47 protein-coding genes and 2 pseudogenes (2 of these 49 cut by a window edge) are annotated in these 57,671 nt (G+C 71.8%); 8 read left to right on the top strand and 41 right to left on the bottom strand.

Translation table 11 applies throughout. The features are described from left to right. From ACZ516_RS30375 to ACZ516_RS30350, 6 genes are all read right to left on the bottom strand, one after another. Positions 1 to 1,162, bottom strand: the 5' portion of a protein-coding gene (locus tag ACZ516_RS30375; protein WP_469012736.1) for a fatty acyl-AMP ligase. It extends 614 nt beyond the left edge of the window; 1,162 of the gene's 1,776 nt are visible here — the first part of the coding sequence; its start codon is at positions 1,160 to 1,162; its stop codon lies beyond the left edge, outside the window. After that, complete coding sequence (locus tag ACZ516_RS30370) at positions 1,159 to 2,685, bottom strand: B12-binding domain-containing radical SAM protein (RefSeq protein ID WP_469012735.1); 1,527 nt, start codon at positions 2,683 to 2,685, stop codon at positions 1,159 to 1,161. Before ACZ516_RS30370 ends, ACZ516_RS30375 begins: the two co-directional genes overlap by 4 nt. Further along, positions 2,682 to 3,989 carry a B12-binding domain-containing radical SAM protein gene (locus tag ACZ516_RS30365; RefSeq protein ID WP_361083306.1) on the bottom strand — a complete coding sequence of 436 codons (1,308 nt, stop codon included), beginning with the start codon at positions 3,987 to 3,989 and terminating at the stop codon, positions 2,682 to 2,684. Before ACZ516_RS30365 ends, ACZ516_RS30370 begins: the two co-directional genes overlap by 4 nt. A gap of 333 nt (positions 3,990 to 4,322) precedes the next feature. Continuing rightward, a complete protein-coding gene (locus ACZ516_RS30360; protein ID WP_358579234.1) occupies positions 4,323 to 5,486 on the bottom strand; it encodes an ABC transporter substrate-binding protein in 1,164 nt (387 codons plus the stop codon). Positions 5,487 to 5,612: 126 nt separating this feature from the next. After that, on the bottom strand, positions 5,613 to 8,207 hold the full coding sequence (locus tag ACZ516_RS30355) for an MXAN_6230/SCO0854 family RING domain-containing protein (RefSeq protein WP_469012732.1): 2,595 nt from the start codon (positions 8,205 to 8,207) through the stop codon (positions 5,613 to 5,615). 199 nt (positions 8,208 to 8,406) lie between these two features. After that, positions 8,407 to 9,843: a gamma-aminobutyraldehyde dehydrogenase gene (locus ACZ516_RS30350; protein WP_358579152.1), complete on the bottom strand. Its 1,437-nt coding sequence runs from the start codon at positions 9,841 to 9,843 to the stop codon at positions 8,407 to 8,409. A 162-nt stretch (positions 9,844 to 10,005) separates the two neighbouring features. On the opposite strand from ACZ516_RS30350, the gene ACZ516_RS30345 reads away from it, so the two are divergent. The 5 genes and pseudogenes from ACZ516_RS30345 to ACZ516_RS30325 all read left to right on the top strand — a co-directional run bounded on the left by ACZ516_RS30345 (position 10,006) and on the right by ACZ516_RS30325 (position 15,347). Continuing rightward, entirely contained in the window at positions 10,006 to 10,551 is a 546-nt protein-coding gene (locus ACZ516_RS30345; RefSeq protein WP_358579149.1) for an Lrp/AsnC family transcriptional regulator, read from the top strand. Then, positions 10,536 to 11,915, top strand: a complete 1,380-nt coding sequence (locus tag ACZ516_RS30340) for an aspartate aminotransferase family protein (RefSeq protein ID WP_361083301.1) — start codon at positions 10,536 to 10,538, stop codon at positions 11,913 to 11,915. The genes ACZ516_RS30345 and ACZ516_RS30340 overlap by 16 nt, the downstream gene beginning before the upstream one ends. Positions 11,916 to 12,109: 194 nt before the next feature. Next, positions 12,110 to 12,826 (top strand): annotated as a pseudogene (locus ACZ516_RS30335) (ABC transporter ATP-binding protein); the annotation flags it as partial. A gap of 815 nt (positions 12,827 to 13,641) precedes the next feature. Further along, on the top strand, positions 13,642 to 14,817 hold the full coding sequence (locus ACZ516_RS30330; RefSeq protein WP_361083299.1) for a hypothetical protein: 1,176 nt from the start codon (positions 13,642 to 13,644) through the stop codon (positions 14,815 to 14,817). A 125-nt stretch (positions 14,818 to 14,942) separates the two neighbouring features. Beyond that, the gene (locus ACZ516_RS30325; protein ID WP_469012728.1) at positions 14,943 to 15,347 is read left to right on the top strand and encodes a VOC family protein; all 405 of its coding nucleotides are present in this window, start codon (positions 14,943 to 14,945) and stop codon (positions 15,345 to 15,347) included. A 21-nt stretch (positions 15,348 to 15,368) separates the two neighbouring features. Here ACZ516_RS30325 and ACZ516_RS30320 read toward each other — a convergent pair whose 3' ends face one another. The 4 genes from ACZ516_RS30320 to ACZ516_RS30305 are packed head-to-tail and all read right to left on the bottom strand — an operon-like array spanning position 15,369 to position 23,457. Beyond that, the gene (locus tag ACZ516_RS30320; RefSeq protein WP_469012727.1) at positions 15,369 to 16,301 is read right to left on the bottom strand and encodes an anti-sigma factor RsbA family regulatory protein; all 933 of its coding nucleotides are present in this window, start codon (positions 16,299 to 16,301) and stop codon (positions 15,369 to 15,371) included. Continuing rightward, on the bottom strand, positions 16,298 to 16,636 hold the full coding sequence (locus tag ACZ516_RS30315; protein WP_361083293.1) for an STAS domain-containing protein: 339 nt from the start codon (positions 16,634 to 16,636) through the stop codon (positions 16,298 to 16,300). The genes ACZ516_RS30320 and ACZ516_RS30315 overlap by 4 nt, the downstream gene beginning before the upstream one ends. Positions 16,637 to 16,693: 57 nt before the next feature. Further along, a complete protein-coding gene (locus tag ACZ516_RS30310) occupies positions 16,694 to 19,138 on the bottom strand; it encodes a SpoIIE family protein phosphatase (protein ID WP_361083291.1) in 2,445 nt (814 codons plus the stop codon). After that, positions 19,135 to 23,457 carry a HAMP domain-containing protein gene (locus tag ACZ516_RS30305; protein WP_361083289.1) on the bottom strand — a complete coding sequence of 1,441 codons (4,323 nt, stop codon included), beginning with the start codon at positions 23,455 to 23,457 and terminating at the stop codon, positions 19,135 to 19,137. The genes ACZ516_RS30310 and ACZ516_RS30305 overlap by 4 nt, the downstream gene beginning before the upstream one ends. A gap of 249 nt (positions 23,458 to 23,706) precedes the next feature. Here ACZ516_RS30305 and ACZ516_RS30300 point away from each other — a divergent pair, with 249 nt between their 5' ends. Next, positions 23,707 to 24,876 carry an LOG family protein gene (locus ACZ516_RS30300; RefSeq protein WP_361083287.1) on the top strand — a complete coding sequence of 390 codons (1,170 nt, stop codon included), beginning with the start codon at positions 23,707 to 23,709 and terminating at the stop codon, positions 24,874 to 24,876. A 73-nt stretch (positions 24,877 to 24,949) separates the two neighbouring features. Here the strand turns inward: ACZ516_RS30300 and ACZ516_RS30295 are convergent, their stop codons facing one another. The 10 genes and pseudogenes from ACZ516_RS30295 to rpsB all read right to left on the bottom strand — a co-directional run bounded on the left by ACZ516_RS30295 (position 24,950) and on the right by rpsB (position 35,668). Then, entirely contained in the window at positions 24,950 to 25,741 is a 792-nt protein-coding gene (locus tag ACZ516_RS30295) for a maleylpyruvate isomerase family mycothiol-dependent enzyme (protein WP_469012722.1), read from the bottom strand. A gap of 78 nt (positions 25,742 to 25,819) precedes the next feature. Further along, a pseudogene (locus ACZ516_RS30290) lies at positions 25,820 to 26,860 on the bottom strand (ABC transporter ATP-binding protein); the annotation flags it as partial. Continuing rightward, on the bottom strand, positions 26,860 to 28,560 hold the full coding sequence (locus ACZ516_RS30285; RefSeq protein WP_469012719.1) for an ABC transporter permease: 1,701 nt from the start codon (positions 28,558 to 28,560) through the stop codon (positions 26,860 to 26,862). The gene ACZ516_RS30285 and the pseudogene ACZ516_RS30290, both read right to left, overlap by 1 nt. Further along, positions 28,536 to 29,615 carry a thiamine ABC transporter substrate-binding protein gene (locus tag ACZ516_RS30280; protein WP_469012717.1) on the bottom strand — a complete coding sequence of 360 codons (1,080 nt, stop codon included), beginning with the start codon at positions 29,613 to 29,615 and terminating at the stop codon, positions 28,536 to 28,538. Before ACZ516_RS30280 ends, ACZ516_RS30285 begins: the two co-directional genes overlap by 25 nt. 250 nt (positions 29,616 to 29,865) lie before the next feature. Next, positions 29,866 to 30,972 (bottom strand): dual-specificity RNA methyltransferase RlmN, encoded by a 1,107-nt coding sequence (gene rlmN, locus ACZ516_RS30275; RefSeq protein ID WP_358579119.1) that lies wholly within the window; start codon positions 30,970 to 30,972, stop codon positions 29,866 to 29,868. An 88-nt stretch (positions 30,973 to 31,060) separates the two neighbouring features. Further along, positions 31,061 to 32,107 carry a phosphatidate cytidylyltransferase gene (locus ACZ516_RS30270; protein ID WP_358579116.1) on the bottom strand — a complete coding sequence of 349 codons (1,047 nt, stop codon included), beginning with the start codon at positions 32,105 to 32,107 and terminating at the stop codon, positions 31,061 to 31,063. Between the two features lie 32 nt (positions 32,108 to 32,139). Next, positions 32,140 to 32,697 carry a ribosome recycling factor gene (frr, locus tag ACZ516_RS30265; RefSeq protein ID WP_358579114.1) on the bottom strand — a complete coding sequence of 186 codons (558 nt, stop codon included), beginning with the start codon at positions 32,695 to 32,697 and terminating at the stop codon, positions 32,140 to 32,142. 157 nt (positions 32,698 to 32,854) lie between these two features. Then, complete coding sequence (gene pyrH, locus ACZ516_RS30260; protein WP_358579112.1) at positions 32,855 to 33,616, bottom strand: UMP kinase; 762 nt, start codon at positions 33,614 to 33,616, stop codon at positions 32,855 to 32,857. 199 nt (positions 33,617 to 33,815) lie between these two features. Continuing rightward, positions 33,816 to 34,652, bottom strand: coding sequence for a translation elongation factor Ts (gene tsf, locus ACZ516_RS30255; RefSeq protein WP_358579109.1), 837 nt, complete (start codon positions 34,650 to 34,652; stop codon positions 33,816 to 33,818). A gap of 101 nt (positions 34,653 to 34,753) precedes the next feature. Further along, complete coding sequence (rpsB, locus tag ACZ516_RS30250; protein WP_358579106.1) at positions 34,754 to 35,668, bottom strand: 30S ribosomal protein S2; 915 nt, start codon at positions 35,666 to 35,668, stop codon at positions 34,754 to 34,756. A 359-nt stretch (positions 35,669 to 36,027) separates the two neighbouring features. Here rpsB and ACZ516_RS30245 point away from each other — a divergent pair, with 359 nt between their 5' ends. Then, on the top strand, positions 36,028 to 36,675 hold the full coding sequence (locus ACZ516_RS30245) for a murein hydrolase activator EnvC family protein (protein WP_469012712.1): 648 nt from the start codon (positions 36,028 to 36,030) through the stop codon (positions 36,673 to 36,675). Here ACZ516_RS30245 and ACZ516_RS30240 read toward each other — a convergent pair. The 17 genes from ACZ516_RS30240 to ACZ516_RS30160 form a co-directional block, all read right to left on the bottom strand. Continuing rightward, on the bottom strand, positions 36,629 to 37,186 hold the full coding sequence (locus tag ACZ516_RS30240; protein ID WP_361083277.1) for a TetR/AcrR family transcriptional regulator: 558 nt from the start codon (positions 37,184 to 37,186) through the stop codon (positions 36,629 to 36,631). The genes ACZ516_RS30245 and ACZ516_RS30240 overlap by 47 nt on opposite strands. A gap of 118 nt (positions 37,187 to 37,304) precedes the next feature. After that, on the bottom strand, positions 37,305 to 38,147 hold the full coding sequence (whiG, locus tag ACZ516_RS30235) for an RNA polymerase sigma factor WhiG (protein ID WP_358579099.1): 843 nt from the start codon (positions 38,145 to 38,147) through the stop codon (positions 37,305 to 37,307). A 391-nt stretch (positions 38,148 to 38,538) separates the two neighbouring features. Then, positions 38,539 to 39,699, bottom strand: coding sequence for a DNA-processing protein DprA (gene dprA / locus ACZ516_RS30230; protein WP_469012708.1), 1,161 nt, complete (start codon positions 39,697 to 39,699; stop codon positions 38,539 to 38,541). Further along, entirely contained in the window at positions 39,696 to 41,315 is a 1,620-nt protein-coding gene (locus tag ACZ516_RS30225; RefSeq protein WP_469012707.1) for a YifB family Mg chelatase-like AAA ATPase, read from the bottom strand. Before ACZ516_RS30225 ends, dprA begins: the two co-directional genes overlap by 4 nt. Then, entirely contained in the window at positions 41,316 to 41,693 is a 378-nt protein-coding gene (locus ACZ516_RS30220) for a YraN family protein (RefSeq protein WP_358579089.1), read from the bottom strand. Positions 41,694 to 41,802: 109 nt separating this feature from the next. Beyond that, positions 41,803 to 42,111, bottom strand: coding sequence for a DUF2469 domain-containing protein (locus ACZ516_RS30215; RefSeq protein WP_005311352.1), 309 nt, complete (start codon positions 42,109 to 42,111; stop codon positions 41,803 to 41,805). 55 nt (positions 42,112 to 42,166) lie between these two features. Next, positions 42,167 to 42,688, bottom strand: coding sequence for an NUDIX hydrolase (locus ACZ516_RS30210; protein ID WP_361083432.1), 522 nt, complete (start codon positions 42,686 to 42,688; stop codon positions 42,167 to 42,169). 7 nt (positions 42,689 to 42,695) lie between these two features. Further along, positions 42,696 to 43,451 carry a signal peptidase I gene (gene lepB, locus ACZ516_RS30205; protein ID WP_358912439.1) on the bottom strand — a complete coding sequence of 252 codons (756 nt, stop codon included), beginning with the start codon at positions 43,449 to 43,451 and terminating at the stop codon, positions 42,696 to 42,698. 80 nt (positions 43,452 to 43,531) lie between these two features. Then, positions 43,532 to 44,578: a signal peptidase I gene (gene lepB / locus ACZ516_RS30200; protein WP_469012704.1), complete on the bottom strand. Its 1,047-nt coding sequence runs from the start codon at positions 44,576 to 44,578 to the stop codon at positions 43,532 to 43,534. Continuing rightward, positions 44,463 to 45,548 carry a signal peptidase I gene (gene lepB, locus ACZ516_RS30195; RefSeq protein WP_469012703.1) on the bottom strand — a complete coding sequence of 362 codons (1,086 nt, stop codon included), beginning with the start codon at positions 45,546 to 45,548 and terminating at the stop codon, positions 44,463 to 44,465. Before lepB (ACZ516_RS30195) ends, lepB (ACZ516_RS30200) begins: the two co-directional genes overlap by 116 nt. After that, positions 45,541 to 46,260 (bottom strand): signal peptidase I, encoded by a 720-nt coding sequence (gene lepB, locus ACZ516_RS30190; RefSeq protein ID WP_469012701.1) that lies wholly within the window; start codon positions 46,258 to 46,260, stop codon positions 45,541 to 45,543. The genes lepB (ACZ516_RS30195) and lepB (ACZ516_RS30190) overlap by 8 nt, the downstream gene beginning before the upstream one ends. A 45-nt stretch (positions 46,261 to 46,305) precedes the next feature. Beyond that, entirely contained in the window at positions 46,306 to 46,656 is a 351-nt protein-coding gene (gene rplS / locus ACZ516_RS30185; protein WP_358590344.1) for a 50S ribosomal protein L19, read from the bottom strand. Between the two features lie 131 nt (positions 46,657 to 46,787). Next, positions 46,788 to 47,609: a tRNA (guanosine(37)-N1)-methyltransferase TrmD gene (gene trmD, locus ACZ516_RS30180; RefSeq protein ID WP_358912442.1), complete on the bottom strand. Its 822-nt coding sequence runs from the start codon at positions 47,607 to 47,609 to the stop codon at positions 46,788 to 46,790. Next, positions 47,609 to 48,223 (bottom strand): ribosome maturation factor RimM, encoded by a 615-nt coding sequence (rimM, locus tag ACZ516_RS30175; RefSeq protein WP_469012699.1) that lies wholly within the window; start codon positions 48,221 to 48,223, stop codon positions 47,609 to 47,611. Before rimM ends, trmD begins: the two co-directional genes overlap by 1 nt. 94 nt (positions 48,224 to 48,317) lie before the next feature. After that, complete coding sequence (locus ACZ516_RS30170) at positions 48,318 to 48,557, bottom strand: RNA-binding protein (RefSeq protein WP_033321114.1); 240 nt, start codon at positions 48,555 to 48,557, stop codon at positions 48,318 to 48,320. A 2-nt stretch (positions 48,558 to 48,559) separates the two neighbouring features. After that, on the bottom strand, positions 48,560 to 49,009 hold the full coding sequence (rpsP, locus tag ACZ516_RS30165; protein ID WP_358590351.1) for a 30S ribosomal protein S16: 450 nt from the start codon (positions 49,007 to 49,009) through the stop codon (positions 48,560 to 48,562). Between the two features lie 190 nt (positions 49,010 to 49,199). After that, entirely contained in the window at positions 49,200 to 49,796 is a 597-nt protein-coding gene (locus tag ACZ516_RS30160; protein WP_358590353.1) for a hypothetical protein, read from the bottom strand. A gap of 506 nt (positions 49,797 to 50,302) precedes the next feature. Between ACZ516_RS30160 and ACZ516_RS30155 the strand changes: the two genes are divergently transcribed. After that, on the top strand, positions 50,303 to 51,163 hold the full coding sequence (locus tag ACZ516_RS30155; RefSeq protein ID WP_361083257.1) for an SAM-dependent methyltransferase: 861 nt from the start codon (positions 50,303 to 50,305) through the stop codon (positions 51,161 to 51,163). Between the two features lie 65 nt (positions 51,164 to 51,228). Here the strand turns inward: ACZ516_RS30155 and ftsH are convergent, their stop codons facing one another. The 4 genes from ftsH to ACZ516_RS30135 form a co-directional block, all read right to left on the bottom strand. Beyond that, a complete protein-coding gene (gene ftsH, locus ACZ516_RS30150) occupies positions 51,229 to 53,166 on the bottom strand; it encodes an ATP-dependent zinc metalloprotease FtsH (RefSeq protein ID WP_361083255.1) in 1,938 nt (645 codons plus the stop codon). A gap of 156 nt (positions 53,167 to 53,322) precedes the next feature. Then, complete coding sequence (gene ffh / locus ACZ516_RS30145; RefSeq protein WP_358590429.1) at positions 53,323 to 54,876, bottom strand: signal recognition particle protein; 1,554 nt, start codon at positions 54,874 to 54,876, stop codon at positions 53,323 to 53,325. 167 nt (positions 54,877 to 55,043) lie between these two features. Next, on the bottom strand, positions 55,044 to 57,566 hold the full coding sequence (locus tag ACZ516_RS30140; protein WP_469012696.1) for a [protein-PII] uridylyltransferase: 2,523 nt from the start codon (positions 57,564 to 57,566) through the stop codon (positions 55,044 to 55,046). Positions 57,567 to 57,647: 81 nt separating this feature from the next. Beyond that, positions 57,648 to 57,671, bottom strand: partial view of a P-II family nitrogen regulator gene (locus ACZ516_RS30135; protein WP_358589193.1) — the 3' end only. The gene runs 315 nt beyond the window's last position; only the last 24 of its 339 coding nucleotides appear in the window; its start codon lies off the right edge, out of view; its stop codon occupies positions 57,648 to 57,650.

The following is a 57,671-nucleotide window of genomic DNA, read 5'->3' as shown; positions in this document are numbered from 1 at the left end:
CGGGCAGCGGCCTTCCGTCGCCGTCCACCACCCTCAGCCGATGGCCCGGGACAGCGGGGCCCACGCACATCATGCTCATGCTGCGCGGATCACCGGCCGGGCGCGGCTCGGCGCGCCCCCGGGCCGAGACGGCCTCCGCGTCCACCCGGTCGACCGCGTAGGGCCGGTCGACGTCCGAGATGGTGGCCGCCAGGGTGGCCTCCGCGAGCCCGTACACGGGTCGCAGCGTCGTCTCGGGCAGCCCGAACGGGCCGAAGGCCGCCTGGAACTCGCGCAGGGTGGCCTCGTGCACCGGTTCCGCGCCGCACAGCGCGACACGCCAGGAGGACAGGTCGAGATCGGCGGGGGGCCGCCGCTTGGCCACCCGCGCGCAGATGTGGAACGCGGAGCTGGGCGCGGGCGAGAGGGTCCCCCGGTGCCGGCTGATCCAGCGCAGCCAGGACATCGGGTTGCGCAGGAAGTTGACCGGGTCCGCGAGCACCATCGGGATGTGGGCGTGCAGCGCGTACGAGATGCCGATGAGGCCCATGTCGTGGAAGAGGGGGAGCCAGCTCACCAGTGAGTCGTCGGGTCGCGCGTGGATCGCCTCGGCGATCGCCCGGACGTTGGCGGTGATGTTGCCGTGCCGGACCATGGCCAGCTTGGGCGCGCCGGTCGAACCGGAGGTCGCCTGGAGATGGGCCAGGGACGCGGGGGTCGCCCGGGGCGTGCCGAGGGCGACGGGTTCCCCGCGCAGCCCCTCGGGGGTGGTGACCGCGACCGGCAGGAAGGCGCCGAGCATGTCGGCGAGTTCGGGGGCCGCGACGACCGCGGTGGCCCGCGCCTGGTCGGCGATGCCGCGCAGAGGGGCCGCGTGGTGCGGGCCGCTCCCGGCCGGTTCCGCCGCGATCACCGGCACGACACCGGCGTAGAGGCAGCCCAGGTAGACCGCGAGGAAGTCGCGTGAGGTGGGCAGGACGAGGAGGACGCGGTCCCCCTCCCCGATGCCGTGCGCCCGCAGCCCGGCCACGGTCCCGGCGACGAGGCGGCGGACGTCGGCGTAGGTGAGGGCGAACTCCTCCTCGGACCGCTCGATCACGTGGAACGCCGGCCGGTCGGGGGTGCGGTCGGCGTGGTCGAGGAGGGCGCCGATGACGGTCCGCGCCGGGTGCTGCGCCGTCATCGGGCGTATCTCTTCACGAATTCGACGTCGGTGCTCTTGGACGAGCGCGCCAGCCACTCGCGCAGCTCCCCGTGCCGTGCGTCGAAGTCGGCCTTCAGCAGGTCCTCCCGCAGGGTTCCTGCCGCCGTGTAGTACGGCTTCTCCAGCTGTTCGAGGAAGTGGATGTGCCGGCGCATCCCCTCCCGGCCGCGGTCCACGCTGCGGGAGTAGGCCTTCAGGCGGGCCCGCCGCTGGGGCCGCGTCTCGATCTCGAACGCCCGCTTGAAGAAGATGTCGTAGCTGTCGAGGATGCCGCGCTGCAGTTCGCTGGGGCGCATCTCGCGCGGGAAGATCCCGACGAAGGAGTAGTGCTGGTAGGTCGGCACCTCCATGATGATCCGGTGGTCCTCGACGTCCTGGCGCGCCCCGTACAGCAGGTTCTGGAAGGGGTACTCGGCGAGGCAGACGAACACCGGGTGCATGATGCGGGCCTCGGCGCACCAGCGGGCGGTGGCCTCGATGGCCGGCCGGTCCTGGACGTCGAGCCCGAAGATGATCGCGGAGTGGATGGCGATGTCGTTCTCGGCGAAGCGCAGCAGGCGCCGGGTCTGCTCGGAGGGGTCGACGCGCTTGTTGAACGCCTGGAGCACGCTAGGGTCCTCCGACTCCACGCCCAGGCAGTACTCGTCGAACCCCGACCGTTTGAGGTCGAGCACGAGATCCATGTCGTCGGCGTGGTTGACCCGGCTCATGGCGATGAACTTGTAGTCGCGGTCCCGGAAGGTCTCGGCGATTTCCCGGCAGTAGTCCTTGCGGGTCGTGAAGTTGAGGTCGGTGACGTAGAAGCGGTTGCACCCGGTCTGCCGGTAGATGGCGTCCAGTTCGGTGCGGACGTCCTGTGCCGTCTTGGTGCGGAAGCGGCGTCCCAGCAGGCGGATGGCGTAGCAGAAGGAGCAGGCGAAGGGGCAGCCGCGGGACATCGAGACGGTCGCCCAGTGCAGTTTCGGCGCGCCGGCCAGGAATTTCGGGTTGATGGCGGTGGCGATGTTGCCGTAGCGGGCGATTTTGTTCACCACGAGGTCACCGTCGGCCCCGATGTAGGCCAGGTTGTCGACCTCGGTGAGGGGGTCGCCGTTCTCCAGCGCGTTGATGAGCTGGACGGCGGGGATCTCGCCCTCGGCGATCACCGCGTAATCGGCGTAGCGCAGTGCCTCGTAGGGGGCGAATGCGGCGTGCGGGCCGCCCATGATGACCACGCAGCCGGGGCGTTTGGCGCGCTGGATCAGCTCGACCGTCTCGATGTTCGACCAGAAGTGGGTGGCGAGTGCCGAGACGAGGATGTAGTCGTACTCGGCCAGGGGGAAGTCCTGCGGTTTCTGCCCCCAGAACATCTGGCACATCTCGACCCGCGCGTCCGGGAATTCCTGCTGGACGAACGAGGCGACGTAGTAGATGCCGTCGTTGTACGTCGTCGCCAAGGTGGACGCGTCGGGATACGCCTCGTGGAAACTCAGTTGGACGCAGAGGATGTTGAGGCTTCTCATGCCGGCGATCCCGACGGGCTCAGCGGCGTCGAGCGATGACGGCGCGCGAACTCCCGGCGCACCTTCGCCTTCATCTCCTGCTTGAGCGTGGCGGCGATGCGGTCGGGGTCGTTGACCTTGCGCTGCGCCCAGGCGAGCAGGTCGCGGGCCTCGCTGCGGTTCATGTTCGGGTGCTTCCACACCAGGTTGTACAGGTCGTGCTTGCTGAGGTCGGGCTCGTCGACCAGGTGTTCCATCTGCCGGTAGAGGCGGGTGCCGTGGAACGGGGTCAGCAAGGTGAGCTGGCAGGCGAACAGCCCCTCCTCGCTGAGCTGTTCGATGTCGAACTGCATGTCCTCGATGGTGTCCTCCGCGAAGCCCACCATGAAGGTGCCGAGGGCGCGGCGGCCGTTGTCGATCAGTTCGCGGACCGTCTGGCGGACGTTGTAGACGTCGTCGCGCTTCTTGACGTCGGCGACGTTCTTGTCCCGGTACGACTCGATGCCGACGATCGCCCCGTCCATGTAGCGGTCGGTCAGCTCGGGGATACGGCCGCGGATCAGGTCGGCGCGGGTGAGGCAGATCCAGGGGAGTTCGCGCTCGGCGAGGGCGTCGACCACCTGCTCGGCCAGGGTATTGGTGAGGAAGAAGCTCTCGTCGTAGATGATGACGTGGGCGACGTCGGCGTCCCGGTAGGCGTCGAGCGCCGCGTAGGTGTCCTCCATGAAGATGGCTTCTTCTTTGGGATTGAAGATCGGCGTCGAGCAGAACGTGCACCCGATGTTGCAGCCGCGCTTCGAATACAGATAGCCGACCGGGGACTTGAGCCCGCGGAATCCGCTCTCGCCGATCATGGCCGGGTGCCGCACCCGGGGCAGTGGCGTGCCGTAGACGTATTCGTGGATCGGCGCCTCGCCCGCGCCCTTCACCTTTTTGGTGAAGTAGGCGTCAATGCCCGGGGAAAGGACGCCGTAGTTCCCGGCCCATATCTCGGGGACACCGGCCTCACGTGCCGCCTTGGCCATCTCGATGGCGACCGGGGTGGACCAGGTGTAGAAGCTGACGCCGACCATGTCCCATTTCTCGGACCGTAAGGCGGCGAGATATTCGTCCCAGGTCGGGTACTCGAGGATTTCGACGTCGGGGACATTGTGCTTGATGAAGCGGAGCCCGGTCGGAGGACAGGTGACGGAGAGCCGGTCCTCCAGATCCACCGCACATGTCCAGGCCATATAGGTGTCGGTCCGGTCGTACCAGTTCCCACCGACACCGTCGGGCTCGATCAAAGCCTCTTTCGGAGCGGTCGTGAGGAGCACTCTCTTCATCTGCCGACCCCTGTCGCCACGAAACTGCGCTGTTTATGGACAGCCTATTTCAGGCATGGCCGTGTCCGACCGGCCCGCAATAGCAAAAACGATTTCGTTTAGCATGCACAGACTTTGGACTCTAGGATCGGCTGAATATGCCTGTCAACCCGCGCACCAAGCCGGTTATGGCCGCCACCGCATTCACGCCAACCGGCCGGCGCCCGCGCTTCTTGATCGGAATGCCTGGTCTCCCGGTGAGCGGACCGTACGCCGGTTCGAGAGCCGCTCGGGGCTCCGGGCAACTCGGCCAAAACCATGCGGGAGCACGTGGGGACCGGGGCGGCAAGCGCTCTACAGCCCCGCCAGCGCGTTCCACCGCTTGGCGAACTCCGTGCGCTCCTGCGGCGTGATGTCCCGCGCGATGGCGAGCCGCGCCCGCATGGCGTCGTCCGGGAAGATCAGCGGGTCCTCCGCGAGGGCCGCCCGCTCCTTGTCCTTGGCGGAGGCCAGGACGTCGCGGGCCGCCGGGACGGGGCAGACGTAGTTGACCCAGGCGGCCAGGTCCGCGGCCACCTCGGGGTCGTAGTAGTGGTCGATCAGCCGCTCGGCGTTCCGCTTGTGGCGCGCGAGGTTGGGGATCATCAGGGACTCGGCCCACAGCTCGGCGCCCTCCTCGGGGACGACGAACTCGATGTCCGGGTCGTCCGCCTGGAGCTGGATGACGTCACCGCTGTAGGCCTGGCAGGCGAGCACGTCGCCGCTGGAGAGGTCCTTGATGTAGTCGTTGCCGGTGAAGCGGCGGATGTGGTGGCTGCGCACCAGCTTCTCGACCTTGTCGCACATCCGGTGGAAGTCGTCGGCCGTCCACCGGGTGACGTCGACGCCGTCGCCCTGGAGCAGCAGCGCGAACGCCTCGTCCAGGCCGGAGAGCAGCGTCACCCGGCCCTTGAGGTCGTCGGCCCACAGATCGGAGACGTGCTTGACCTCCCGGCCGAGCTTCCGCTTGTTGTACGCGATGCCGGTGATGCCCGACTGCCAGGGGACGGTGGACCTGCGCCCCGGGTCGAAGTGCGGCGAACGCAGCAGCGGGTCCAGGTACTTGGTGACGTTGGGCTGGCGGGAGCGGTCCATCTCCTGCACCCAGCCGAGCCGTACGAAGCGGGCGCACATCCAGTCGCTGATGACGATGAGGTCGCGCCCGGTCTCCTGGTGGTTCATCAGGGACGGGCTGATCTTGCCGAAGAACTCGTCGTTGTCGTTGATCTCCTCCGTGTAGCGGACGTCGATCCCGGTCCGCCGCTCGAAGGCGGCGAGCGAGGGGCGCCGCGTCGTGTCCTCGTCGTCCGTGTCGATGTAGAGCGGCCAGTTGGCGAAGGCCAGCCGCCGGTCCTCGGCCGAGCGGTCACGGGCGGAGCGCTCCTCCGGCGCGATGTACGCGGCGGGCACTCCGCAGCCCGCGAGCGTGCCGAGGGCCGCGCCCCCGCCGAGGGCGCGCAGCAGGGACCGGCGGGACACGGGGGCCATGGGGTTCGCTCGCACTCCGGCAGCATGCGCCCGCCCGTGTCCGCCGGGCAATGGACGCTGCGTCGAGCGGGGCGCGGCTGACCCGACACCCTGTCGACCGCCGCGTCCTCGCGCGGCTCACCCGGCGGGCTCCAGCCGGGCCGCGAGGTCCCCGGCGGTGACCCGCTCCAGCGGGGCGGCGTCGACCGGGCCCGGGTAGAGGCGGTACACCGTGCCGGCCGCCGCCCCGCGCGCGCCCGCCAACTCGCCGTGCAGCAGGGCGAGAAGGACGCGGCGGCCGGTCACCTCGGGTTCGGCGCGCAGCGCGTCCGGTTCCCAGCCGTCGCGCACGCGCAGCGCGAAGTCGGCGCGCGGTTCGTCCGCCGCGCGGCGGTAGCCCCACAGGACGTGGCCGCGGCCGCGTACGTACACCTCGCCGTCGGTGCGGGCGGCGGCCGTCCAGCACGCCAGGTCCCACAGGGTGGCCCGGCCGCACGGCCGGAAGGTGTCGAGCAGGTCGTTGCCCAGGCGCCGGATCGGTTCGCGGTAGCGCCACACGTCGTGGCCGGTCCCCGTGGTGGCCAGGGTGACGTCCGCCCACCACGCGCGCCGTGCGCGCAGGTCGACGATCATCGGGACGCGCAGCTTCGCGTCGCCGGCGAGGTCGAAGCGCTGCCGCACGGTCCGGGGGTCGTAGGCGGCCCGCTCCTTGCCCCGCACCGCCATGAACCCCGCGAAGGCGTCGGGGAGTTCGTCGAAGGGCACGTCGTTGTACGAGAGGACGGCGGGCACGACGAACCGCACCCCGACGTGCGCGAGCCGCGGCAGGTCGAGGTCCAGGTACTCGGTGGCGCCGTGCGGGGCGGGCGCCGACGTCAGGTCCCCGGAGTGCCGGGCGGCGCCGCCCGCGTACTCCAGGTGGGTGTAGTCGCACAGGCCGACGAAGCGCCACAGGTCGTCGTAGAGCGCGACGGACAGGTCGAGGTCGACGCGGGTGCCCTTGGGCTGGAGCCAGTGCAGGAAGAGCCGGACGGTCTCGCCGTCGGCGGGCAGGGGCAACGAGCTGCCGCGCGGCACCGCGACCAGCGAGGCGGCCGAGGCGCGCTCGGCGAACGGCACGGGCAGGTCGGCGAGGGAGGCGTCCAGGACGGCCAGGTCGTAGCGCTGCCCCTGCCGCGCGGCGAGGCGCCGGACGGCCTCGGCCGCGATCAGCTCCCCGGCCCGGCCCGCCACCAGCGGGGGAAGCGGCGGCCGGTGGTCCTCGACGGCGTAGGCCTTGGTGACCCGCCCGCGCGGGAAGAAGACGCGGCGGCGCCCCGGGGCGGTACGGACCTTCATGCGGCCGTACGCGCCGAGCAGCGGGCCCGGCGCGGTGCGGGGCAGGGCGTGGGCGAGGGCCTCGGCGAGCGGCTCGGGCAGGGTGGTCGCGCCGGAGCGGGCCAGCAGCAGGTCGAGGCGGCGCAGGAGTTCGCCCGGGCGCTCGCGCAGCAGGGCGGCGGCGGAGGTGACGTCCCAGCGGTCCAGGGCCTCTTCGACGCGGCTCTGCCAGGTGACCGCGCGCAGCCGGTCGCCCACGAGCCGGACGTCGTCGTGCCGGGCCGCCTCGGTCAGCAGCACCTCGCCGAGCGCGCCGGCGTCGAGGCGCGTCCCGCGCAGCACGGCGAAGGCGAGCGCCGCGCGGGCGTGCCGGTGGGCGCCCTCGAAGGGGTGCAGGATCTCGCCGGCCCGCTTCCAGGCGTGCGGGTGGCGGGCCATGTCCTCGGTGAGGCGCCCGAGGTCGAGGCGGTCGAGCAGACCGAGCAGTTCGCGGCGCACGGGGCGCGGAAGGCCGCGCAGGCGGGGCGGTTCGAGCAGGTCGGGGTCGCCGCCGGACCGTACGACGAGAATGCGCAGGATGTCCGTGGCGGTGTCCGCGTACCGTCCGACGAGGGGCCGCGCCTCGGGGACGTCGAGGAGCGGGGCGAGGGCGAGGGCCTTGCTCTCGCGCAGTGGCACGGCCTCGGGGAGCCAGTCGGCGGCGGCGAGCGGGTCCGTGTGCCCGAGGAGCAGGACCAGGTCGTCGTGGTCCTGGGGGCTCAGGGGGGTGCGGCGGGCGAGCAGCGCGGAGAGTTCGGCGGCGGTGTCGCCGGGCTCGGTGCGGCGCAGGACGCGCAGGACCGGGCCGCCGTCACCGCCGGGTCCGGCGCCGGTGTCGAGCCACGGGCGGGTGGGCCCGTCCGTCTCGTAGCGGTTCTCGCAGACCGGGCAGGCGTACCAGACGCAGCACTCGTCGCAGCAGCCCCAGTCCTTCTCCTTGCCCAGGCAGTCGTCGCACAGGAGATGGGCGCAGGGCCCCAGAGCGCGGACGCGGCCCTTGGTGTTCGCGCAGTTCATGCAGGGCTGGTGCGGCTGGGCGGCCAGGCGCGCGAGGACGGCCGAGGCGTAGCGGTCGTGGGCGAGCCGGTAGGGGATCTCGTCGGGGAAGCGCTGGAACAGCGGGGCGTGCCGGCGGTCGGAGCCCATGAGGGTGTCGACGTCGGCGAGCAACCCCCGGCCGGTCGCGGCGAGGTCCGCGGCGGACAGGCCGGCCAGCGCGCGGCGCAGGCCGGTGGTCAACAGGTGCCCGCGGTCGGCGAGTTCGGCTTCGAGGACGACGACACCGGCGTCGGTCTCGGCGGACCGCCCGGGCCCGGAAGGCACGTACACGCTCTGCCGGCGGCGCAGCAGCAGCCCGGCGAGGTCGTCGGACGTCATCGGATCCCACCCCCGTGGCGCGTGGAGAAGCGGGGGCGGGGAGTGGATGCGCTACGGATCTTTTCGCATAAGAAGGAAGAAGGAAGCACACCGCGGAGCCGCCCCCGCGTACACAACGGTACGCGGGGGCGGAGAAACGGTCACACGATTAAGCACCGGACGGCGGGACGCCCCTGAAGGGACGCGGGGAACGGTCCGACTAACCGAGGGACGTCATCACGTGCTTGACGCGCGTGTAGTCGTCGAACCCGTAGGCCGAAAGGTCCTTGCCGTAACCGGACTTCTTGAAGCCGCCATGAGGCATCTCGGCCACGAGAGGAATGTGCGTGTTGATCCAGACGCACCCGAAGTCCAGCACCTTGGACATCCGCATGGCGCGCGCGTGGTCCTTGGTCCACACGGAGGACGCCAGCGCGTAGTCGACGCCGTTGGCGTACTCGACGGCCTGCGCCTCGTCGGTGAAGGACTGCACGGTGATGACGGGGCCGAAGACCTCGTTCTGGATGATCTCGTCGTCCTGCTTGAGGCCGGAGACGACGGTCGGGGCGTAGAAGTAGCCCTTGTCGCCGACCCGCTGGCCGCCCGCCTCGACCTTGGCGTGCGCGGGCAGCCGCTCGATGAAGCCGGCGACCTGCTTGAGCTGGTTGGCGTTGTTGAGCGGGCCGTAGAGCACGTCCTCGTCGTCCGGCTGCCCGGTCTTCGTGTCGGCGGCGGCCTTGGCGAGCGCCGTCACGAACTCGTCGTGGATGGACTCGTGGACGAGCACGCGCGTGGCGGCCGTACAGTCCTGGCCCGCGTTGAAGAAACCGGCGACCGAGATGTCCTCGACGGCCTTGGCGATGTCGGTGTCCTCGAACACGACGACGGGCGCCTTGCCGCCCAGCTCCAGGTGGACCCGCTTGAGGTCCTTGGCGGCGGACTCGGCGACCTGCATGCCGGCGCGCACGGAGCCGGTGATGGAGGCCATCGCGGGGGTGGGGTGCTCGACCATGGCGCGGCCGGTGTCGCGGTCGCCCGTGACGACGTTGAAGACGCCGGGCGGCACGATGGAGCCGATGATCTCGGCCATGAGGACGGTCGAGGCGGGGGTGGTGTCCGACGGCTTCAGCACGACCGTGTTACCGGCCGCGAGGGCCGGGGCGAACTTCCATACGCCCATCATCATGGGGTAGTTCCACGGCGCGACCTGCGCGCAGACGCCGATCGGCTCGCGGCGGATGATGGAGGTCAGGCCCTCCATGTACTCGCCGGCGGCGCGCCCCTCCAGCATCCGGGCCGCGCCCGCGAAGAAGCGGATCTGGTCGACCATCGGCGGGATCTCCTCGGACCGCGTGAGTCCGATCGGCTTGCCCGTGTTCTCGACCTCGGCGGCGATCAGTTCCTCGGCCCGCTCCTCGAACGCGTCGGCGATCTTCAGCAGGGCCTTCTGCCGCTCCGCGGGCGTCTGGTCGCGCCAGGCGGGGAACGCGTCGGCGGCGGCCTTCATGGCGGCGTCGACGTCGGCCTGACCCGACAGCGGCGCGGTGGCGTACGCCTCGCCGGTCGCCGGATTGATCACCTCGGTGGTCCGTCCGTCGGCCGCGTCCCGGAATTCTCCGTTGATGTAGTTGCGCAGACGGCGCAGCTCGGTGCTCACTTCCGGCCCTCCAGTCAGATGTCCAGTGGATGAGACACCCACAGTAGTCGCTGTACCGACGCTTTCAACATACCCGGCGCCCCACAACTGCGGAATCCGTGAGGATTGAAGTCTCAGACAACGAATTTCATCGGTTTGGTCTTGCGGAAGTGACGAGACGTCGTGCACAGTGAAGTCGTGGCCAGTCGCAGCGCAGACCCCAACAGCCCCCGCGGCTCCCGCACCGGAAATCCGGGCGGCAGCGGCAATGGGAACGGCACCCCTCCGGTGGACGCCGTCTCCCTGGCGATCATCGAGCAGCTCCAGGAGGACGGACGCCGTCCGTACGCCGCCATCGGCAAGGCCGTGGGCCTGTCCGAGGCGGCCGTGCGCCAGCGGGTCCAGAAGCTGCTCGACCAGGGCGTGATGCAGATCGTCGCCGTCACGGACCCGCTCACCGTGGGCTTCCGCAGGCAGGCGATGGTCGGCATCACCGTCGAGGGCGACCTCGATCCGGTGGCGGACGCGCTGACGGCCATGCCGGAAGCCGAGTACGTGGTGATGACCGCGGGCTCGTACGACCTCCTGGTGGAAATCGTCTGCGAGGACGACGACCACCTCCTGGAGGTCATCAACAAGCGCATCCGCGCCCTCCCCGGCGTGCGCTCCACCGAGAGCTTCGTCTACCTCAAGCTCAAGAAGCAGACCTATATGTGGGGAACCCGATAGCCGTGAGCAAGGACCTCAGCCAGACCGCGTACGACCACCTGTGGATGCACTTCACCCGCATGTCGGACTACGAGAACGCACCCGTGCCCACCATCGTGCGTGGCGAGGGCACCTACATCTACGACGACAAGGGCAAGAAGTACCTGGACGGCCTGTCCGGACTCTTCGTCGTCAACGCCGGCCACGGCCGTCACGAGCTGGCGGAGACCGCCTACAAGCAGGCGCAGGAGCTGGCCTTCTTCCCGGTGTGGAGCTACGCCCACCCCAAGGCCGTCGAGCTGGCCGAGCGCCTCGCGAACTACGCGCCGGGCGACCTCAACAAGGTCTTCTTCACCACCGGTGGCGGCGAGGCCGTCGAGACCGCGTGGAAGCTGGCCAAGCAGTACCACAAGCTCACCGGCAACCACACGAAGTACAAGGTCATCTCCCGCGCGGTCGCCTACCACGGCACCCCGCAGGGCGCCCTGTCCATCACCGGCCTGCCGGCCCTCAAGGCCCCCTTCGAGCCGCTCGTGCCGGGCGCGCACAAGGTGCCGAACACCAACATCTACCGCGCCCCGATCCACGGCGACGACCCGGTGGCCTTCGGCCGCTGGGCCGCCGACCAGATCGAGCAGGAGATCCTTTTCGAGGGCCCCGAGACGGTCGCGGCCGTCTTCCTGGAGCCGGTGCAGAACGCCGGCGGCTGCTTCCCGCCGCCGCCCGGCTACTTCCAGCGGGTGCGCGAGATCTGCGACAAGTACGACGTGCTGCTCGTCTCCGACGAGGTCATCTGCTCGTTCGGCCGCCTCGGCACGATGTTCGCCTGTGACAAGTTCGACTACATCCCGGACATGATCACCTGCGCCAAGGGCATGACCTCGGGCTACTCCCCGATCGGCGCCTGCATCATCTCGGACCGGCTCGCCGAGCCGTTCTACAAGGGTGACAACACCTTCCTGCACGGCTACACCTTCGGCGGCCACCCGGTCTCGGCCGCGGTCGGCATCGCCAACCTCGACATCTTCGAGAAGGAGGGTCTCAACCAGCACGTCCTCGACAACGAGGACGCGTTCTACCAGACCCTGCGCAAGCTGCACGACCTGCCGATCGTCGGCGACGTCCGCGGCAACGGCTTCTTCTACGGCATCGAGCTGGTGAAGGACAAGGCCACCAAGGAGACCTTCAACGACGAGGAGACCGAGCGCGTCCTGTACGGCTTCCTCTCCAAGGCGCTCTACGACAACGGCCTGTACTGCCGCGCCGACGACCGCGGTGACCCGGTCGTCCAGCTCGCCCCGCCGCTGATCTCCACCCAGGAGACCTTCGACGAGATCGAGGGCATCCTGCGGCAGGTCCTCACGGAGGCCTGGACGAAGCTCTGACCTTCGGCCGATCGGGCGTGATTGTCCGATCAGCACCGGCCCGGGGGCGCCCGTTCGAGTGAGAACGGGCGCCCCCGGGCCGCGTCCTTTCCGGGCAAGTCCGCCCGAATCCCTAGCGTGCCCAGTGACCGATCGGCCCCGCCTTCGTTCCCCCGTACGGGGGAGGCAAACTGATCTGAACCGAGGTGTACGCCATGGTGGCCCCGCCGGACAACGACGTGCTGCGGACACGCGCACTGCACGTCACACACAATGGCTCCCCCGCCCTCACCGGCGTCTCGCTCGGTGTCCGCGAGGGCGAGATCCTCGCCGTGAACGGCCCGCGCGGCAGTGGCAAGACGACCCTGCTGCGGTGCCTGTCGGGCCAGCTGCCGCCCCAGCAGGGCGAGATCTGGTTCAACAGCACCCCCGTGCACACCATGGGTCCCCTGGTGCGGGAGCGGCTGCGCCGGGAGCGCTTCGGCTGGATCGACCCCGCGCCCCACCTCGTGCCCGAACTGACCGCCTGGGAGAACGTCGCCCTGCCGCTGCTGCTGCGCGGCGCCCCGCACCGCGTCGCCAGGCCCGCCGCCCAGGAGTGGCTGGACCGCCTCGACGTCGGCGGCTGCGCCCGCAAGCGGCCGCACGCCCTCCACCAGGCCGAGCGCCAGCGCGTCGCCGTCGCCCGCGCGCTCGTCACCACACCGGCCGTGATCTTCGCCGACGAGCCGACCGCCCCGCTGCACCGCGCCGACCGCGCGCACGTCCTGCGTACGCTGATGACCGCGGCCCGCTCGCACGCCATCACGGTCGTGCTCGCCACGCACGACCCGGACCTGGCCGCCCTCGCGGACCGCACCGTCGCCCTCCTGGACGGCCGCCTCGTCAACACGCTCCAGCTGCCGCCCCTCACCGACACCCTCGCCTCGACGGGCCCGGCGCGGGACGCCGGAGCGGCGGCCTCGGCGGAGAGCGCCGACGGCGACCCCACGGACTCCCCCGACTCCGGCGCACCCGCTCCCCCCGGCTCCCAGGACGCGGGGACCCCGAGCACCACGGACCTCGCGAACAGTACCCCGGACACCGAGAGCGCCTCGGACGACCCCGACACCTCGGGCGCCCCGGCCTCGGACACCTCCGACACCTCGGATGCCTCGGACACCCCGGACACCCCGGATGCCCTGGATGCCTCGGGTACGCCGGGCACCTCGGGCACCCCGGCCTCGGACACGTCCGACACCTCGGATGCCTCGGACGCCTCGGACACCCCGGATGCCCTGGATGCCTCGGGTACGCCGGGCACCCCGGCCTCGGACACCTCCGACACCTCGGGTGCCCCGGGCACCCCCGGCACCCCCGGCACCCCAAGCGCACCGACCGCCTCGGGGACCCCCAGCACGCCAGCCGCCTCGGACACCTCAGACGCCTTGGATACCGCAGACACCCTGCACGCCTCGGCCGCCCCGGGCGCCTCAAGCACCCCGAGCACCCCCAGCACCCCAAGCACCCCGAACGCCTCGGGCACCCCCGGCACCACCGGCACCCCGGGCACCACCGGCACCACCGGCACCCCAGGCGCCCCGAAAACCCAGAGCCGCACCTCGGACGCCCCGGACAGCCCGGACGCCGCGAGCGCCCCGGACGCCCCCCATGGCCCAGGCACCTCCCAGGACCCGGGGGCCCCGGACGCGCCGCGTGGCGGGGCGCGTCCCGGGGCCGGTGTCCGCGACGCGGAAGGTCGGGCCGCGTGCTCGCTCTCCGTCTAGCCCGCGGGGCGCACCCCCTCGTCCAGCTGCGGCGGCTGCTCGTCGCCGGCGCGTCCGCCGGCACCGGTTTCCTGCTGCTGTGCACCCTGGCGTACGCCATGCGGCACCCGGGGGCCGGTTCCGTGCTGCGGCTCGCCTGGTGCGTCGCGCCGCTCGCCGCGACCGTGTACTTCGCCGTCGCCGTGGCCCGCGCCGACCCGGGCACCCGGCCCCGCGCCGGGCTCTCCGCCGTGGGCCTCGGCCCGGGGCGCCTGATGGTGCTCGCCGCGATCTCCACGGCCTTGGCCTGCGTACTGGGCTCCCTGGTGGCGCTGCTCGGCTTCCTGCATCTGCGCGGCGACCTGACGGGCCTGCCCTTCGACGGCGCGGCGGCCGAACTCCTCGCCGCCGACCGGCCGTTGCCGCTCGCCGCCGCGCTGACCCTGCTCACCGTAGTGCCGGTCGCCGCCTCCGCCGCGAGCGCGGCCGCGCTGCGCCCCGCGTCGGACAAGGCGGGGGCGTCCGGCGCCCGGACCGCCGAGGCCGCGCAGGAACCGGACGCCCCCGCCCCGACCCCGAGCGGTCTGCCCTGGGGCGTCGCGCTGCTCGCGGCGGGCCTCGCCGTGGAGACGTACGCGGGCAGGTCCGGCGCCGGCTCGGGCCTGCCGCTGCCGGGCGGCGGCGTCACGGGCGACCCCGCGGGCGTCCTCGCCGGCTGGGCGCTGACCGCGCTCGGCCTCGCGCTCGCCGGCCCCGGCCTCACCCACCTCTGCGGCCGGATCCTCCAGGCGGCACGGCCGGGCGCCGTACGGCTGCTCGCCGGACGGGTCCTGCAGGAGGAGGCCCGGCGCATCGGACGGCCGCTCGGCGTGCTGTGCGCGGTGGCGTCGGGCGCGTACGCCTGTGCCGTGCTGTACGCCGGTCCGCGCCCCGGCATCGGCCCGCTCACCGCCCTCGGCGGGCTGCTCGTGGCGGGCTGTGCCGTGCTGACCCTGCTCACGGCGGCCGTCGAGGCCCGGCAGTCCCGCGCGGACACCACGGCGGCGCTGTTGCGGCTGGGGGCGCCCGCGACGGTGCTGCGCGGCTCGGCGGCGCTGCGGGCCGGCGCGCTGACCGCCGTCTTCGCCCCGCTGACCTGGATCGTCGCGGAGCTGGCGGCGCTTCCGCTCACCCGTTGAGAAATTTGTGCGAGAAAAAGCGCGACGAGCGATGAGTTCGGTGCCGGTCCGCCGTCTAACCCTCCGTACGACACACGCGTACGGCAGACGCACGCGGCACACGCAACTCACCGGGAGAGACACCCATGTACCAGCAGATGATCTTCGTGAACCTCGCCGTGGACGACGTCGAGGCGTCCAAGACGTTCTTCACCGGCCTCGGCTACCGGCTGAACCCGCAGTTCTCCGGCGAGGAGAGCGCGTGCGTGGTCATCAGTGACACGATCGTCGTGATGATGCTGAGCAAGCAGCACTACGCGCAGTTCACGGACAAGGAGATCGCGGACTCCGCGAAGACCAGCGAGGCGCTGCTGTGTCTGAGCGCCGAGAGCCGCGAGCGGGTCGACGAGATCGTCGACAAGGCCGTCGCCGCCGGCGCCACGCCCGGCAAGGTCCAGGACTACGGCACGATGTACGGCCGCGCCTTCGACGACCTGGACGGCCACACCTGGGAGTTCATGTGGATGGACCCCGCCCAGGTCCAGGGCTGACCGACAGCCGCCCGCCGGCGGTCAGCAGTGGAAGTGGGCGTGGATGGTCGTGCCCGCCCGCGGGTCGGTGTGGATGCGGACGAGGTCCGCGACCACGTGCACGAGCAGCAGTCCCCTGCCCCCGCTCTGGCCCGGGGGCGGCGGGCGGCGGCCCGCGAGCGGGTCGGCGAGGACCCCCTCGTCCCGCACCTCGCAGACGACGGAGTGGTCCTGCGCCCAGACCCGCAGCGCGCCGGAGCCCGGCCCGTGCACCACGCTGTTGGTGGTCAGCTCGGCCACGGCCAGGGCGAAGTCGTCCAGCCGGGAGGCGGGCAGGCCCAGCTCCGCCGCCCGACCGGTGGCGTAGTGCCGTATGTCGGGCAGTGTCTGCGCCGTGTAGTGCGTCTGCGGCACGTCGGCGGGCGCGGTCAGCGGCTCGTTGTAGCGGGAGATCACCGCTTCGGGGGCGTAGGCCGCGCTGGGGCCGTGCCGGCCGTCCTCGATGACCGTGGGGTGCGTGGCGTAGGCGTCGGCCAGGACCGTTTCTTCCAGCCGCTCCAGGTCATAGGGACACAGGATGGTCGCCGCGCGGCCCTGGAAGGCGAGGTTGATCAGCGCCTCGTGCTGGACGCAGGCGGGGTACTCCGTCGCGGTGCGCTCGGCCCAGATGGGCTCGCCGATGATCCGCACCCGCCCGGTGGGGTGGGCGTCGGCGAAGGCACGCAGCACCCGCGGGATGATCCGGCCGGGGTTGCGTCCCACCTGCGTCATGTCGAGGAGGCGCACCTGGGCGGCGCGCGGGCCCAGCGCGTCGCGGATGAGTTCCAGGTTCGGCCCGGGAACCGCCACCGCCACCGCCTCACCCGCGTCCAGGCCCTCTTCGACGAACGGTACGGTGCCGGCCACGTACTCCCGTTCACCCCGGTAGAACAGCGCCGGGTGGACGAAGGGTTCGGTCTCGGTCACGGCACTCATGATGTGGCCACCTCGATTGCAGACAGATCGGGCCAGAAAAGCTCCAGCAGACGGCTCAGGGCGGGCGGCGGGCTCTCCAGAACGAGCCGCTGCCCGCCGTGCAGGCCCTGGGCCGTCATCGCCAGGGCCGTGGCGCCGGCCATGTCGATGAAGGTCAGTGCCGAGAGGTCGAAGTGGTACGGGCCGCGCTGCCGCCGGGCCGCCCGTTCCAGGGCCTGCTCCCACGCCGGGCGCGTGGGCAGGCAGACCTCGCCCGCCACCTCCAGGCCGGCGCGGTCCGGCAGGGGGCGGATGTGCAGTCGCTCGCCGGACGGCGGCGCTTGATCGGCCTTCACTTTCCCCCCATACGGCTCGTCCACGTCGTCCCTCTGCTTCCATCCCGTACGTCGCGCTCAGGTGACCCGGACGCCGATGAGACAGGTGTCGTCATCGGTGTCGGAGGCGCTGTGCGTGAGCAGTCTGTCGAGTTGCTGCTCCAGGTTCGCGGTGGGGGGTCCCGCTGTGGTCAACAGACGGGCCAGGGATTCCTGCACCGATTCGTCACGGCGCTCCACCAGTCCGTCGGTGTACATCAGCAGAATGTCACCGGGTTCCAGGCTCAGTTCCTGTTCCTCGTAAGAGGCGTCGGACAGGGCGCCCAGAAGGATACCGCCCGCCGGGGGCAGCGGTGCCGCCTCCTGCCCGCGCAGCAGGACCGGGGGCAGGTGTCCGGCGCGCGCCCAGCGCAGGGTGTGGCGCTCCGGGTCGTACAGGCCGCACACGGCCGTGGCCGTGACCTGGCTGGTCAGGTGGTGGGCCACGATGTTGAGCCAGGACAGCAGCTGCCCGGGGCCGGCCCCGGTGACGGCGAGGCCCCGCATGGCGTTGCGCAGGACCACCATGCTGGTGGCGGCCTCGATGCCGTGCCCGGCCACGTCGCCCACACAGAGCAGGATCTGCTTGGACGGCAGGGTCACCGCGTCGTACCAGTCCCCGCCGACCATGGACTCCGACTCCGCGGGCCGGTACCGCACGGCGATCTGCAGCCCCGGGCTGCTCAGCGGGGCCTGGGTGGGCGGCATGATCGCGTGCTGCAGCTGCAGGGTCAGGCGGTTGCTCTCGGCGGCCTGCTGCTCGGTGTGCGCCAGCTGGTCGCGGGTCGCCGCCAGCGCCACCTCCGTCCAGTGCTGGGAGGAGATGTCCTGGTAGGCGCCGCGTACGGAGAACAGTCTGCCGTCGGCGTCGAGCACCGGTTCGGCGATCACCCGCATGTGCCGGGTGACGCCGTCGGGGCGGCCGAGTCGGAAGGCGGCCGAGGACGAGCGGCGGTGATGGAGCACCGTGCGCAGGAAGCGGCGGATGGTGGTGGCGTCGTCGGGATGGGCGTACGACGTCAGCGCCTCCAGGGGTACGGGCGACGCGTCGTGCGGCCGGCCGTACAGATCGAACAGCTGATCGTTCCAGGTGACCTCGCCCGTGGTGAGGTTCTCCTCGAAGCCGCCGATCCTGCCCAGGCGCTGGGCGTGCTGCAGGAGGTGGGCCAGGCGGGCGGCCTCGTCCTCGATGCGCCAGATGAGCAGGACGCAGCCGCCGTGCCGGCTGATGCTGATGTCGGCGACCGCGGCGAGGGAGACCTGCCCGACCAGCGCGGTCAGGGTCATCCGGCGGGTGCGGAACGGCTCGCCGGTCGCGTAGACCCGCTCGATCCTGTCGAACAGCTCACTGCCGCTGACGGCCATGGGGTAGGCCTCCAGCAGCAGCGCCCCGTGCACCGCGCTGCGCGGGCGGCCCGCCGGGTCGACGAAGCTGCTGTTGACGTGGTGGACCCGGAAGTCCGTGAGCTGTCCGTCCGCGGTCAGGTGCGGGATCAGGACCAGGGCGGGGTCGTACAGGCCCTCGGCCAGCTCGACCAGCTCGGCGAGTTCGGGCGCGGGCACCCAGGTGTCCACGGAGGGCGCGGGCGCCGTGTCCGGACGGCTCTCCAGGGTGTGGGCGCACAGCTCCGCCAGCGCCTCGATCTGGCGCAGGATCTGCGGTGTCTGCGGTTCCAGCGGCTCCGGCCAGCAGATCTCCAGGACGCCGCTGACGCGGCCGCCGGTGCCCACCGGCAGGGCGATGCGGCCGCCGTGGGGGTGCTGGGCCCGGCCCACGGACGGCAGGCCCTGCGCGGCCATGTCCGTGACGTGCACGGTCTGCCGCTCGGTCAGCGCCCGGCGGGCCAGGGTGGACACACCCGGCGGTACGTAGCGCCAGCGGTCGGCCTCGACCGGGCCGAAGCCCGCGTGTCCGGCCAGGGTCAGGGAGGCGTCGGTTCCCGCGCTCCACACGGCGACGGCGCAGGCGCCCAGCGGGGTCAGGGCGTGCGCGAGGAGCGACTGGGCGGCCGCCTGCGTGTCCCCCGAGGCCAGCGCGCCGCTCTCCGCCGTGCGCAGGCGCACGCCGACGGAGGTCGCGGCCGGCTCGGCGTCCGGTTCGCCGTTGGCCCGGCTGGCGAAACCGCTGGCGATCTCGGCGAGGCGGTCCTGGGCCGACTGGTTGATGATGTCAGCGGCCAGCTCCAGCTGGGAGACGCCCGCCTCCTCGGCGAGCGAGGCCAGTTGCCGCGCGGCCATGGCGGGACCGCAGCGCAGCCGCTCGACCAGCACGCCCTTGGCCAGCTCGATCAGGGCACGGCCGTCGGCGGCCGCCTGCGCGGCGAGGATCTCGCCGCGCAGCCGCTCCACCGTCGCGGCGAGCCGCCCCACGCCGCTGCGCTCCGTCTCGGGCTCGGGCGGCTGGTGTCCCGGCGGGGCGGAGAGCTCCGACGGGGACGGCGCGTCCTCGCGGGCGGGGTCCCCATGGGGTGTCGAGGTCGTCATTGTGCTGCCGACTCCTCACTGAGCCAGCGCCCCATGCAGGCGACGAGATCGTTGGCGTCGACCGGCTTGGTGACGTAGTCGCTGGCGCCGGAGGCCAGGCTCTTCTCCCGGTCGCCCGGCATGGCCTTCGCCGTCACGGCGATGATGGGCAGCGTCGCGTAGGCCGGGTCCTGCCGGATCTCCGCCGTCGCCGCGTAGCCGTCCATCTCGGGCATCATCACGTCCATCAGGACGAGGTCGATCTCCGGGTTGGCGCGCAGCGTCTCGATGCCCTTGCGTCCGTTCTCGGCGTGCAGGACCTCGACGCCGTGCATCTCCAGGATGCCGCTGATGGCGTACAGGTTGCGGGCGTCGTCGTCCACGACCAGCACGAGCCGTCCGGACAGTCCGCCGCCGGCCGTCTGCGGGGGCCGCTGCTCGCCGACCTCCTCCCCGCGCACCAGCGGGACCACGTCGCCGGGCTGCTCGGCGGACAGGTGCAGCGCGATGCGCTCGCGCAGCTCGTCGAGGCTGGAGATCAGCTCCAGGGGCCGGGTCAGGGACCGCGACTGCAGGCGTTGCTCGTGCTCCGGGTCCAGCCGGCGGCTGTTGTGCGCGAGGACGGGCACCGAGGTCACGGCGGTGTCGCCGTCCATCGCGTCGAGGAAGCGCAGCGCCTCGTCCTTCGGCATGTCGAGTTCGAGGACGACGCAGTGGCAGGCCCCCGCGGCCAGGCTCTCGGCCGCTTCCACCGCGCCGACGGCGGTGATGACCTCGATGCCCGCGTCCGCCGACTTCCCGGAGAGGTCGCGGCCGCCGGACAGATCGGCCACGGCGCTCTCGGCGACCAGGGACAGCAGGCCGCGGGCCCGCCCCTCGACCACGAGCAGCCGGCGCCGCTGCCGGGGCTCCGGGGCGGCGAGGGGGTTGCCCGGCCCGTCGTCCTGCGGACGCGCGGGCGCGATCTGCGCGGGGTGCGCGGCGGCGCCCACGGCCTTCTCCCACTCGGCGCGGGTCACCGGCAGGTAGAGCGTGAACGTGCTGCCCTGCCCGTGCGTGCTGGCGGCGACGACCACGCCGCCCAGGAGGTGGGCGATCTCGCGGCTGATGGACAGGCCGAGACCGGTGCCGCCGTACTTGCGGCTGGTGGTGCCGTCGGCCTGCTGGAACGCGCCGAAGATCGCTTCGAGCTGATGCTCGGCGATGCCGATGCCGGTGTCCTTGACCCGGAAGGCCAGCATCGCCTCGCCGCGCCGCACGGACGCCGGCACCTCGCTGTCCCCGGCCATCTCGATGCGGAGCTCGACGCTGCCCCGCTCGGTGAACTTGACCGCGTTGGACAGCAGGTTGCGCAGGATCTGGCGCAGCCTCGAATCGTCGGTGCGCAGCTCGGCGGGGACGTCGGGCGCGGTGCTGATGGTGAATTCGAGGTTCCGCTGGGTGGTCATCGGCCGGAAGGTGGCCTCGACGTAGTCCAGGAGCTTGCGCAGCGCCACCCGCTCGGGGGTGATGTCCATCTTGCCCGCCTCGACCTTGGACAGGTCGAGGATGTCGTTGATGAGCTGGAGCAGGTCGGAGCCCGCCGAGTGGATGATGCCCGCGTACTCGACCTGCTTCGCGGTGAGGTTGCGGGTGGGGTTCTGCGCGAGGAGCTGCGCGAGGATGAGCAGGCTGTTCAGCGGGGTGCGCAGCTCATGGCTCATGTTGGCCAGGAACTCCGACTTGTACTTGGAGGTGAGGGACAACTGCTGCGCCCGCGCCTCCAGTTCCTGGCGCGCCTGCTCGATCTCCAGGTTCTTCGTCTCGATGTCGCGGTTCTGGGAGGCCAGCAGGGCCGCCTTCTCCTCCAGTTCCGCGTTGGAGCGCTGCAGTTCGTCCTGCTGGACCTGCAACTCCGTGGAGCGGGCCTGGAGTTCGGCCGTCAGCCGCTGGGACTCCTCCAGGAGCTCGTCGGTGCGCGCGTTGGCGACGATGGTGTTGACGTTCACCCCCAGCGTCTCCATCAGCTGTTCCAGGAAGTCCCGGTGCACCGGGGTGAACTGCTCGAACGACGCCAGCTCGATGACGCCGAGCACCTGGTCCTCGACGAGGATCGGCACCACCATCAGGCTGCCCGGCACGGCCTGCCCGAGCCCGGAGGAGATGCTGACGTAGTCCGCCGGGATCTGCTGGACGGCGATGGGCCGTCTGCTGCGCGCCGCCTGCCCGACCAGGGACTCCCCGAGCCCGAAGCGCCGGTGGCCGGCGGACTCTACCGGGCGGCCGTAGGACCCGACCAGCCTGAGGTCAGTGGATCCGTCCGCCTCCTCGGCGAGGTAGAAGGCCCCGTACTGCGCGGCCACCAGGGGGGCCAGCTCGTCCATCACCAGCTCCGCGACCACGGCGAGGTCGCGGTGGCCCTGCATCAGACCGGAGATGCGGGCGATGTTGGACTTGAGCCAGTCCTGCTCCTGGTTGGCCATGGTCGTCTCGCGCAGCGACTCGACCATGGTGTTGATGTTGTCCTTCAGTTCGGCGACCTCACCGGAGGCGTCGACCGTGATGGAGCGGGTCAGGTCGCCCTCGGCGACCGCGCTCGCCACCTCGGCGATGGCGCGCACCTGCCGGGTGAGGTTGCCGGCCAGTTCGTTCACGTTCTCGGTCAGGCGCTTCCAGGTGCCCGAGACGCCCTCGACCTCGGCCTGGCCGCCCAGCCTGCCCTCGCTGCCGACCTCGCGCGCCACGCGCGTCACCTCGGCGGCGAACGCCGAGAGCTGGTCGACCATCGTGTTGATGGTGGTCTTCAGCTCCAGGATCTCGCCGCGGGCGTCGACGTCGATCTTCTTCGACAGGTCGCCGTTGGCCACCGCGGTGGTGACCAGGGCGATGTTGCGCACCTGGTTGGTGAGGTTGTTCGCCATCGAGTTGACGTTGTCGGTGAGGTCCTTCCACGTGCCGGCCACGTTGGGCACGCGGGCCTGGCCGCCGAGCTGGCCCTCGGTGCCGACCTCGCGCGCCACGCGCGTGACCTCGTCGGCGAAGGCGGAGAGCGTGTCGACCATGGTGTTGATGCCGCCCGCGAGCGCGGCGACCTCGCCCTTGGCCTCGACGGTGATCTTCTGCGAGAGGTCGCCGCGCGCCACCGCCGTGGCGACCTGGGCGATGGAGCGCACCTGCCCCGTCAGGTTCGACGCCATGACGTTGACGTTGTCGGTGAGGTCCTTCCAGGTGCCGGAGACACCGCGGACCGTCGCCTGGCCGCCGAGGTTGCCCTCCGTGCCGACCTCGCGGGCGACGCGGGTGACCTCGTCGGCGAAGGCGGAGAGCTGGTCGACCATCGTGTTGATGGTCTCCTTCAGCTCCAGGATCTCGCCCCGGGCGTTGACCTTGATCTTCTGCGACAGGTCTCCGCCGGCGACCGCGGTGGCCACCTGCGCGATCGAGCGCACCTGGTCCGTCAGGTTGCCGGCCATGCTGTTCACGGAGTCGGTCAGGTCCCGCCAGGTGCCCGAGACGCCCTTGACGTCGGCCTGGCCGCCCAGGATGCCCTCGGTGCCCACGTCGCGCGCCATGCGGGTGACCTCGTCGGCGAACGAGGAGAGCTGGTCGACCATCGTGTTGATGGTGTCCTTCAGCTCCAGGATCTCGCCGCGGGCGTTGACCGTGATCTTCTGCGACAGGTCGCCCTTGGCCACGGCCGTGGTGACCTGGGCGATGTTGCGGACCTGGTCGGTGAGGTTGCCGGCCATCAGGTTCACCGAGTCGGTCAGGTCCCGCCAGACGCCGCCGACGCCCGGCACCTGGGCCTGGCCGCCCAGCCGGCCCTCGCTGCCGACCTCACGGGCGACGCGGGTGACCTCGTCGGCGAAGGCGGAGAGCTGGTCGACCATCGTGTTGACGGTGTCCTTCAGCTCCAGGATCTCGCCCCGGGCGTCCACGTCGATCTTCTGCGACAGGTCACCCTTGGCCACCGCGGTCGCCACCTGGGCGATGTCGCGGACCTGGGTGGTCAGATTGCCCGCCATGGCGTTCACCGAGTCGGTCAGGTCCGCCCAGGTCCCGGAGACGCCGGGTACGACGGCCTGCCCGCCCAGGGTTCCCTCGGTGCCGACCTCCCGGGCCACCCGGGTCACCTCGGAGGTGAACAGCGACAGCTGGTCGACCATGCCGTTGAAGACGGTGGCGATCTCCCCGATGAGTCCGTCGCCCTCGTCCGGCAGCCGCGTGCCGAAGTCCCCGTCCCGTACCGCCGTGAGTCCTGCGAGCAGCTGCCGCAGCTCCGGCTCGCCCACTCCGCCGCCCTCGCCAGAGGACCGCGATCGTGACGCCGAGCGCTCCTTCTCGACCGCCGCCTCAGCCATGATCGCTCGACCTCGTTTCACTCGGTTACTCACGACAAAGGGCAGCCCCACCCGGGCAGCACTTCGCCTGCCCATCGGGACTGCCATCGGACTCGCACAAACTTCACCGTCTGAACACGGCTTTACAAACATACGCAGCGAGTCGTTCAACTCGTACCCAGGGGCCGAGATTTATCTCTCAGCACAAAGCGCCCCTGAACCGACATTCCGGATACGGGCGGTCTCACGGCGCCCTCCTAGTATGGGCGCATGCAGCCGACCGACGAACACGCATCCGCCCCGCCGCTCGGTGAGGACCGCGAGATCGAGACCCTCGCCGAGTTCGACGACGCACAGGGACGCGGCGCGCTCGCCGGCTGCCGCGTGCAGGCCGTCGACCTCACCGAGCGCACCGCCGCGCTCCTGAGCGCCGACGTCGCGGGCGCCGTCTTCCTCGGCTGCCCCATGGACGAGGAGGCGGCGGCGAAGGTGCGGGCCTCGGGCGCCCTGGTCTTCCCGCCGGTGCCGGGCCTGCCGTTCAATCCCTACCGCGGGCTGCTCTACACCCCGGACGACCTCTTCGCCGGCCTCGCCGACGGCGGCTACGACGCGACGCCGGACGCCCACGCCTACGCCTGGTTCCAGCGGACCAAGGCCGACGGCGACGTGTTCTCCTCGATGCTGCGCGCCATACACGACGACTCCATCTCCGACGCCCTGGACGAGCAGCTCGCCGGGGCCGGCGTGGTAGGCGTCATGGGCGGCCACGCGATGGCCCGGGGCACCGAGGCCTACGCGGGGGCGGCGCGGCTCGGCCGCGCCCTGGCCCGCTCCGGGTTCACCGTCGCCACCGGTGGCGGGCCGGGCGCGATGGAGGCGGCGAACCTCGGCGCGTACGCCGCCGTCTTCGCCGACAGCATGCTGGACGAGGCGCTGGAACTCCTCGCCAAGGCCCCCTCGTTCACGCCCTCGGTCACCGAGTGGGCGCGGGCGGCCTTCGCGGTCCGCGAGCGCTGGCCCTCAGGGGGCGCCTCGGTCGGCATCCCGACCTGGTTCTACGGCCACGAGCCGCCGAACGCCTTCGCCTCGCACCTGGCGAAGTACTTCGCCAACGCCACCCGCGAGGACGGCCTCCTGGCCCGGTCGAACGCGGGCGTCGTCTTCCTGCCGGGGGCGGCGGGGACGGTCCAGGAGGTCTTCGACAACGCCACCCCCAACTACTACGAGTCGCGCGGCAAGCCGACCCCGATGGTCCTGGTCGACCGCGCGCACTGGACGGACCACCTGCCGGTCTGGCCGCTGCTCCGGTCCCTGGCGGGCGGCAGGTCCATGGAGTCCCGGATCGCGCTGGTGGACCGGGTGGAGGACGCCCCGGCCGCGCTCGACTCGCTCCTGTCGGGCGCGGGTCACGTCTCCCAGGGCCCCGCGAGCACCTCGTAGGACCGCCCCGGGAGCGCGCGGCCCGCGGGCGCGAGGGACCCGCCCCGGTCTCGCGGCGCCGGGCCCGGGTCCGTCAGCCGAAGGTGGCCCGCTCCAGCCAGAAGTCCAGCAGCTCCCGCTCCCCCAGCACCTCCACGCGTCCGGCGTCCAGCGGCCGCCGCCGGTAGAAGGCCAGCAGCACCTCGGTGAGCGGGCCGCGCAGTGTGACGTCCGCCTCGGCGGGGCCGCGCCGCCAGGTGAAACCGTCCTCGCCCAACTCGACGAGCCACTCGGCGTCCAGGCCGGGCGGCGCGTCGGTCGCGTGCAGACGCAGGGAGCGTCCGGCGCCCCGCAGCTCCGCCACACTGCCCCCGGACATGTTGAGCTGGAAAAATCGCAGGAGGTCCAGCCACTCGTCGATCGCGTCGGCGGCGACCTCCGGGGCGATCTCGTAGGCGACCCCGACGGTGATCGCCGCGTCCGCGCGGTGGATCGCCAGCTCGTGCGTCATGCGCCGCGCCCAGAACCCGGCGGTGTGGTCGTCGGCCCACGTCCACACTTCGGCGCCGGCGCCCGCCTCGCGGAAGGTCCGGGTGCCGAGCGCGGCGGTCTCGGCCAGCCAGGCGTCCAGGGCGGCCGGGTCGTCGCCCTCGGGCCCCGCGGCGTGCGGGATCTCCTCGGCCGGGATGTTCTGCCGCGCGCGCGTCGCGACCAGCCGCTCGCTCCAGCGCACCGCCCCGCCCGTGTGCCGGGCGAGCTGCGCCAGCGTCCAGTCGGGGCACGTCGGTACGGTGGCGGCGAGGTCCGCGCCCTTCAGTGTGGCTCGCAAGAGGTCGAGCTGGGTGGTGACTTCGGCGCAGTAGCGGTCATGGCTCAGAGTGGTCATGATCGAACACTAGAGTGATTTACGCACCGGGGACACTGCAATTTCCGGCGCCGCGTCCTGCCGCCGCGCCGAGCCCGCCTCCGGCACCGCGTCCGCCTCCCCGAGGACGACGACGTCCCCGGCGTCGAAGCCCGCCCCGACGACCTCGCCGACCTCGGGCGCCCGGCGCAGCGCGCACGCCGCCTCCAAGCTCGGCCCCTCCTTCGGCTGGAGGCGCAGGGCGACGTGGGTGCCGCGGAACGTACGGGCCGTCACCTCGCACGGCAGCCCCTCGTCCGGGGCGAGCAGCCGCACGCCGGCCGGGCGCACCAGGATCCTGTGCCGCCCCGCCGGGGTGCCCGGCGGCACGGGAACGGCTCCCCAAACCGTCGCGGCCGTCCCCCCGGTGACCGTCGCGTCCACGATGTTGTCGAAGCCCAGGAATCGGGCGACGAACTCGTCCGCCGGACGCCGCCAGACCTCAAGGGGCGTACCGGACTGGGCGATCCGCCCGTCCCGCATGACGACGACCCGGTCGGCGAGCGCGAACGCCTCGCCCTGGTCGTGCGTGACGGCGAGCACGGTCGTACCCAACTCGCCGAAGAGGTCGCGCAGTTCCACCACCAGCCGCTCCCGCAGCGACCGGTCGAGCTGGCCCAGCGGCTCGTCCAGCATCAGCAGCCGGGGCCGGGGGGCCAGGGCGCGCGCGAGCGCGACCCGCTGCTGCTCGCCGCCGGAGAGCGAGGCGACCGCGCGCCGCTGCGCCTTCGGCAGCCCGACGAGTTCGAGCAACTCGGCGACCCGGTCGGCCTGTTCGGACCGCGAGGCGCCGCGCATCCGCAGCCCGAAGGCGACGTTGCCCGCCACGTCGCGCTGTGGGAAGAGCTGGTGGTCCTGGAACATGAGGCCGACGCCCCGCTTGTGCGCCGGCACCCCGCGCTGGTCGCGGCCGGCCAGCTCGACCCGCCCGGCGTCGAGCGCCTGGAGCCCCGCCACCACCCGCAGCAGCGTCGACTTGCCGCTGCCGCTCGGCCCGAGCACACAGACGATCTCGTGCTCGGCGACCTCCAGGTCCACGGCGTCGAGCGCGGCCCGCGCCCCGAAGCGGACACTCGCCCCGGCAAGTCTCAGCAGGGTCATCAGAACTCTCCGGAGGTACGGTCGGCCCGCAGGCGTTCCAGGAGCAGCAGGGACACCGCGCACACCACCATCAAAAGGGTCGACAGGGCCATCGCCTGCCCGTAGTTGAGGTCACCGGCGCGGCCGAGCAGCCGGGCCACGGCGACCGGCAGCGTCGGGTTGTCGGGCCGCGCGATGAACACGGTCGCCCCGAACTCGCCGAGCGAGACGGCGAACGCGAACCCGGCGGCGATCAGCAGCGCCCGCCGCACCATCGGCAGGTCCACCTCCCGCCAGGCCCGCAGCGGCGAGGCTCCGAGGACGGCCGCCGCCTCGCGCAGCCGCCCGTCGACCGCGCGCAGGACGGGCAGCATGGTGCGCACGACGAAGGGCACGCCGACCAGGGCCTGGGCGAGCGGCACCAGGATCCAGGTGGCCCGCAGATCGAGCGGCGGCTCGTCCAGCGTGATCAGGAACCCGAAGCCGACGGTCACCGCCGACACCCCGAGCGGCAGCATGAGCAGCGCGTCGAAGCCGCGTACGAGGCGGCCCGCGCGCCGGGTGAGCGCGGCCGCGGCGAGCCCGCCGACGACGACCGCGATGGCGGTGGCCACGATCGCGTACTGGAGGGAGTTCCAGATCGCCTCGATCGGCGGCACGAGGAAGGCGCCGCCCTCCGCCGAGGTCAGCTCCGCGTAGTACGTCACGCCGAAGCCGTCGGGTCCGTCGAAGGACCGCTGGACGAGCACGCCGAGCGGCAGCAGGATCAGCAGGGCGATCGTCGCCATGACCGAGGCGAGCAGCGTCCACTGGCCGGCACCGCGCGGGCGGCGCGCGGCGGCCGAGGCGTCGACCAGCTTCAGCACGCTCTCGCGCCGCCGTGCCGTCCACGCGTGGACCGCCAGGATCAGCCCGACCGCGGCGAACTGCACGAGGGTCAGGACGGCGGCCGTCGGCAGGTCGAGGAGCTGGGCGGTCTGGCGGTAGATCTCCACTTCGAGCGTGGAGTACGCGGGTCCGCCGAGGATCTGCACGACGCCGAAGGAGGTGAAGGTGAAGAGGAAGACCATCAGCGCGGCGGCGGCCACCGCCGGGCCGAGCGCGGGCAGGGTCACGGCCCGCCAGGCGGTCCAGCGCGAGGCGCCGAGCATCCGCGCGGCCTCCTCCTGGCGCGGATCGAGCTGCGACCAGAGCCCGCCGACCGTGCGGACGACGACCGCGTAGTTGAAGAACACGTGGGCGAGCAGGATCGCCCACACGGTGGTGTCCAGGCGTACGCCCCACAGCTCGTCGAAGAGCCCGCCACGCCCGATCAGCGCGAGGAAGGCGGTGCCGACGACGACCGTCGGCAGCACGAACGGCACCGTCACGACGGCCCGCAGCGTCCGCTTGCCCGGGAAGTCGAAGCGCGCGAAGACGTACGCGCCGGGGAGCGCGATCAGCAGCGTGAGCGCGGTCGACGCGAGCGCCTGCCAGGTGGTGAACCACAGCACGTGCCGGACGTCGGACTGCCCGAGCACGTCCGCGATCCGCCCGAGGCGCCAGGCGCCGTCGACGCGCAGGCCGCGCGCGACGATCGCGGTGACCGGATAGGCGAAGAAGAGCGCGAAGAACGCGACGGGCACGGCCAGCAGACCGAGCCGCGTCGCGCTCCCCCGGCCGAGGCCCGCCCGGAAGGCCCGGGAGCGGGACTTCGTCACTTCAGTACGAGCGAGGTCCACGACTTGATCCACGTCTCGCGGTTGTCGGCGATCTTCTTCGGATCCATGGTCGCCGGCTTGTCGACGCGCACGCCGTGCTCGGTGAACAGCTCGGGCAGCTTCGTGCCCTCGCGCACCGGGTTGACGAACATGTTCAGCGGCATGTCCTCCTGGAACTCCTTGCCCACGAGGAAGTCCAGGAGCGCCTTGCCGCCCTTGGTGTTCCCGGCATTGGCGAGCAGGCCCGCGTACTCGACCTGGCGGAAGCACGTGCCGGTCGCGACGCCGGTCGGGGCGTGCTTCGGCCGCGGCTTGCCGTAGAGCACCTCGACGGGCGGCGAGGAGGCGTAGGAGACGACGAGCGGCCGCTCGCCGCCCGCCTTCCTGCCGCCGGCGGAGCCGGAGAACTCCTCGTTGTAGGCCTGCTCCCAGCCGTCGACGACCTTGACGCCGTTGGCCTTGAGCTTCTTCCAATAGCCCTGCCAGCCGTCGTCGCCGTACTCGGCGGCGGTGCCGAGCAGGAAGCCGAGGCCGGGCGAAGAGGTCGAGGCGTTCTCGGTGACCAGCAGGTTCTTGTAGGCGGGCCTGGTCAGGTCCGCGAAGGACTTCGGCGGCGCCAGCTTCTTGTCGGCGAAGTACTTCTTGTCGTAGTTCACGCAGATGTCGCCGCTGTCGACGGGCGTGACCCGGTGCTCGGCCTCGTCGACCCGGAACTCCGGCCTGATCGCGCCCGAGCCCTTGGCCTCGTACGACTGGAAGAGGCCGTGGTCGAGCGCCCGCGACAGAAGGGTGTTGTCGACGCCGAAGAAGACGTCGCCCTGCGGGTTGTCCTTGGAGAGGATCGCCTTGTTCACGGCGGCGCCCGCGTCGCCGTCCTTGAGGACCTTGACCCGGTAGCCGGAGCGCTTCTCGAAGTCCTTCAGTACGCCCTTGGAGACGTTGAAGGAGTCGTGGCTGACGAGGGTGACGGTCTTGGAGTCGGCCTCGTCGGAGCCGTCCCCGGAGCCGCAGGCCGAGAGGGCGCCGAGCCCGAGGCCCACCGCGACGGCGACGGACGTGATCTTCTTGGTGCTCACTTGGATGTCCTCCTGGGTGTCCAGGAAGAGACGCGGCCCCACCCGCGGGCCCAGGGGCACACGGGCAGGGCGCAACAGCTTGAGTCGTGCCCGAACTTCCTACCCAGAATGACCTGGGCGAGGTTCAGAGGGTCTGCGGCCCACCTGTCCAAGGTGCCGCACTCTCAGCGCTGTGGCGCTCCCCTGTCGGAATATGCAGATGTGATGACGACCGTACGCGACCGTGTGTGCGAGGCGTACGCCCGTCAGACTACCTCTCGGCCGCGGCGAGCTGGCCGCACGCCCCGTCGATCTCCTGGCCGCGGGTGTCCCGGATGGTCACCGGCACCCCGTGGGCCGCGATGGCCTCCACGAACGCCTTCTCGTCCTCGGGCCGCGAGGCCGTCCACTTCGAGCCCGGCGTGGGGTTCAGCGGGATGAGGTTCACGTGGACCGGCTTGCCCTTGAGCAGCCGGCCGAGCCGGTCACCGCGCCACCCCTGGTCGTTGATGTCGCGGATCAGCGCGTACTCGATGGACAGGCGACGGCCGGACTTGGCGGCGTACTCCCAGCCCGCGTCGAGCACCTCCCGCACCTTCCACCGCGTGTTGACGGGGACGAGCGTGTCGCGCAGGTCGTCGTCCGGGGCGTGCAGCGAGATGGCGAGGCGGCACTTGAAGCCCTCGTCGGAGAACCGGTGGATGGCGGGCACGAGCCCCACCGTCGACACCGTGATGCCGCGCTGCGAGAGGCCGAGGCCGTCGGGCTCGGGGTCGGTGAGGCGGCGGATGGCGCCCGTCACGCGGTTGTAGTTGGCCAGTGGCTCGCCCATGCCCATGAAGACGATGTTGGACAGCCGCGCGGGCCCGCCGGGGATCTCACCGTCCCGCAGGGCGCGCATGCCGTCCACGATCTGGTGCACGATCTCGCCCGTCGACAGGTTCCGGTCGAGGCCGGCCTGGCCGGTGGCGCAGAACGGGCAGTTCATGCCGCACCCGGCCTGGGAGCTGATGCACATGGTCACCCGGTCGGGGTAGCGCATGAGCACCGACTCGACCAGCGTGCCGTCGAAGAGGCGCCACAGCGTCTTGCGCGTGGTGTCGTCGTCGCAGCTGATGTGCCGCACCACGGACATCAAGTCGGGCAGCAGCGCTTCCCGGAGCTTGTCGCGCGCGCCGGCCGGGATGTCGGTCCACTCGGCCGGGTCGTGGGCGTAGCGCGCGAAGTAGTGCTGCGAGAGCTGCTTGGCGCGGAACGGCTTCTCGCCGATGGCGGCGACGGCTTCTTTGCGCTCGGCGGGCGTGAGGTCGGCGAGGTGCCGCGGCGGCTTCTTGGCTCCGCGGGGCGCGACGAAGGTGAGTTCTCCGGGTACAGGCATGGTTCTTCCAGTGTCGCAGACATGTGGCAAGGGGCCCGCCGCCCTGTGGACAACGAGCCCCATACGCACATTTGCGCAGGTCAGACGGTCAGCCGGACCCCACGAAGATCACCAGCAGGAGCCAGACGACCGGGGCCGTCGGCAGCAGGGAGTCCAGGCGGTCCATGATGCCGCCGTGGCCCGGCAGCAGCGTGCCCATGTCCTTGATGCCGAGGTCCCGCTTGATCATCGACTCGCCGAGGTCGCCGAGCGTGGCGCTCGCCGCGACCGCGAGGCCGACCAGCAGCCCCTGCCACCAGGTTCCGCCGTCGATCAGGAACTCCATGCACAGCGCGCCCGCGGCCATCGCGAACGCGACGGCGCCGAACAGGCCCTCGCGGGTCTTGCCGGGGCTGATGCGCGGCGCCAGCTTGTGCTTGCCGAAGCGCCAGCCGATCGCGTACGCGCCCGTGTCGCTGACCACGGTCAGCAGCAGGAACGTCAGCACCCGGCGCGGCCCGTCGTCGGCGGTGAGCATCAGCGCCACGAACGTCGCGAGGAAGGGGACGTAGAAGGTCGCGAAGACCCCCGCCGTGACGTCCTTCAGATAGCCCTCGGGGGGCTCGGTCATCCGCCAGACGAGTACCGCGAGCGCGGTGAGCGCCATCGCCACCCAGGCGCCCTCGGGACCCCGGACGTACCCGGCGACGACCATCGCCGCGCCACCGACCGCGAGCGGCACCAGCGGCGCCTTGATGCCCTTGCGCTCGTCGAGCCGGGAGGTCAGCTCCCACAGGCCGACCACGACGGCGACCGCTATGACGCCGATGAAGACGGCCTTCACGATGAACAGCGACGCGATGATCACCGCGCCGAGTCCCACACCGACTCCTATGGCCGCGCCGAGGTCACGGCCCGCGCTCTTCTTCTGCGAAGGCCGCGGCGCTGCCGGGACGGGCTGGGGTGCGCTGGGCATGGGCTCCTGCGGGGGCGCGGGGGTGTCGGGCACGACGGGCATCGGCTGCGTCACGGACGGAAGCAGCGCGTCCTGCGCATCGTACGCGGGACCTGCCGGGGGTGCCCCCCGACCAGACCCCTGGTCGGGCGGCACCCAGTACCCGGCTGTGGGCCGCGCCCCCCAGGAAGAGTCGTTCACGGATCGGTTTCCTGATTCCTCGGACCGGGCCTTCAGACTTCGAGCAGCTCGGTTTCCTTGTGCTTGAGCAGCTCGTCCACCTGGGTGACGTACTTGGCGGTGGTGTCGTCGAGGTCCTTCTCGGCGCGACGGCCCTCGTCCTCGCCGATGTCGCCGTCCTTGACCGCCTTGTCGATGGCTTCCTTGGCCTTGCGGCGGATGGAGCGGATCGAGATCTTGGAGTCCTCGGCCTTGGTCTTGGCGACCTTGATGAACTCCTTGCGACGGTCCTGCGTCAGCTCGGGGAACGTCACCCGGATGATGTTGCCGTCGTTGCTCGGGTTGACGCCGAGGTCGGAGTCGCGGATCGCCTGCTCGATGTTGCGCAGCGCGCTCTTGTCGAACGGGGTCACCACGGCCATCCGCGGCTCGGGCACCGAGAACGAGGCCAGCTGGTTGATCGGCGTCAGCGCGCCGTAGTAGTCCGCCACGATCTTGTTGAACATCGCCGGGTGCGCACGGCCGGTGCGGATCGCGGCGAAGTCCTCCTTGGCGACCACGACGGCCTTCTCCATCTTCTCCTCGGCCTCGAGGAGGGTCTCTTCGATCACCACTTGCTCCTGCGTGTCTTGAGTAGGCCCGGCTAGCACGGGGCGGCCGGCTGCGTCGCGTGTCTTTCCTGCACGGTGTCCGACCGGCAGGGCTTTGTCCATCCCTCTCAAGTGACGTCTCGCGTCCGTCCCTTGAGCCGGGCTCAGGTCCGCGGGGTCAGGCCCGGCTTCCCTTGTCGCCCACGAGAGTGCCGATCTTCTCACCCTTGACGGCCCGGGCGATATTGCCTTCGGAGAGCAGCTCGAAGACGAGGATGGGCAGCTTGTTGTCCCGGCACAGCGTGATCGCGGTCATGTCGGCGACCTTGAGGTCCCGGGTGATGACCTCGCCGTAGCCGAGCGCGTCGAACTTCACCGCGTCGGGGTTGGTCTTGGGGTCGGAGTCGTAGACCCCGTCCACGCCGTTCTTGCCCATGAGCAGCGCCTCGGCGTCGATCTCCAGGGCGCGCTGGGCGGCGGTGGTGTCGGTGGAGAAGTACGGCATGCCCATGCCGGCGCCGAAGATGACCACGCGGCCCTTCTCCAGGTGCCGCACGGCGCGCAGCGGGATGTACGGCTCCGCGACCTGCCCCATGGTGATGGCGGTCTGGACGCGGCTGTCGATGCCCTCCTTCTCCAGGAAGTCCTGGAGGGCGAGGCAGTTCATGACCGTGCCGAGCATGCCCATGTAGTCCGAGCGGGCCCGGTCCATGCCGCGCTGCTGGAGCTCGGCGCCGCGGAAGAAGTTTCCGCCGCCGATGACGATGGCGATCTGGGCGCCGTCGCGGACCACGGCCGCGATCTCGCGCGCGATGGCGTGCACCACGTCGGGATCGACCCCGAGGCCGCCTCCGCCGGCGAACGCCTCGCCGGAGAGCTTCAGCAGGAAGCGTCCGGCGCCTTTGTCGTCGTCACTCTTCGAGTCGGCCTTGGTGGTCATGGTGTTCTCGCTTCTCTTACTTGACACACATACGAAGAAGGCCACCGCCGGTGGGGTGTCGTTCGCATCCCATGCTCGGCAGTGGCCTCCTCGTCAGATCCTGCGGTCGTACATCGCGTACGGGTTCCCTGTGCGGGGCTCCCCACGCGGGCGACCGCTGTCGACCCTAGCGGGGTCTACCGTCGATCGCGGTACGGACTCAGATGCCGACCTTGATGCGCGAGAAGCGCTTCAGGGTGACACCGGCCTCGGCGAGAACCTTCTCGACCGACTTCTTGTTGTCCAGCGCGTACGGCTGGCCGAGGAGGGTGGCCTCCTTGAAGAAGCCGTTGACGCGACCCTCGACGATCTTGGGGAGGGCGGCCTCGGGCTTGCCCTCGGCGCGGGTGGTCTCCTCGGCGACGCGGCGCTCGGACTCGACGACCTCGGCCGGCACGTCCTCCTTGGAGAGGTACTTCGGCGCGAAGGCGGCGATGTGCTGCGCGATGCCCTTGGCGACGTCGGCGTCGGCCTTGTCCAGCTCGACGAGGACACCGATCTGCGGGGGCAGGTCGGGCATCGTGCGGTGCATGTACGCGGCCACGTAGGCGCCGGAGAACTGCGCGAAGCGGTCCAGGACGATCTTCTCGCCGAGGTTGGCGTTGGCCTCGTCGACGTACGCCTGGACGGTCTTGCCGGCCTCGATCTCGGAGGCGAGCAGCGCCTCGAGGTCGGCCGGGGACGTCTTGGCGATGTGGGCGGCGAGGTTGTTCGCCACGGCCTGGAACTTCTCGCCCTTGGCGACGAAGTCCGTCTCGCACTTCAGCTCGACGATGACACCGGAGGTGTTGTCGTCGGCGATGAGGGAGACGACGGCGCCGTTCTCGGCGGAGCGGCCCTCGCGCTTGGCGACGCCCTTCTGGCCCTTGATGCGGAGCGCCTCGACGGCCTTGTCGACGTTGCCCTCGGCCTCGTCGAGCGCCTTCTTGCAGTCCATCATGCCGGCGCCCGTGAGCTCACGGAGCTTCTTGACGTCAGCGGCGGTGTAGTTCGCCATGATCGAAATTCTCTCTCGAAGTCTTGAAAGATCTACGGAGGTCCACGGGTGAACGGCGGGGGCCGATCGGGCCCCCGCCGTCAACTGCCGAACCTGTGAGGTCAGGCCTGCTCGGCGTCCGCGGCCGGCGCCTCGGCGGCGGGGGCGTCAGCGGCGGGCGCCTCGGCGGCCGGAGCCTCGGCGGCGTCCTCGGCCGGCTTGTCCTCGGCCTTGGGGGCCTCGGCGTCGTCGGCCTTCTTCTCGCCCTCGAGCAGGTCGCGCTCCCACTCGGCGAGCGGCTCGCCGGCGGCCTTCTCGCCCGGCTTCGAGTCACCGGTGGCGACACCGGAACGGGAGATGAGGCCCTCGGCGACGGCGTCGGCGATCACCCGGGTGAGCAGCGTGACGGAGCGGATCGCGTCGTCGTTGCCGGGGATCTTGTAGTCGACCTCGTCGGGGTCGCAGTTGGTGTCGAGGATGGCGACGACCGGGATGTTGAGCTTCCGGGCCTCACCGACCGCGATGTGCTCCTTCTTGGTGTCCACGATCCAGACGGCGCTGGGCACCTTGGACATCTCGCGGATACCACCGAGGGTCTTCTCCAGCTTGGCCTTCTCGCGCGAGAGCACGAGAAGCTCCTTCTTGGTGAGACCGGAGGCGGCGACGTCCTCGAAGTCGATCTGCTCGAGCTCCTTGAGGCGCTGCAGACGCTTGTAGACGGTCGAGAAGTTGGTGAGCATGCCGCCCAGCCAGCGCTGGTTGACGTAGGGCATGCCGACGCGGGTGGCCTGCTCGGCGATGGCCTCCTGCGCCTGCTTCTTCGTGCCGACGAACATGACCGTGCCGCCGTGGGCGACGGTCTCCTTGACGAACTCGTAGGCGCGGTCGATGTACGACAGCGACTGGAGCAGGTCGATGATGTAGATGCCGTTGCGCTCCGTGAAGATGAAGCGCTTCATCTTCGGGTTCCAACGACGGGTCTGGTGACCGAAGTGGACGCCGCTTTCCAGCAGCTCCCGCATCGTGACGACGGCCATGGCCGTTCTCCTTGAGATTCTCGGTTGTGCCGCGTGTGCCGGACGGCACTCGCGCCTGACGCCCGCTGTGCGCCTTGCCACTAGGGACCGAGGGGCGCTGACACCGGCTTGTGATGGCCTGATGTCGGGGCGTGCGAAGTCGACCCGGTGACCCGGATCGCCAAAGGAAGTGTACGGGACCCGCGGGGCCCCGGGTGACGCCGCTGCCCGTGACCTGGCGACGGAGCCGCACGACGCCGTGACCCCCATCGGGCGGCGCCCATCCCCGAAAGGGTGACGCCACTGTCCACAACCGGCCGGTGGTCCACAGATCCGGTCCATGATCCCCACGGGCCGCCGGGACGCGGGACCGTTCTCGCATGCGCCTGGAACTGCTGCTGACGACGCTGGCCGCGCTGCTGGCGACCGCCCTGCCCCCGCCGCCGAGCCCGCCACCGGCCCCGCCCGGGACGCTCCCGGTGACTCGGCCGGTGGCCACGACGTGGCCGGTGGCCGCCCGCGGGGGCGCCCACCCGGCGGTCGTACGGGCCTGGGAGCCGCCCTTAACCGCGTACGGCAGGGGCCACCGGGGCGTGGACCTGGCGGCGTCCCCCGGCGATCCGGTCCGCGCGGTGGCGCCCGGCCGGATCTCGTTCGCGGGGCGGGTGGCGGGCCGGGGCGTGGTCTCGGTGGAGCTGGACGGCACCGGGGACCCTCCGCTGCGCACGACGTACGAGCCGGTGCGGGCCACGCTGAAGAAGGGCGCCCAGGTCACCGCCGGCGAACGGGTCGGCGTCCTGGAGCTGCCGAGGAGCCACTGCCCCCGCAGCTGCCTCCACTGGGGGCTGCTCAGGGGCGCTGCCTACCTGGACCCGCTGACGCTGCTGCCGCCCCGGCTGCGGCACCTGGGCCCGTCCCGCCTGCTCCCGCCGCACGGCCCGCCGAACCCACCGCACGACCCGGCCCCGGCGTGGTGGGGCCTCAGCCCCGAACGCCGCGCAGCGCCATGGACACCGCCGCCTCGGTGATCTCCCCGGGATCCTCCGCGGCCCCCAGCTCGATCCGACGCACGGCCGCGTCCACGATGCCCTGAAGGAGCATCGCCGCCATCCGGGGCTGCGTGTGCCCCAGCTGTTCCAGCGCCTCCACGACCATCGCGATGAGCCCACCATGGGCGGCGCGGATCTTCTCCCGGGCGCCGGCGTCCAGCTCACTGGCGGAGATGGCCACCACGGCCCGGTGCCGCCGGTCCCCGACCAGGGAGAGCTGCCGCCGGACATACGCCTCGACCTTGTCCTCGGCCGCTGCCGCCCGCTCCATGGCCGCCGACACCTCGGCCGCCCAGACGGGGAAGTCGACCTCGCACAGCTCTTCGACGACGGCCGCCCGCGACCGGAAGTACTCGTAGACGGACGACCGGGCGAGCCCGGTGCGCTCGGCGAGGGCGGGGAAGGTCAACGCCTCGGTCCCGCCTTCGGACAGCAGGGACCGCGCGGCGTCCAGCAGGGCGCCGCGCTGCATCGACCGATGCTCGGCCACAGAGGCCGCTCGAATCCTTGGCACGGCTCCACTTTACGGACGGGACGCCCCGCAGGGGAGTCACCGCCGGGCGCGCACCCGTCGGACGGGACGGCGCGGCTCGCCCCGGTACACGGCGTCAGCGGCCGAAACTGGCCAGTTTCGCGCGCAGCTGGAGCACCGACTTGGTGTGGATCTGACTCACCCGGCTCTCGGTCACCCCGAGCACGTTGCCGATCTCGGCGAGGGTGAGCCCTTCGTAGTAGTAGAGCGTCACGACGGTCTTCTCGCGCTCGGGCAGCGTGTTGATCGCCCTCGCCAGCAGCCTGCGCAGCTCCCGGTCCTCGGCGACCTCGACGGGGTTGTCGGCCGCGTGGTCCTCGAGCGTGTCCATCAGGCTGAGCCGGTCGCCGCCGTCGCCGCCGACGTGCAGCAGCTCTTCGAGGGCCACCACGTTCGCCAGGGACAACTGGCTGAAAACCGCGTGCAGTTCCTCCAGGGCGATGCCCATCTCCGCGGCGACCTCGCCCTCCGACGGCGTCCGGCGCAGCTGCGCCTCCAGGGTGGCGTAGGCACGCTCGACGTTGCGCGCCTTCTGCCGCACGGAGCGCGGGATCCAGTCCAGCGCCCGCAGCTCGTCGATCATCGCCCCGCGGATGCGCGTGATCGCGTACGTCTCGAACTTGATCTCCCGCTCGATGTCGAACTTCTCGATCGCGTCGATCAGCCCGAACACCCCGGAGGAGACGAAGTCCGCCTGCTCCACATTGGGCGGCAGCCCCACGCTCACCCGGCCCGCGACGTACTTCACCAGCGGCGAGTAGTGCAGGATCAGCTGCTCGCGCAGCCGCCCGTCCCCGGTCTCCTTGTACGAGCGCCACAACTCGTCCAGCGACGAGGGAGCGGGAGGCCGCTCCCGCTCGCCGCTACGGGCGGCGGGCGGAACCGCCGCCCGGTCGGACCCTGAGGTGTGCTGGGGCATTCGTCGCCTTGAGCCGTTCTGCCGTGAACTGGTGAGGTCGCGGGGGTGGATGAGGTCGTGTCGAGTCGCGTCGAAGGGGAGGAACCCATAAGTCGACGAAGTCGCGCGAGGCGGCCGCTTCACCGGTGCCGCCCGCGCCCGTCCGAGGGGGAGCTTGCATGGAATGGATGAGGTTGTCCGTCTGGTTGCCTGTCCGCGTCTGAATCCTTTGTGAGCGTAGCGTGACTGAAGCGTCGCAGTGAGCGAAGACTAGGGGATCGCGCGGGCGCAGATACGTTCCGCTGGGTGCTCCCGGGGCGCGGGCCGGTCGCCCTGCGTGACGGTGCCGACGTATCAACTGCGCGATTTCCCAAGGCTGTCGGGCGTCATCCGTCCGGCGGAACACGCTCGGTCACGATTCACCTCCAGAGGCGAAGACCGACACGAACGCCTGGCGTGTCAACTGCCAGCCATCGCCGTGTCGTTCGACGAACCCCAACGACTGAAGTTCGTACAGGCGCCCTACCGCGTCGTCCGGGGTCGTCCCGGCGCCCGTCGCGGCCTCCTGAGCCGTCACCCGCCCGCGCGCGGGCAGCGCGGCCAGGACGCGGGCCGCCCCCGGGGCGAGCAGGTCGCGCGGCAGGACGGGCCCGCGCCGCTGGGGGGCCAGGTCACCCATGTCGCCGACCAGCTCGACCACTTCCGCGGCGTCGGTCACCAGGACGCCGTCACCCCGCAGCAGTTCGTGCACACCGGCGGAGAGGCCGCTGGTGGCGGGCCCCGGCACCCCCATGGTGAAGCGCCCCAACTCCTGGGCACCCCGGGCCGTGGCGAGCGCCCCGCTGCGGTAGGCCGCCTCCACCACGACCGTCCCCCGCGTCAGCGCGGCGATCACCCTGTTCCGCTGGATGAACCGGCTCGGCGTCGGATGGTCGCCCGGCGGCAACTCACCCAACACCAGTCCCTGTTCCGCGATCCGGCCGATCAGTTCGGCGTGCCCCCGGGGGTAGGGCCGGTCCACCCCGCAGGCCAGCACGGCCACGGTGGCCCCGCCCGCGCCGAGCGCCCCGCGATGTGCGGCGCCGTCCACGCCGTACGCCCCGCCCGAGACCACCACCCAGCCCCGCTCCGCCAGGCCCGCCGCGATCCCGGCCGCCATGTGCGCGCCGTACTCCGTGCAGGCCCGGGCGCCGACGACGGCCACCGAACGCAGGGCCCAGATCCGCAAGGACGGCCGCCCCCGCACCCACAGGCCGATCGGCCGCGCCACCCCGAGGTCGTCGAGCGGGGAGGGCCACTCCGTGTCCCCCGGGCACACGAAGCGCGCCCCGACGTCCCGTGCCGCCTGGAGATCACGCTCCGGTCGTGCTCCGGCGGCCCGCGCACGCAGCCCCTCCCACCGCCGCACGCTGACGCCGGGAAGCCGCTTCCCCTCTCCGCCGAGTCGGCGCAGCACCTCGACGGCACCGGCCTCCCACAGCCACCGGCCCCCGATCTCGTCCCCCGGTTCGAGCACCCGCGTCAGGGCGACCCTGGCCAGGCGCTCTTCGTCCCCCGGCGGTCCGGCGGTCACTGCGCGGCCCCGATCGTCATGGGCACGCCGCGCGAGATCCCGGTGCGCAGTTGGAGTGCCAGGGCGACGTCCGGTGCGCGGGGCCGGTCGTGCCCGGCCAGGTCGGCGACGGTCCAGGCGACCCGCAGGACGCGGTCGAGGCCGCGGGCGGTCAGGAAGCCGCGCTCCAGGTCCGACTCGGCCGTCTCAAGAGCGCCCGGGGCGGCGGGCCATCGGGTGCGCAGCGCGTGGCCGGGTACTTCGCTGTTGGTCCGCCAGCCGGTGTCGGCGAGTCTGGCCGCCGCCCTTTCACGCGCCTCGCGCACCCGGTCGGCGACGGAGCGGGTGGACTCCCCGCGCGTGCCGTATCCGCTCAGTTCCGAGCGGGTGACGGGCTCCACCTCGACCTTGAGGTCGACCCGGTCGAGCAGCGGCCCCGACAGCCGGCCCTGGTAGCGCCGCACCACGGACGCCGGGCACTCGCAGCCGCCACCGGGCTGCAGGTGCCTCCCGCACGGGCAGGGGTTGGCCGCAAGCACCATCAGGAACCGCGCGGGCAGCCGCACCACGCCCGCGCTGCGGGCGATCACCACATGGCCGGACTCGAGGGGCTGCCGCAGGGAGTCCAGCGTCTGGCCGCTGAACTCGGGCGCCTCGTCCAGAAAGAGCACGCCCCGGTGAGCGAGCGAGACCGCTCCGGGTCTGGCCAGCCCCTTGCCGCCGCCCACCAGCGACTGCATCGTCGCGGAGTGGTGCGGCGCGCAGTACGGGGCGACGTCGACCAGCGGCTTGCCCGGTGGGAGCATGCCCGCCACCGAGTGGACCGCCGTCACCTCCAGGGACTCCTCCCGGGTCAGCCGGGGCAGGATCGCCGGCAGTCGCTCCGCGAGCATCGTCTTGCCCGCACCCGGTGGTCCTTGCAGGAAGAGGTGGTGGGCCCCGGCCGCGGCCACTTCCACGGCGGTCCGCGCCGACGCCTGGCCCACCACGTCCGCGAGGTCAAGCGCGTGGGCGTCGTCCGTCGCGCCGCCGAGACCCGCGCCCAGGCCGCTGCCCGGCACGCAGAGCCCGGCGAGCATCGCGTCGGGCCGGCCCGTCTCGTCCGGCTCCTCCTGCGGCACCGGCTCGTCGGTGAGCACCGCGATGAGCTGGCGCAGGCTGCGCACGCCGAGGACCGAGACGCCCGGGACCAGCGCGGCCTCCGCCGCCGTGCACTCCGGGACGACCACCTGTTCGTACCCCGCGTCCGCCGCCGCCAGGACCGCGGGCAGCACGCCCCGGACCGGGCGGACCCGTCCGTCGAGCCCCAGTTCGCCGATCATCACGATGTCGGCGAGCACGCGGGGGTCGATGCGCTCGGCCGCCCCGAGGACCGCGCAGGCGACGGCGAGATCGAAGCCGCTGCCGCCTTTGGGGACCGAGGCCGGGCTGAGTCCGACCGTGAGCTTCTTCTGGGGCCACTCCCCGCCCGAGTTGACCACGGCCGCCCTGACCCGGTCGCGGCTCTCCGTCAGGCTCTTGTCGGGCAGGCCCACCAGCGTGAACGCCGCCACGCCCGGTTCCAGATCGGCCTGCACCTCGACCACGACGCCTTCGACGCCGACCAGCGCCACCGAGCACGTACGCGCGAAGCCCATCTAGGCCACCCCCCGCGCGTGCTCGACGACGGGGGCCCCGCGCCGCGGGATCAGCACGCCGACCAGGTCGATGCGGACGCCTCCCGGGGGTGGGCCGCCGCGCTCCTCGATCCAGCGCTCGGCCAGGCGCCGCAGCCGCTCCGCCTTGCTCTGGCCCACGGCCGCCATCGGGTGCTCGAAGAGCGCCGTGCCGACCAGGCCCGCCCTGCGCGTCTTGACCTCGCAGACGACGAGCGCCTCGCCGTCCATGGCCACGATGTCGATCTCACCGGTCCTGCCCGCGCGCCAATTGCGCTCCAGGACCGTCATCCCCGCCTCGACCAGCCGCCGGGCGGCCAGGTCCTCGCCGTACTTGCCGAGTGCTCCCCGTGCGTTCATGTCGGCACCACCTCCGACACCCACGGTCCCGGTCCCGTGCGCACCTGTTGGATCTTGGTGCACTACTCGCCGGTTGTGGACAACTCCGCCACCCCGGCGAGTGAACCGGTCAGCTGCCCGGCAGCTCCAGGTCGCTCTTGTTCAGCTCCTCGATGTTCACGTCCTTGAACGTGAGCACCCGCACCTGCTTCACGAACCGAGCCGGGCGGTACATGTCCCACACCCAGGCGTCAGCCATGGACACCTCAAAGAAAACCTCGCCCTGAACCGAGTGCACCTGCATCTCGTAGTCATTGGTGAGGTAGAAGCGCCGCTCGGTCTCGATCACGTATTTGAACAGACCGACGACATCGCGGTACTCCCGGTAGAGCTTCAGCTCCATCTCGGTCTCGTACTTCTCGAGGTCCTCGGCGCTCATGGCATGTTCCCCTTCAGCCGTGCGTCCCCCTATTGTGCGTCAGCCCCGCGAACCCCTACACGATTTCCGTGGCGAGGATCTCGGGCCGGTCCGGGGGCCCCTCGTCGAGCAGTCTGCGAAACAGCTCGGCGAGCCTGGTCGGGTACACCGTCTCACGAGCCCCGGTCAGTTCCCGGCACGTCCACCAACGTGCTCCGGCGACACTGCGGCGTTCCAGCTCCGTCAGCCCCTCGGCGACGGTCGCCGTCTGCGACGTACGCGCCAGGTAGTACCACTCGTCCTGGTCCCAGCGGCGCCCGGCGAAGGGGAAGGAGCACACCCGCCGCCACAGCACCGGGCCCAGCTCGACCTCCGTGATGCCGGTCTCCTCGCGCAGCTCGCGCAGGGCGGCCTCTTCCCGCGTCTCGTCGCCCTCCAGGCCGCCGCCCGGCGTGAACCACCAGTCGTCCGCGGGGTCGCCGGGCTCGTGGCCGTGCAGCAGCAGGACGCGGTCGTCGGGGTCGAGCAGCACCACCCGGGCGACCTTGCGCAGCGGCCGTTCCGTAAGCGGGCGCACGCTCTCCTCGGACCCGGCCACGGCGTCCTCAGGCGGCACCGACGGCCTCCTTGGTGCGGCTTCTGCCGCGTCCGCGGCCCAGCCGCCTGGCCACCGGGCCGTACGCGGCGCCGCCCAGAACCAGCGCCATGCCCACCACGATCGCCGTCCCGACCAGGCGCAGCGGTCCGGGCTCCGAGAGGCCGCCCGGCATGTCCGCGAAGCCCGCGGGGCGCTCCAGCATGCCGAACCTGTCCATCGGCCAGGCCACCGCGTCGACCCGCGCCTTCACCGCGCCGCGCGGCACCGTGCCGTTCTCCCCGTCGTCCAGGTGCACGCTGGAATCCAGCGAGCCGCCGCGCTCGTCACCGAGCAGGAACAGGCGCCCCTTCGGCACCGTCGTGGTGGGTATGCCGGTGACCGCGGCGCTCTGCCCCTTGGGGAGATACGGTTCTGCGACGTCCTCGCCGTTGACGGTCAGCTTGCCGGCCTTGCAGCAGGCGACCTTGTCGCCGCCCACGCCGACCACCCGCTTGACCATCGGCAGGTCGCCCCAGGTCGACTGCTCGAAGACCACGACGTCGCCGCGGCGCACGTCGTCGCCGGCTATCCGCTGCGCGAGCACCCGGTCGCCCGCGTCGATCGTCGGGGACATGGAACCGGTGGGCACCGTGTACGGCTGGTAGAGGACCGCTCCCCAGGCGAAGCCGCCGAGGAAGAGCACACAGCCGAGGGCCACGGCGACACCCGACAGCACGCTGCCGAGCCTGCCCTGGCCCTCGTCCGTACGACGTGTCGTGCTCATTGCGGTGCTCCCCCGTCTCGGAGACGACCTCGCCGCCCGTGGCCACGGGCGGCGGAAGATCGGCGATCTGGGACGGCACCCTACCCGGCGGTACTGCCGCCAGAAACCCTCGCGTCACGCGCCGCGGCGACCGTGAGCCGACGCCGGCGCCACAGCACGAGCGGCACGGCGCCCGCGAGGCCGAGCACACCGGGTGCCGCGCTCGACAGCGCGTTGATGCCCGGCTGGTCGAACGTGTCCGGCTTGGGCAGCGTCGCCCAGCGGGTGGGCGGCCAGGCGACCACGATGGCGCGGCCCACGACGTTGTCCACGGGGACGGCGCCGCCGCCGGGCTGGTTCTGGTGGTAGCGGGAGTCCAGGGAGTTCTGCCGGTGGTCGCCCATGACCCAGATTTTGCCGGGCGGAACGGTCTTCTTGAACTGGCCGCCCTGGTCGTCCACGGTGCACGGGGTGTTGCCGGGGAAGATGTACGGCTCGTTCAACGCCTTGCCGTTGACCTTCACCGGGCCGGTGCCCTTGCACTCCACGGTGTCGCCCGCGACGGCGATGACGCGCTTGATGAGGTCCTTCTCGTCGGCGGACGGCATCAGGCCGATCCAGCCGAGGACCCGCTGGGCCGCGTTCGGGTCGGGCGTGGGCTCGCCGTCCAGCCAGTGGCCCGGGTCCCTGAAGACCACGACCTCGCCGCGCTCGGGCTCGGAGCCGAACCACGGTGTCAGCTTGTCCACGAGGACGCGGTCGCCCTGCTGCAGCGTGTTCTGCATCGAGTCGGAGGGGATGGAGAACGCCTGGACCAGGAAGGACTTGATCACCAGGGCCAGGACCAGCGCGATGCCGATGAGGAGCGGCAGCTCCTTCCAGAAGGAGCGCTGCTTCTTGGGCCGTCCGGCCGGCCCGCTCTTCGTGTCACCGCCCGGCGTGTCACCGCCCGGCGTGGCGCCGCCCATTCCGGCGTCACCCGCGCCGCCGCCGTGCGCGGCGGGGCCCTGTACGGCATCGCCGTCCGCGCCGTCACTCCCGGGGTTCGTACCGCCCGCGGCGGCCTCGGCGCCCGGCTCGTCGGATCGCCCCGGTCGCTTGTCGGGCCCCTCGTGTCCGGATCGTGCGCCGACCGCCAAATCCCCCACATCCACTCCTCAGTCCGTACCGCTGCCTGCCCCAGATGTGATGCAGGCCCACCACTCCCATAACGAGCGGGAGTTCCGCAGGGGTCGGGAGCCGGATCAATCCATGTCGATCGCCGGGGGCCACCCTATGCGACGCTCCTGTGAAGGCGTCCGATGCGGTACGCGCGTCGGCTACGGAGGCGTAGGTGTCCGGCTCCTCCAGTCTGCGCCAGTGCCCGAGGGGCCAGGCGATGACGAGCGCGCGGCCGACGACCTGGTCCTCGGAGACGGTGCCGCCGAACTTCTCGGTGCGGTGAAAGCGGGAGTCGGCCGAGTTGCTGCGGTGGTCGCCCATCATGAACAGGCGCCCCTCGGGGACCTTCACCTCGAACGCGAAGGCCGAGGGCTTGTCGCCGGGGTGGATGTAGGGCTCGTCGAGCGGCACGCCGTTGACGGTGACCTTGTCGTTCTTGTCGCAGCACTTCACGGTGTCGCCGCCGACACCGATCACCCGCTTGATCAGGTCCCGCTCGCTGTCGGACGGCAACAGGCCGATCTGGGTGAGGCCTTCCTTGACCTGTTTGACGACCACCGGGTCGTCCTTCTTCTTGCCCTGTTCCTCTTCGAGCCAGTTGCCGGGGTCCTTGAAGACGACGACGTCGCCGCGTTCCGGCCGGGCCCCGAACCAGGGGGTGAGCTTGTCCACGAGGACGCGGTCCCCGATCCGGATCGTCTGCTCCATGGAGCCGGAGGGGATCACGAAGGCCTGGACGAGGAAGGTCTTCAGGACGAGGGCTATCAGCAGGGCCACTCCGATGAGGAGGGGTATCTCCCTGATCGCCGAGCGCCGTCGGCGCCGCTTGACCTTCCTCGCGAGCTTGCGCCGCTCCGCCCGGCCCGGCAGCGTGGGGCCGCTGGTCGGCCGGGAGCCGGTGGGCAGCCGGGTGTCGGCCCCGCCGTCCGCGGCGCGTGCCCGCCCGCGGTTACCCATGCGCCCGGCCGGGTTCGGGCACGCGCGCGAAACTGTCGGGCCGCTTCAGGGAGGTCCAGTGGCCGAACGGCCAGGCGATCCAGTCGGCGCGGCCGATGACCTCGTCGACGGGGATCATGCCGCCGCCGGGCTCTCCCAGGTGGTCGCGGGAGTCACGCGATGCGCTGCGGTGGTCGCCGAGCAGGAAGAGGCTGTCCTCGGGGACGACGACCTCGAAGGGCACCTGGGAGGGCGTGTCGCCCGGGTAGAGGTACGGCTCGTCGACCGGCTCACCGTTCACCGTGATCCTCCCCCGCTCGCAGCAGACCACCCGGTCGCCTCCCGTGCCCACGACCCGCTTGATGTAGTCGGCGTCCCCGAAGTACCCGCTGCCGTCGAAGACGACCGCGTCACCCCGCCGCGGCTCGGAACCGAAACGGTACGCCAACTTGTTGACGAGCACCCGGTCCCCGACCCGGAACGCGGGCTCCATGGAGCCGCTCGGGATCTGGAAGGGCTGCACCACGAAGGCGCTGACCAGGAGCATGGCCGCCGCGCACAGCAGGAACGTCAGGGTGTAGGCACCGCCCGGCAGCCGGGAGAGCAGCGACATGAAAACGGAGCGCGACCGCCCCTCCGTGTCCTCGGATGCCTCGGTGACGTGCGGGACGTCTCCGGGGTCGGAGGGTGGGGAGGAGCGGTCGCGCTCCGTGTGCTGTGCTTCGGTGTCCATCGGGGCCAGATGCTATCCGGCCCGGCCGTGGACGCGCGCGGAAGCTCAGTTGTCGCGCTTCTCCTTGATCTTCGCGGCCTTGCCGCGCAGGTCACGGAGGTAGTAGAGCTTCGCGCGACGCACGTCACCGCGGGTGACGAGCTCGATCTTCTCGACGATCGGGGTGTGCACCGGGAAGGTGCGCTCGACGCCGACGGAGAAGGAGACCTTGCGGACCGTGAAGGTCTCGCGCACGCCGGCGCCCTGGCGACGGATGACTACGCCCTTGAACTGCTGCACACGGGAGCGGTTGCCCTCGATGACGCGCACGTGGACGTTGACGGTGTCACCCGGGCGGAACGCCGGGATGTCGGTGCGCAGCGAAGCGCTGTCGAGGGAGTCGAGCAGGTTGGCCATGATCGTCTGCTTTCTTCACTGATGCCACAGGTCATCAGCGGAACGTGGTGATGAGGATTCGGTAGCTGATCGCGTCGGGCGAGCGTCTTTCCCCCTGTGGCAGGGGCGCACGCTGGACGTACAGCAGCGGCCTATTCTTCCACGGCCTCGGGGTCCGGCCCAAATCGGCCGTCCGGCCCCGGCCGCCACCCCAGGATCGAGAGCATCTCGCGGTCCTTCTTGTCGAAGGCCCGGGGGTCGCAGCGTTCGATCAGGTCGGGCCGGTTGCGGGTGGTGCGCCGCAGGGCCTCGTCCCGCCGCCAGCGCGCGATCTTGCCGTGGTGGCCGCTGAGCAGGACCTCGGGGATGCCGTGGCCGCGCCACTCGGGGGGCTTGGTGTAGACGGGGCCTTCGAGGAGGTTGGCCATGGCGCCGGGCGCGAAGGAGTCGTCGCGGTGGGACTCGGCGTTGCCGAGGACGCCGGGCAGCAGCCTGGCCACCGCCTCGGTGACGACCAGGACGGCCGCTTCCCCGCCCGCGAGCACGTAGTCCCCGATGGACACCTCGTAGACGGGCACGCGGGTGGCGTACTCGTCCATGACGCGCCGGTCGATGCCCTCGTAGCGCGCGGGCGTGAAGACCAGCCAGGGGCGCTCGGAGAGCTCGACGGCCAGCTCCTGGGTGAAGGGGCGGCCGCTGGGCGTGGGGACGACGAGGACGGGCCCGTGGGCGCCGGCCTCGTAGCCCTCGGCGAGCACGTCGTCCAGGGCCGCACCCCAGGGCTCGGTCTTCATGACCATGCCGGGGCCGCCGCCGTAGGGGGTGTCGTCGACCGTGTTGTGCCGGTCGTACGTCCACTGCCTGAGGTCGTGGACGTTGACGTCGAGCTGGCCGCGCGCGCGGGCCTTGCCGACCAGGGAGACGTTCAGGGGGTCCAGGTACTCGGGGAAGATCGTGACGACGTCGAGCCGCATTACGCCTCGTCCTTCGAGGCCGGACCCTGATCCTGGCCCTGGTCCTGGTCCTGGCCCTGGCCCTGCTGCTGGTCCTCGGCGTCCCGGGCGGAGGCGATCTCCGCGCGGTCGTCGATGAGACCCGGGGGCGGGTCGATGACCGCGCGCTGCTCCTCCAGGTCGATCTCGGTGACGATGTCCCCGACGAAGGGGATCATGACCTCGCTGCCGTCGGGCCGCTCGACGATGAACAGGTCCTGCGAGGGCAGGTGGGAGATCTCGGTGATCCGGCCGATCTCCTCGCCGTCCGTGGTGACCACGTCGAGGTCCATCAGCTGGTGGTCGTAGTACTCGTCCTCCTCCTCGGGCAGCTCCTCGGGGTCCACCTCGGCGATCAGGAGCGTGTTGCGCAGCGCCTCGGCGCCCGTGCGGTCGCGCACGCCCTCGAAGCGCAGCAGGAGGCGGCCGCTGTGCACCCGGCCGGTCTCGATGGTCAGCGGGCCGACGGAGGCGGGGTCCGTGGCCAGGACGGCGCCCGGGCCGAGCCGCAGCTCCGGCTCGTCGGTGCGGACCTCGACGGTGACCTCACCCTTGATGCCGTGGGCACGGCCGATGCGGGCGACTACCAACTGCACTGCGTTTCTCCTCGTTCAACGACTACGGGCCGGGGAAGGCCCTGGAGCCTTCCCCGGCCCGAGCCGGTGCTGCTGTGGTTCTCGCGAACCCGGTTCAGCGAACCTGGTCCACGTCGACGAGGTCGACGCGGACACCGCGGCCGCCGATGGCGCCCACGACGGTCCGCAGGGCGCGCGCGGTGCGGCCGTTGCGGCCGATCACCTTGCCGAGGTCGTCCGGGTGGACCCGGACCTCGAGGACGCGTCCACGGCGCAGGTCACGCGAGGCGACCTGCACGTCGTCGGGGTTGTCGACGATGCCCTTCACGAGGTGCTCGAGAGCCTCCTCGAGCATGCTCAGGCCTCGGTCGACTCAGCGGCGGAAGCCGACGAGGACGCCTCGGCCTCATCCGCCTTCTTGTCCGACTTCTTGGCCTTCTGGGTGATGGCCTCGCCCTTGGCGTCGTCGCCCTCGAAGCCCTTGGTGAAGGCTTCGAACGCGGCGCGCTTGTCCTTGGGCTCGGCGACGAGCAGCGGCGCCGGGGCCGGCAGGCCCTTGTGCTTCTGCCAGTCACCGGTGAGCTTCAGGATGGCCATGACCGGCTCGGTCGGCTGGGCGCCGACGGACAGCCAGTACTGGGCACGCTCCGAGTCGACCTCGATGCGCGAGGGGTTCTGCACCGGGTGGTACAGGCCGATCTCCTCGATGGCCCGGCCGTCACGGCGGGTACGGGAGTCGGCGACGACGATGCGGTAGTGAGGCGAACGGATCTTGCCCAGACGCTTCAGCTTGATCTTGACTGCCACGGAAGTGGTGTCTCCTGGTCTTGACGTGGGTGGGCACGACGATGATGCCGCGTGGGGTTGCGGTACTCGAGTGCCCGATGGACGCGTCAGCCGGAGGAGAGAGGGGTCCTGTGCGACTGTCGAGTACAGCTAGCCATTGTGCCATACGTGGCCGGGGCCCCCGCACCCCGGCCGGGCACCCCGGCCCTGCTCAGCCCACGCCCGCACCGATCGCCTCCGGAATCCGGAAGGGCTTGCCGCAGCCGCCGCACATGATGGGCGCCTGGGCGAGGACGGAGGGCACCACGCGGACGTTGCGCCCGCAGTCGCAGACGGCCTTCACACGCACGCCGCCTCCGGAGGAGCCGTGCCGGGCGGCCGGGCCGCGGAAGCTGCGCGCGGTGTCCGCGGTCGTCGCGGCGGTGTGCGCCTTCAGGGCGCGCTGGAGCCGCTCGATCGTCGGGCGGTAGCGCTTCTTGGCGTCGGGGTTGAGCGTGACCAGGGAGAAGCCGCTGCTCGGGTGCGGTTCCTCGGGGTGGTCGAGGCCCAGCTCCTCGGCGATCGCGAGGAACCGGCGGTTGTGATAGCGGCCGGCGCGTGAGGTGTCGCGTACGCCGCGCGAGGCGGCGATGCCATGGACTGCCTCATGAAGCAGTCGCTCGAAGGAGAGCTCGGCGCCACACGCGGACGACGACTCTCCGATCAGGGATTCGGGCGCGGCAAGATCGGGCAGCTCGGGGTGGTGCCGCTGAATGTCGGCCCACGCCTGTGCCAGCTCTGCGGCGAGAACAGGTGGTGTCGTGCTCACGTCGTGACAACGAGCTGAGTGCCCCCGGGGTTCCATTCCGGGGCATCCCAAATAATTTGCACGTACCCGTCAGTTGCCATTGATGCGTCCGGACGAGGGCGGGTGCGCTGATCTGCGGAGAAGCCTCACAGCTCGCATCAAGCCGGTACGTAGCGGCGCGTACGACCCGGCGCGTAGGGAGAGCCCTCACGCCGGGGTTTCCGCTCGCCGCCGGCCGGGCCTTCTCCTCGCCTCCGGGCCGGGGCTTCCCTCGCCTCCGGCCGGGGCTTCTCACGCCTGCGCGGGCGTATGAGCCGACGTTACCCGGGGTCTCGTCGGCGCCCGACACCGCCCCGCCGCCCGCGGGCCGGGCGCCGGGGCCCGCAAGCATTGGCCCACAACCCCTGGACGCCACGACGGATGCGGAGTTCCCTGGCATACGGGGGAAGGCGGGCGCACAGCACGGGGGCGGACGAACCGTTGATCACCGGCACGGCCATGACTCTCGGCGGATTGGGGCGCTTTCGATGACACCAACACTCGTGCAGTCGCACCTCCCTCACGCGGGCTCGGCGCCCCGCGTGGACCGCGGTGCACGCGCGCGTGACTGGGCGGAGATCCAGGAACGGATGCTGGTCCCGCTCTACGAAGCGGTGTACGAACGGCTCGACGTGGGCGACCGCACCCGGCTGCTCGGCCTCGGCTGCGGATCGGGGCTCGCCCTGGTGATGGCGGCGTCACGGGGCGCCGCGGTCACGGGGGTCGATCCCTCGGCACCCGAACGGCTGGCCCTGGCCCGGGCCAGGCTGCTGCCGGACGCCGCGTACCCGGCGGGCGGGCCCGGCACCGCGCGGCTCGTCGAGGGCGGCCCCGCGGACGCGGCGGGGCTCGGCGTACCCGCGTACAACCTGGTCACCGCGTTCCAGCCGATCGGCTGCCTGGCGGGTGACTCCGAAGGGCTCTCCGGCCTCCTGGAGGCTGCGACTCCGCTCGCCGGGCGGGGCATCCCGGTGGTGCTCGCCGGGTGGGGCCCTCCGGAGCGGTGTGCCACGTCCGCGGTCATGCGGGTGGCGACCAAGCTGGCCGATCCCCTGCGGGCCGCCGGCAGTTGGCGCCCCGCGGCGCGGGACGACCTGGAGGAGGTCGCGCACCGGGCGGGGCTCAGGCCGGACGGGTCGGGGCGCGTCGCGTGCCCCTTCGGCTACGCGGACGTGGAGAGCGCGGTCCGAGGGCTGCTGTCGACGGGCCTGTTCGACGCGGCGGTGGGCGCGACGGACAAGGCGCAGGTCGACAAGGAGCTGACGGAGGCACTGCATCCGCATCGGCGCGGGGACGGCACGGTGTGGATGCCGAACGTCTTCCGGTACCTGATCGCGCGCACGCCCTAGAGGCGCCTGGTCGCGGGCATGCCCCAGAGGTGCCTGGTCGCGGGCATGCCCTAGAGGCGCCTGGTCTAGAGGTGCGGGGGTGGCGTGCGCGGGATGCCTGCCACCCGGTACGCCTCGGCCTCCTCCAGGGTCTCGTTCTCCAGGAGGGCGGCGGCGAGCGCGTCCAGCCGGTCGCGGTGCTCCCGCAGCAGGCGGCAGGCGTTCTCGTAGCACTCGTCGACGATCCGCCGCATCTCGCCGTCGATCACGTCCAGCGTCCGGGGCGCGGCCGAGAGTCCGTACGCCTGCTGGGCGTCGCTCGGCAGGGCGGACAGGCGGCCGACCAGTTCGCTCATGCCCCAGCGGCCGACCATGCCGCGGGCGATGGTGGTGACCTGCTCCAGGTCGTTCTCGGCGCCGGTGGTGATGACTCCGTAGACGACGTGTTCGGCGGCCATGCCGCCGAGGGCGCCGATGATCCGGCCCCGGAGGTACTCCTCCGTGTACGCGTATTTGTCGGAGTCCGGGGTGGACAGCGTGACGCCCAGGGCGCGGCCGCGCGGCACGATGGTGATCTTGCGGACCGGGTCGGCGCCGGGTTGCAGCATGCCGAGCAGGGCGTGGCCGCTCTCGTGGTACGCGGTGCGCCGACGCTCGTCCTCCGGCATGACCAGCGGCCGCTCGGCACCGAGCTGGACCTTCTCCATCGCCTCGGAGAGGTCGGACTGGGTGACCGTCTTCTGCTTGCGCTTGACGGCGAGGAGGGCCGCTTCATTGGCGAGGTTGGCGAGTTCGGCGCCGGTCATGCCCGGTGTCGTACGGGCGACTTGGGCGAGGTCGACGTCGGCGGCGAGCGGGATGGCCCGGGTGTGGATCTCCAGGATGGCCTCGCGGCCGCCCCGGTCCGGGGGCGAGACGGTGACGACGCGGTCGAAGCGGCCCGGCCGGGTCAGGGCGGGGTCCAGGACGTCGGCGCGGTTGGTGGCGGCGAGGACGATGACGCCTTCCGCGCCCGAGAAGCCGTCCATCTCGGTGAGGATCTGGTTCAGGGTCTGCTCGCGCTCGTCATGGCCGCCCATGCCGCTGCCGCCGCCCCGCGCGCGTCCGATGGTGTCGATCTCGTCGATGAAGATGATCGACGGCGCGACCTTGCGGGCCTCGGCGAAGAGTTCCCGTACGCGTGAGGCGCCCACGCCGACGATCATCTCGATGAACTCCGAGGCGGAGGCGGAGAAGAAGGGCACGCCCGCCTCGCCCGCGACGGCGCGCGCGAGGAGCGTCTTGCCGGTGCCGGGCGGGCCCGAGAGCAGCACGCCCCGGGGCATCTTGGCGCCCATGGCGCGGTAGGCGTCGGGGTTCTTGAGGAAGTCGACGACGTCGTTCAGCTCGCCCTCGACCTCGTCGATCCCCGCCACGTCCGCGAAGGTGGTCCGCTTCGCCCCGGCTTCCAGCTCGACCGGTTTGGGCGGCGTCTTGCGGCCCAGCATGCCGCCGCCCCCGCCCAGGCCCGAGGCCATCCGCCGCGCGATGAGGAGCCACAGCGCCACGAGGAGCAGCATCGGGGCGAGCGAGATCAGCAGGTTGGACAGGAAGCTGCGTTCCTGGACGACGGGTTCGGCGGTGACGGTGACGTCGTGCTTGGTCAGGTCGTCCCAGAGCTTGTCGTCGGCGAAGGCGGGGCGCTGGGTGGTGAACTTGGTGTACTTCCCCTTGGCGTCGCCCGGCTTGTCCCGCTCCTTCTTGAGCTGCCCCTGGATCGCGTCGCCCTTGGAGTAGATCTTCGAGACGTTGCCGGCGTCGACCTGCTTGCTGAACTCGGTGTACGAGATGGTCGGCTCGTCGCCGTCGTTGAAGAAGGACAGCACGAGGTTGGCGATGAGGTAGACGACCAGAGCCGTCAGGATCAGCCCGCCCCAGCCGCCCGGCATCTTCTTCTTCGGCGGTGGCGTCGGGTCGGGCGCGGGTGCGCCCTCGGAGCGCCACGGCCGGTCGGGCGCCTGGCGCGGCGGCACAGGGTTGCTCATATGCGGACGCTACGACACAAAGCAGGCGGCGGCACCTGCTCCGGACCCCGCTGCCCGCCCGCGGAAAACACCTGGGGCGCCCCTCTTCGAAGGGACGCCCCGGATGTCGTACGGCAAGGTGCCCGGCACGCAATCGTGGTGCCGGAACGGGCGGAGTCAGCCCATGAACTTCTTGAACTCGTCGGGCAGCTCGAAGTTCTGTGGGGCCTGCCCGCCCGGGAGGCCGAAGGCGCCGCCTTCCTGGCCGGCCTGCTCGCGGCGCGTGGCCGCCTCCAGCTCCTCCTGCTTGCGCTTCATCGGGTTGCCGGAGCGCCGCTTGCCCTTGGCCTGCTTCTGCTTCTTCTTCTGCTTGCCGGCGCCGCCGCCCATGCCCGGGATCCCCGGCATGCCCGGCATACCGCCGCCCTGGGCCATGCGCGACATCATCTTGCGCGCCTCGAAGAACCGCTCGACGAGGCCCTTCACCGCGCTGACCTCGACACCGGAGCCCTTGGCGATACGGGCGCGCCGGGAGCCGTTGATGATCGTGGGCTCCTGACGCTCGGCGGGCGTCATGGACTTGATGATGGCGGCCGTGCGGTCGACGTCCCGCTCGTCGATGTTGGCGATCTGCTCCTTGATCTGCCCCATGCCGGGCATCATGCCGAGCAGCTTGCTGATGCTGCCCATCTTCCTGACCTGCTCCATCTGGGCCAGGAAGTCGTCCAGCGTGAAGTCCTTGCCCTTGCTGCTCGCCAGCTTGGAGGCCATCTTCTCGGCCTCTTGCTGGGAGAAGGTCTGCTCGGCCTTCTCGATGAGCGTGAGCATGTCGCCCATGCCGAGGATGCGGGACGCCATGCGGTCCGGGTGGAACGCGTCGAAGTCGTCCAGCTTCTCGCCGTTGGAGGCGAACATGATCTGGCGGCCGGTGACCTGCGCGATGGAGAGCGCGGCACCACCGCGGGCGTCACCGTCGAGCTTGGAGAGCACCACGCCGTCGAAGCCGACGCCGTCGCGGAAGGCCTCGGCGGTGTTGACCGCGTCCTGACCGATCATGGCGTCGACGACGAAGAGGACCTCGTCGGGGCTGACGGCATCGCGGATGTCCGCGGCCTGCCGCATCAGCTCCTGGTCGATGCCGAGACGGCCGGCGGTGTCGACGATGACCACGTCGTACTGCTTGGTCTTGGCGAACTCGATGGAGTCCTTGGCGACCTGGACCGGGTCGCCCACGCCGTTGCCCGGCTGCGGGGCGTAGACGCCGACGCCGGCGCGCTCGGCGACGACGCTCAGCTGGTTGACGGCGTTGGGGCGCTGGAGGTCGCAGGCGACCAGGAGCGGGGAGTGGCCCTGCCCCTTCAGCCAGAGGCCGAGCTTTCCGGCGAGGGTCGTCTTACCGGCGCCCTGGAGACCCGCGAGCATGATGACGGTCGGCCCGGTCTTCGCGAAGCGCAGACGCCGGGTCTCGCCGCCGAGGATGCCGATGAGCTCCTCGTTGACGATCTTGATGACCTGCTGGGCGGGGTTCAGCGCCTGGGAGACCTCGGAGCCGGCCGCGCGCTCCTTGATCTGCTTGATGAAGGCGCGGACGACGGGCAGGGCCACGTCCGCTTCGAGCAGGGCGATGCGGATCTCGCGCGCCGTGGCGTCGATGTCCGCCTCGGACAGGCGGCCCTTGCCCCGGAGGTTCTTGAATGTCGCTGCGAGGCGGTCGGAGAGAGTATCGAACACGGCGGTCGCGAATCCTCGTAGTTGGGGGCGGGCTGACAGGTCGCCTTCCAGAGTATCTGGCGTGCGGCGGTGTCCGGGGCTCCGGGCGGTTCTTCTCCGGGCGGCCCGGACCCGCCCCGTCGTCCCGCGCCCCCTGCCTCACCCGCGTCACATGCCGGCCCGCCGGCTCACCCCGCCTCGCGCAGCGCCCCCTCGACCCCTCGGGCCACTTCGGCCGCCCGCGGGGAGGACAGCGGTCCGCCGTCCTCCCCCGTCACGTAGAAGGCGTCCACCGCGTTCGCCCCCAGGGTCGAGGCGTGGGCGCTGCGCACCCTGACCCCGGCCGCCTCCAGCGCCCGCCCGATGCGGTGCAGCAGGCCCGGCGCGTCCTGGGCCCGGACCTCGATGACCGTCGCGAGGCGTGAGCCGGCCGACGCCACCGTCACGCGCGGCGGTGGGGCCGCGCGGCCGCGCCGCCTGGGGTAGGCCGCGTCCCGTTCCCGCAGCCGCCCCGCGATGTCCAGCGACCCGTCCAGCGCCCGCACCAGGTCGGCCCGCAGCCGCGCGGCCTGCGGCAAGGATCCGTACTCCGCCGCCACCCGCCAGTCGAGCAGCAGCACCGAGCCCCCGGCGCCCTCGATCCCGGACGGCAGCGCGACCTCCCGCAGCTCCGCCGTGCGCACGGTGAGCCGGTGCACCGCCAGCACCCCGGCCACCGCGGACAGCACCCCGGGTTGCTCCGGTACGGCGATGAGCAGCTCGACCCCGAGCGGTTGGGGCCCCTCCGAGGGGCCCTCCGAATGGGCCTCGGAGGGGGCCTCCGCAGACCCCGCCGAGGGCTCGGCCTCCCCCTCCGTCCGCGCCCGCAGCGCGAGGACCGGCCCGCCCGTGCGGAACGCCTCCACCGCGAGCCGCTCCTGCTCGGCCGTGGGCGCCGCCCCTTCCGGGGCGGCTTCACTCGGCTCGTCCCCGGAGAGCACCGCCGTGACCCGCTTCACCAGGTCGGCGACGAGGGCACCCCGCCACGCCGACCAGGCGGCCGGACCGGTGGCGAGCGCGTCCGCCTCGGTCAGGGCGTGCAGCAGCTCCAGGGTGCCGACCGTCCCGACGGCCTCGGCGACCCCCCGTACCGTCGCCGGGTCGTCCAGGTCGCGCCGCGTGGCGGTCTCGACGAGCAGCAGGTGGTGCCGTACGAGGCGGGCGACGACGGCCCCATCGGCGGCGTCGAAGCCGACCCTGGCCGCGACATCGCGGGCGATGACCTCGCCGGCCGTGGAGTGGTCCCCCGGCCAGCCCTTCCCGATGTCGTGCAGGAGCGCGGCCACCAGGAGCAGGTCGGGCCGCCCGACCCGGCGGGTCAGCTCGGCGGCCCGGACCGCCGTCTCCACCAGGTGCCGGTCGACCGTCCACGTGTGGACGGCGTTGCGCTGCGGCCGGCACCGCACCCGCTCCCAGTCGGGCAGCAGCCGGGTGATCAGGCCCTCCGCCTCCAGCGCCTCCCAGACCTCGACGGTCGGCCGCCCCGCGCCGAGCAGCGTCACCAGCTGCTCGCGCGCCTCGGCCGGCCACGGCGTGGGCAGGGGCCGTACGGAGGCGGCGAGGCGCCGCACGGCGTGCAGGGAGAGCGGGAGTCCGGCCTGGGCGGCGGCCGCGGCGGCGCGCAGCGGCAGGACGGGGTCCCGTTCGGGCCGGGCGGTGCGGGCGAGCACGGCCTCGCCGTCGTGCTCCACGACCCCCTCGGCCAGCGGCGTCCGCTCGGCGGGCGCCGCTCGGCCGCCCAGCATGGCGCGCAGCCTCGGCCGCACGGACCGGGCCCGCAGCACGCGCCCGACCTCGCGCCAGGTGACGTCGCTGGCGTAGGAGACGACGCGGGCGGACTCGTACACCTGGCGCAGCAGGATGTCGGCGTCCAGCAGGCCGAGCGCGTCGGCGACCTGGTCCTGCTCCTGGAGGGCGAGCCGGTCGGTGGCCCGGCCGGTGGCGAGGTGCAGCGCGTCGCGCACGTCGAGCAGGCGCCGGCGGGCGTCGGCGAGGCCCTCGCGCGGCGCGTCCGCGAGCCAGGAGGCGGCGACGGCCCGCAGCGCGGTGACGTCGCGCAGCCCGCCCCGCGCCTCCTTCAGGTCGGGTTCGAGGAGATGGCCCAATTCGCCGTGCCGTTCGGCCCGTTCCTCGCACAGTTCGCGCAGTTCGGGCAGCCGTTTGGGGGCCTGGTTGCGCCAGTCGGCGAGGACGGCGGTGCGCAGCCCCGCGGTGAGCCCGAGGTCGCCCGCGACGTGCCGCGCGTCGAGGAGGCCGAGGTGCGCCTTGAGGTCCTCGCCGGCGGTCTTGCGGGCCTGGGCCGGCGTGCGCACGGAGTGGTCGAGGGCGAGGCCGAGGTCCCAGACGGGATACCAGAGGCGGTCGGCGAGGGCCGCCACGTCGGCGGCGGCCGCGCTCCCGTCGTGCAGCAGGAGCAGGTCGAGGTCGCTGCGCGGCGACAGTTCGCCGCGGCCGTATCCGCCCACCGCGACGAGTGCCACGCCGCGCGGCATCAGCCGGGCGCCGGCCTGGAAGAGCCCGGCGAGCCAGTCGTCGGTGAGCCCGGACAGGGCGGCACGGCGCGGCGGCCCGGACCGCGACTCCTCCTGGAGGAGCCGCAGCCGGGCCGCCGCGTAGCCGCTGGGTCCGGAGTCTTCCGCTTCCGTCTCGGTTCGTACGTCCACACTCGTCACCCAGCAGCTCCCGTTCAGTGCCGTTCAGTCCCGGTCCGCCCCGGTCGGTCCCGCCCCGTTGCGCTCACCTCCGGCCGCGTGTCACAGCGCGTCGGGGCCGCGCTC

This window comes from Streptomyces sp. NPDC034037 (assembly GCF_055575715.1).
The sequence above is the reverse complement of the archived record's forward strand: the minus strand, read 5'-3'. Positions and strand labels throughout refer to the sequence as shown.

Coding starts and splice junctions, on each gene's coding strand:
- ACZ516_RS30370 (WP_469012735.1), bottom strand. CDS start 2,685: ATGAGAAGCCTCAACATCCTCTGCGTCCAACTGAGTTTCCACGAGGCG.
- ACZ516_RS30365 (WP_361083306.1), bottom strand. CDS start 3,989: ATGAAGAGAGTGCTCCTCACGACCGCTCCGAAAGAGGCTTTGATCGAG.
- ACZ516_RS30355 (WP_469012732.1), bottom strand. CDS start 8,207: ATGACGTCCGACGACCTCGCCGGGCTGCTGCTGCGCCGCCGGCAGAGC.
- ACZ516_RS30325 (WP_469012728.1), top strand. CDS start 14,943: ATGTACCAGCAGATGATCTTCGTGAACCTCGCCGTGGACGACGTCGAG.
- ACZ516_RS30320 (WP_469012727.1), bottom strand. CDS start 16,301: ATGAGTGCCGTGACCGAGACCGAACCCTTCGTCCACCCGGCGCTGTTC.
- ACZ516_RS30310 (WP_361083291.1), bottom strand. CDS start 19,138: ATGACGACCTCGACACCCCATGGGGACCCCGCCCGCGAGGACGCGCCG.
- ACZ516_RS30305 (WP_361083289.1), bottom strand. CDS start 23,457: ATGGCTGAGGCGGCGGTCGAGAAGGAGCGCTCGGCGTCACGATCGCGG.
- ACZ516_RS30300 (WP_361083287.1), top strand. CDS start 23,707: ATGCAGCCGACCGACGAACACGCATCCGCCCCGCCGCTCGGTGAGGAC.
- ACZ516_RS30295 (WP_469012722.1), bottom strand. CDS start 25,741: ATGACCACTCTGAGCCATGACCGCTACTGCGCCGAAGTCACCACCCAG.
- rlmN (WP_358579119.1), bottom strand. CDS start 30,972: ATGCCTGTACCCGGAGAACTCACCTTCGTCGCGCCCCGCGGAGCCAAG.
- pyrH (WP_358579112.1), bottom strand. CDS start 33,616: ATGACCACCAAGGCCGACTCGAAGAGTGACGACGACAAAGGCGCCGGA.
- tsf (WP_358579109.1), bottom strand. CDS start 34,652: ATGGCGAACTACACCGCCGCTGACGTCAAGAAGCTCCGTGAGCTCACG.
- rpsB (WP_358579106.1), bottom strand. CDS start 35,668: ATGGCCGTCGTCACGATGCGGGAGCTGCTGGAAAGCGGCGTCCACTTC.
- ACZ516_RS30245 (WP_469012712.1), top strand. CDS start 36,028: ATGCGCCTGGAACTGCTGCTGACGACGCTGGCCGCGCTGCTGGCGACC.
- whiG (WP_358579099.1), bottom strand. CDS start 38,147: ATGCCCCAGCACACCTCAGGGTCCGACCGGGCGGCGGTTCCGCCCGCC.
- ACZ516_RS30225 (WP_469012707.1), bottom strand. CDS start 41,315: ATGGGCTTCGCGCGTACGTGCTCGGTGGCGCTGGTCGGCGTCGAAGGC.
- ACZ516_RS30220 (WP_358579089.1), bottom strand. CDS start 41,693: ATGAACGCACGGGGAGCACTCGGCAAGTACGGCGAGGACCTGGCCGCC.
- ACZ516_RS30215 (WP_005311352.1), bottom strand. CDS start 42,111: ATGAGCGCCGAGGACCTCGAGAAGTACGAGACCGAGATGGAGCTGAAG.
- lepB (WP_358912439.1), bottom strand. CDS start 43,451: ATGAGCACGACACGTCGTACGGACGAGGGCCAGGGCAGGCTCGGCAGC.
- lepB (WP_469012703.1), bottom strand. CDS start 45,548: ATGGGTAACCGCGGGCGGGCACGCGCCGCGGACGGCGGGGCCGACACC.
- lepB (WP_469012701.1), bottom strand. CDS start 46,260: ATGGACACCGAAGCACAGCACACGGAGCGCGACCGCTCCTCCCCACCC.
- rplS (WP_358590344.1), bottom strand. CDS start 46,656: ATGGCCAACCTGCTCGACTCCCTCGACAGCGCTTCGCTGCGCACCGAC.
- trmD (WP_358912442.1), bottom strand. CDS start 47,609: ATGCGGCTCGACGTCGTCACGATCTTCCCCGAGTACCTGGACCCCCTG.
- ACZ516_RS30170 (WP_033321114.1), bottom strand. CDS start 48,557: ATGCTCGAGGAGGCTCTCGAGCACCTCGTGAAGGGCATCGTCGACAAC.
- ACZ516_RS30155 (WP_361083257.1), top strand. CDS start 50,303: ATGACACCAACACTCGTGCAGTCGCACCTCCCTCACGCGGGCTCGGCG.
- ftsH (WP_361083255.1), bottom strand. CDS start 53,166: ATGAGCAACCCTGTGCCGCCGCGCCAGGCGCCCGACCGGCCGTGGCGC.